The sequence below is a fragment of the Polyangiaceae bacterium genome, assembly GCA_016715885.1.
Taxonomy (GTDB): Bacteria; Myxococcota_A; Polyangia; order Polyangiales; family Polyangiaceae; genus Polyangium.
The window spans coordinates 1-57,671 of record JADJXL010000015.1 but is presented as its reverse complement, the minus strand read 5'-3'; the positions used below and the strand labels follow the sequence as shown (position 1 = coordinate 57,671).

Below are 57,671 nucleotides of genomic sequence, written 5' to 3'. Positions count from 1 at the left end.
ACGTCCGACAGCGTTAAAGATTTGAAGCTGCAGTGCAGAAATGTTCCAACGTTGGAACATTCGCGTGATGGTGTAACAATACTGAAGGTTACTTCACGTTTGGGTCGTACGGAGCTGCGTCTGCGGCATCGAGTGCTCCGTCGCCATCGAAGTCGGCGATGGGCGGAGCCGTGACATCGATTCGAGCGGCACCGGCGTAGGCTGTGGAGAAGAACGTTGCGAGTTGTGCGGAATGCTCGCGGATGGGCATTTCCACATTGAAAGGTTTCAGGATGGGCGGGAATCGAATTTGGGCAGACGATGTGCTGTTCGGTTCGTATTCGCGTTTGTCGTAGCGATTGTATCCGAGCGCATGGTCGGCGGGTGAATACTGCACGGCAGCGGCGGTACGTGCACCGCGATTGCCTTGCACGGGAGCCGCGACATTCGTCATGGCGGGGATGTCCACGAGGTTTGGCGTGGCCAGATCGAGACCCATGGCGCGTACGAGCGCAACGGTTGCAATGTTCGGTAACACTTCGTCGTGAAGGGCATACGTGACGAGCACGTCCGGCTTTTCGCGCCCATTGAGCGGATTCTCCAAGATGTGTGGTGCGTACGCAATGGGATCACCGCCCTCCGTAATGGATCCCAATAGATTGGCGATGGGGTGATATTCATCCAAGATTTCTTCGCCTTGAATGCCGAACGTTCCTTTTGCAATGGTGCCGACGAGTCCCGATACTTCGGCAGAATTCGTCGTGATGAGCTGCACGAAGCTTGCGCCGGGAACTTGCAATGCGCCTGCTTTGATTTCCGGTTCGAGCGCCAGGGCCATCGAGCCCATGATGCCTCCGAGCGATCCGCCGCTCCAATAGATGTGCGCTGCGTCGAGCTTCGGCGTTTGTCCTCCCGCGGCGCTCGCCAATGGCGACAAATCCAGCTTGCTGCTTTGGATGAGCCGCACGAGGCTCATATGGTCCAGAATGGTTTGTCGGAAATGGTCGCGCACGGTGACGAAGTCCGCGAAGTCCGCAAAGAATGGAATGGGAAACGGATATTCGTCCGGTATACCATCGGGTCCGGCGTAGGTCCCTTTGAAGTTGTTTTTCTTGTCGGGTATGTTTGCCCGCGAGCCGTGCAGCACGTCGTCGATGCCAATCATGGCAAAACCTGCACGCGCAAGCTCGTTGGCGAGCGACAGCATACTTCCGCGATTGTTCGAGAGGCCGTGGCCATTGATGATGATCGGATACCCCGCGGCAGGCATGGGTGACTTTGGAATGATGATGGTCACGGGAATTTTGGCGTTTGCATCGGCCAGCACAAATGCGCCGCCCGCATCTTTTTCGATGTGGCTTGTCGTTGCATCGAGAAACGACGGCGCAACGAAGGCGCCCGACGCAATGACGGCAATGGCATCGTGTGCAATACCGCCGGGATTGTCTCCACCGGGCCATTCGACGCCCTTGTCGTCCACTTCGGGTTTGCCTAGCCAATCACCGATCGACGGTGTCGAAGCGACACCGAACACGGCGGCCGTATACGGTGCTGCATTCGCCTCATTCAAAAAGATTTCGGGTTCGGGCTCGTCACGTAGTCGCGTTCGGAGCAGCGGCATCTCCTCGGCTTTGCGTGATGTCGTGAAGACCGTCAAGCTCGCAATGGCGTCGGCATTTCCGACGGCTTTCGCCGCAACGATTTCATCAATGGCATCGCCATATAACTTTTCCACGTCCGTCGTCCGGCTACTTGCTGCGAGGTTTGCAATGCGTGCGAGCTCGGGTGCGGGTCCCAGATGCCTGCCATCCATCGTGCGCACGGCATTCGTCACGACAATGGCGTGACGAGTGCCCATGGGCAATACGACGCCCGGCACGGGAATGACCGAAAGGCAACCGAGCGACGGCAAATACTTGGCGAGGGCTGCGTACCGTTTGCCTCGATGGGGCGAGCTTGGATCGACGTCGATGAGATAAATGCTCGAGGCCTCTTCGAATGCTTTTGCGTCGTCGCGAGGAAGCGACGTTTCATCGATGGGGTCTGGAAGGAAAAACAATCCGCCCGAGGCTCGTCCGAAACCATCCAGTGAAGACAAACCAGCTTGGATTGCGCTGCTCGTGGATGATACGCGCGACAGGTTTGGAACTTCGGACACGCGACCGTCCGCGTCCAGATACAGGTCGCTCGGCCAGGGAATATCGCCAAACGGCGTCGTGCCCGTTTTCGCGACGTCGAACGGTACGATGGCGACGTCATTGGCAACTGGCTCTGCGGAGCAACCGATGAGCATCGAAATGAGGAGCAGGGACTTGGATCTACGCATCGTCGATACCTCGCTTCCACGCGCGAGAGTGCTCGTGCCGGCGCGTAATTGCAACAGTGTGCGCACGCTCGTCGAAGACACGCGACGTTCGGGCGAAGTACAAAGTCGGTGGCCCACGCGCGCCTATCCGTGGTATACGCGCGGCATGGCACAAGTTCACGGTGGAAGGCTCGTCTCCAAAGCGCTTGCTCGACACGGAATCACGCATCTGTTCACGCTCTGCGGTGGGCACATTCAGGCCATTTACGACGGCTGCCTCGATGACGGCATCCGCGTGGTCGACGTGCGGCACGAGCAAACGGCTGGGCACGCAGCCGACGCGTACGCGCGCGTTACGGGCAAGCCTGGCGTGTGCGCAGTCACGGCAGGCCCGGGCGTAACCGATGTGGTGACGGCGGTGGCCAATGCACAGCGTGCAGGCGTGCCGATGATCGTCATCGGAGGCGCAGGTCCTCGCATTTTGCAGGACATGGGCTCACTGCAGGACATGAATCACGTCGAGCTGATGCGGTCCATTACGAAGTGGAGCGTTTCGGTGCCTTCGACGGATCGCATTGCCGAATACATCGACTCGGCGTTTCGTATTGCGCAAGCCAATGTGCCGGGTCCCGTTTTTCTCGAAATGCCGCTCGATCTGCTGATGAACTTTGGCGACGATGCGCCTCCGGCCACGGGGCCGTTTGCGGAAACGCCTCGCCCCGGTGGCGATCCGCGTTCGATTGCGCGCGCGGCCGAAATGCTGAAGCAAGCCGAGAGACCGATGTTCATCGTCGGCAGTCAGCTCCGCTGGTCGGCGCGGCGCGAGATTTTGCGCGAATTTGCCGATGCCATCGATGGGGCGTACTTTTTGAATGGTATGGCGCGTGGAGGTTTGCCGCATGCGCACCCGAATTTCTTTGCGCGCTCGCGCCGAGTTGCACTAGGACAAACCGATTTGTGTTTCGTCTTCGGTACGCCCTTCGATTTTCGTCTCGAATACGGGCGAGCCATCAACCCTGGAGCCAAAGTCGTCCAAATCGACCTCGATGGTTCCGAAATGGGACGAAACCGCAAAGTGGATGTTGCCATTCATGGCGACAGTGGACTCGTGCTCGAACAAATTTTGGCGGGGGTCAAAGAAAAGCGAGCGCCCGCATGGGTGAGCACGATGCGTGCTGCCGAAGAGAAGTCGCGCGCCAAAATGCAAAGTGAAATCACTGCGACCACGGACCCGCCGAATCCTCTGCGCGTTTGCGATGAAATCGGAAAACGCCTCGGGAAGAACGACATCGTCATCGGTGATGGAGGCGACTTCGTTGCGACGGCGGCGAACGTCATCAAACTCGAATGGCCACAAATGTGGATGGACCCCGGGCCGCTCGGAACGCTTGGCGTTGGTCCAGGTTATGCCATGGCCGCGAAGCTTGCGCGTCCGGATGCCCGCGTGGTCTTGATTTATGGGGATGGCTCGTTCGGCTTCAATGCGCTCGAATTCGAAGCCATGGTGCGCCAGGGCATTCCCGTCATTTCGATCATCGGCAACGATGCGGCGTGGATGCAAATTCGTCGCGGGCAGGTCGATTTGTACGGGACTGAGCGAGCTCCTGCGACATCGCTCGATTATACGCATTACGAAAAAGTCGTCGAAGCGGTTGGAGGTGTGGGGTATTGGGTCGAGCGCATCGAGGACCTCGGCCCGGCGCTCGATGCGGCGTTTGCCGCCGACAAACCTTCGTGTGTCAACGTGAAAATCGCGCGGAGCGATTTCCGCAAAGGCGCCATCAGCGTCTGACGCGTTTGTCGTGGAATTACGATTCTGCAATCCCGAGCTTGCGAGCCTCGATGATCTCGACACCGAGATTCTCGCATGCACCGTGTGGACCGACGTTCGTCCACTGCACGGTGTCGCGGGCCTATGCGATTGGCGCCTCGCAGGTGGCGTGTCCACGCTATTGCGGAGCGCCTTCGTCACGGGCAAACCCGGCGAGGTCGTCATGGTCCCGGGCAAACCGCGGCTCACATTCGACAAGCTGCTCTTTTTTGGCGCGGGAGCGAAGAGTGAATTCGGCGAAGAACCATTTCGTCGCATCGTGCATCACATGCTCGACGTCATGGAGGGCCTCGTCGCGCGCGTGGCGGTCGTCGAATTGCCGGGGCGCCCGGACGAGCTCATTGCGGCGGAACGCGCGGCCGACATCTTGCTGGCCAGCGCCGGTCGCAAGCGCGAGCACGACGTATGGACGCTCGTGGAAGGCCCTGATGGGCGCAAACGCATCACGCAACACATGATCGAAGAACGAAGGCGCGTGCGTCGGGTGATTTAGCTCATCAGGGAGCCCCGCACGCGAGCCATTCGGCGAGTTTCGTTCGTTCGTCGAGCGACGGATCCTCGGGTCCGGGTGGCATCGAATCGTTTTCGGCTGCGCTGCGAACGAAAATTCGTGCTTTGTGGCGAATCACCTGCGCCTGCGTATCGAAAATGAATTCTCCAGGTGCACCTTGGCGATCGTTTGCCTCGGAACCATGACACCATTGGCAATGAGCATTCATGAATCCGGCGCCGAAATTGTCGTACGTCAATGTCGTTCCGCCGGGAGGACAGGGGTAATCTTCGATTTCCGTGTAGAATGCACTGCAGGCAGTGATGCCGGCACACATGGCCAAGATTGTGAGATGCCAGTAATAACGCATGGTTTTGCTCAAAATAGACGAAAGTGTCCGTTTGCAACGGCGCCGATTTGCCCATACCACGAGGGACCGCTCGAATACGTCAGATATGCCCCGCGCAATTCGGGTCCGACGGTCAGCACCAATCTGTCTTTTTGATACACGGTGAAGTCGCAACCGACGCCGGCTTGGACACCGGCGCGATGCCGTATGCCTCCTCCGATGCCGAGCAGCGCGCCGAATGGCGCTTCGGCCACCGCGGCGAGCGATTCTTCGTGCTGGTGGACGGCCCCGACAAACACACGCGGCGCGACTTTTTTCGTCACCTGAAACGTGCCTGCAAGACCGAGCGACAAGAACGTCAGCATGCGTTGGTCGACGCGACCTCCGCCCACGCGTGCTTCTGCAAATGGCGTGATGACCCCAAAAAGCCGCAATCCGAGCGCCACCGAGCCATAACTCACGGGATCGCCCGACCAATTGGTCAGACCCGCCGAGCCGCCCAAGCCCACCAGCAGCTCGCCGCGAGGTTTTGCAGCGGGCGGCTCTTCTTTCGTTTCCGCAGCGTGAACGACGACTGGCGCGCTCAGCGATGTCACGACGACCAGCACCGTGAAGCGACGCGCGCTCGCTCTTGTTTTCGCAGCCATGACGTCCACCTTATCATGTCTTGCAGCTCGGCTCGATGTCCTGTGTCAAGTTCACTGCATGAGCGAGCTTCGTGGTGGATGACGATTGGTAAGGGCAGGACGAAGATTCGCAGTGTACGACACTTGTTACCGGAATTGCAGGAGCCAATCATGAAAACGATGCGCGGCGACGAATCTCGAATCCTCAAGGTGATTGCAATCGGATTTGCCGCGACGGTATGGAGCTGCGAGCTCGTTGCCAGTGTGGATCGCGACGAAATTTATGCAGGGGGCAGCGGTGGGTTCGATATGGGCGTCGGGGGTATGGGACTACAAGGCGGTGGGGGCGAGCAAGCTGGCGCGGGAGGGCAAGCGGGATTGGGTGGGCAGGGGGGATCCGCAGGCGAGGGAGGCGGCGCGCCGGAATGCCAGGTGCCGAGCGATTGCCCGCCGGTTGCGAGCGAATGCATCAGTGCTGCGTGCGTGAACGGGATATGCGAGACGGTCAACGTTGCGGTAGGCATGCCGGTCGCGGATCAAATATCGGCAGATTGTTTCATGCGAGTCTGTGATGGAAATGGCATGATCGCGTCGCAATACGATGATTCAGACGTTCAAGACGACGGCAAGGATTGCACGCAAGACCTCTGCGCCATGGGAGCTCCGCTGCATCCATTCGAGGCCCAAGGTATGCCGTGTTCGGAGCTCGGTGGTCATGTTTGCAATGACAGCGGTACCTGCGTCGAATGCAACGAGGGGGCCGACTGCATGAGCGGCGTTTGCCAGGACAATTCATGTTACGCAGCCGAATGCGGCAATGGCATCAAAGACGGCATCGAGACGGACGTCGATTGCGGAGGATCGTGCGGCCGCTGCTCCGACGGCAAAGCGTGCATGATCGACAGCGATTGCATGAGTTTCGTTTGCAATGGGCAGACGTGCGCCATACCGGCTTGCAACGATGGCACGAAGAATGGAACGGAAACGGACATCGATTGCGGTGGCACATGCGTGACCGATTGCGAGGACGGCCATGGCTGCCTCGTGGACGAGGATTGCATCAACAAGTCCTGTACCACGACGACGATGACGTGCGCGACATGCTTCGACAAATTGAAAAACGGTACGGAAACGGACGTCGATTGTGGCGGGTCTTGCGTTGACGATTGCGACAATGGCAAGGGCTGCGTCGTCGACGATGATTGCTCGAGCGCCATGTGTCATGCGGGCCAATGCTGGGCCGATGTAAACGAATGCGACGTGGATACGGCAATGGATCTGACAGCCTCTCCGGCGACCACCGTGGCATTCCAGCTCTTCTATTACGCACCCAAGTGCATCAAAGTCAAAAGCGGCACCATTGTAACCTTTTCGGGCGACTTTGCCGAAAGCCCTCTACAAGGTGGCGTAGTCGTGAGCGGCGTCCCCGTGGCTGCATCGACCGGCCCGTTTGTTCCTGTTACGAGCACAGGAACGTCCAAGGCCTTCACGATGCCTTCCCCAGGAACGTACCCATATTATTGTATCATTCACGGGACATTGGGGATGCGCGGCGCGGTATTCGTCGTGCCATGATCGAGCGTCCGCAGTCAAAGCATGACCGTTTCACCGCGCGCGGCCGATTTCTGCCATCGCCCGGAAAAACCTTTCGAGCCTGTGTTCGATGGCGCCGAACACCGTCCCCGCAGGGTAATGCCCATTGTCGTCGGACACGCCCGCGGTCGATCCCGTGAGCAGCTCGATGCCTTCTTCCACCGTGCTGATGACATACACGTGAAATTGTCCGCGACCGATGGCTTCGACGACGTCCGAACGGAGCATCAGTGCATGTTGATTGGCGGCTGGAATGAGCACGCCTTGGTCCCCGGTCAAACCTTTGGCGGCACACAAATCGTAAAATGCCTCGATTTTCTCATTGAGACCGCCGACGGGCAAGACGCTTCCTTGTTGATCCACGCTTCCGGTCACGGCCAAATCCTGCCGCAAGGCATACCCGCTGAGCGCCGACAGGAGCGCAAAAAGCTCGCTCGTCGAAGCGCTGTCTCCATCGACCGGTTCGTACGTCTGTTCGAATACGAGCGACGCGCCGAACGAAAGCGGGCGAACTTGCGCAAAACGTAGCGATAGAAAACCCGAGAGCACGAGCACGCCTTTGGAATGAAGTGGCCCGCTCATTTCCACTTCGCGCGCAATGTTCACCGGTCCTTCGGTGCCCGGATACACGACCGCCGTCACGCGGCACGGCCTGCCAAACGTGACCGGCCCGTCGCTCAATACGCTGATTGCATTGACTTGCCCCGTTCGTTTGCCCGTGACCTCGATGCGAATCGTGCCGTCCGCCAGAAGCTCGTGCACTTGATCGCGAAAATGGTCACTTCGGCGCTGCGCCGCTCCGAGCGCTGCAAGAATCTCCGCGCCATCGACGACGGTCCGTTTTTTCCGCTGCGCGCGATAACTCGCTTCCGTCGCGACTTCGGCCAAAAGCCCCAATTGAGCCGTCACTTTGCGCTGACTTTCGGCAAGACGCCCGCCATAAAAGAGCAGCTCGGTCACCGCGTCTGTCGTCAGCGGCAAGAGACGCCGGTCGCGCACGACATCGGCCAAAAACGACGGATACGTCGCGATCGCCGCGCCCATGGGCATCGTGCTATCGAAACGAGCTTGCACTTTGAAGAGTTGCGAAAATTCAGGATCGGCCTCGTGCAGCTCTTGGTACAAATCGGCGCTCGAAATGAGCACGACTTTCAAATCGAGCGGCATCGGCGGAAACATCAACTCTTCGGTCGTTCCGCGATAATACGTGGGGTTGTGTTCCGGAACGATGAACTTTGCGGAGAGCAAACAAGCCTTGAGCTGTTCGTAAAGCGCTTCGTTCTTGAGCAGGGCATTGGCGGGCAATATCAAAAATCCGCCATTGGCCAAATGAAGCGCTCCGGCCACGGCAAATCCAGGCTCGGGCGGCGTTCCCGAATCCGGTGGAGCATGACTGCGACCGAACAACGTGGGCAATGTCGGATATGGCACTTCGACGACCGGCGCGCCTGAACCCGGCTTGTGCTCGGTGAGCAGCGTCGGAACGATGACGCCGCGCACGAGCGCCGGCGTTTCGTCGCCTCCCGGTTCGTCCACGAGAATGCGGGTTTGTCGCGTCACGAGCGATTCGACTTCGCTCAAGAACGCGATGAGCTCCGGTTGCGCTTCGAATTGCGCACGCACGGGGACGAAACAAGCTTTGGTTGCGTCCGCCAAAAATTGTTTCGTTGCGGCTCGAAGCTCCGCATCTCCCTCGTCTTGCACGGACGCCAAGCGCTCCTCGAATGCATCGATTGCCGCCGTTACGGACCGCAGCGCATCGCTCGAGGGACTTTCCGAGGCATTTTCCGTTTCGAGCGGAGCGACTTGAAATTCGCGTCCTGTCCGGTTGACATCGAGTCCCAGCGATTTCGCTTGTGTTTTCAATTCTTCTTCGAGCCGTGCTTCCTCGGCTTCGACACGTCTTTGCACGCGCGCACGTGTTTGCTTCCACCGCTCGCCTTCGGTCGCTCCGCGGATGCCTTCGAGCAGTTTGACGTAGAGATCTTCGAGCGCGTCGCGAAACGGCCGACCTTCACCCGCAGGCAGCGTGAGCACCGTGGGTTCGTTGGGCCGACCGGGGTTTGGCAAAAGCAGAATGTCGTCCGGCGTCGGCAAGGTGGATGCAATTCGCCGAGCGACCTGGCGGGCGCAGAAGGTTCGTCCCGAACCGGAAGGACCTACGACGACCACGTGGAAGCGCGAGTGTCGAATATCCAAACCAAAGTGAAGCGCCGCGAGCGCTCGCTCCTGGGCCGCGATGCCCGACACGGGCTCGACGTCGTCCGTCGTTTTGAACAGGAATTCGGTGGGCGATAGGCGCTTGTGACATTCGGTGCTGTCGAGTTTTCGAGCGGGCATGTGTCCGAAGGATACCACCCACGCCCGCTTGCCGCCCGGATCTCAACCCTCATTGGCACGCAAAATGAGCACCGAGCAGTTCGCTCGCCGGAGCACCGTTTGAAATACGCCTCCGTGTCGGGCGCTCGCATGCCCATGCCATACGAGCACAGCCAAATCCGACGAGAACATTTCGGCATAACGGAGAATTTCTTCGCCCGGGTCACCCGCGCCCAAAAAAAAGCGGATGGGTACATCGGACGGACAATGTCCGAGCGCCTTCATGAATCGCTCGACGAATTCTTCAGAAAATGCTGGCCATTCGTGATGTGGTTGATCGACGTATTGCGGTAGCGTCATCGCTCCGGGTTCCGTTTCCGGCGGAAAGCGTTGCGCCTCGCCCACGAGCAGGATGTCGAGCGACGCCCCTGAAGCTCGTGCCAGGTCGCCTGCAGGTTCGAGAGCGATTGCCGTGGTCGGCGTTCCATCGTGCGGGACGAGGATTCGCTGAATTTTTGCTGCGTTGCCCGGACGAACCACGAGCACCGGCGCACTCGACTCTTCGATCACCCGTGCCGCAAATGTACCGACGCCGAGTTTGTCCCCGGCACTGGGATCCGCACCCACGACCAAAAATGCCGTCGGGTGCATCTTCGAAATCTCTGCGAGCCGTGCGGCCGGATCTCCCTCCTCGACGTCGAGCACGATGCCTTCGAGGGCATAACTGGGCAGGTGCAGGATCTGGGGCACGTCGTTCGGCTCGGTTGGTGATTTGGAAATGAACACGCCGTGCAAGGGTTGCTGCATCGTGGACGAGACGAGGCGCCCCATCGCAATCGATTCGCTCGGGGCCGCACTTCCGTGGAGCGCCACGAGTACGCGTGGACGCATCGGTCTCCGTTCGCTTTGCGGAAAACGTTTGTGCTCCAAATGAATGGCCGCGGCTTGGGCCCGTGTCATTGCGATGTCTCCTCCCACGCGGAAAAGCCGTCCTTGGCGTGTTTGGTCACGTACGAGCGGCCTGGCTCTGCACGCACGCGCTGGTGCGTTCCTGATGATCCTGGCACCGCGACTTCGATCGGCGCAGGCCCATCCTCGACGCTCATTTCGATGGCCTGATGAGAAATGTGCAGCTCGAGCATCGTGCCTCGGATCGTGAAGGGCAGCGACACGCGACGCATCGTTGGCAAGAGGTTCGGTTCGACAAACAATACTTCCGGATCGTTTGCATCTTGCCGAAGCCCGGCGACTCCGAAGACGACGGCTTGCCACAAGCTTCCCATCCCAGCCGCGTGCACTCCTCCCGCGGCGTTGCCCATGTTGTTGCCGAGGTCGATGTCGGCGGTTTGCTCGAGATACCGTTCGGCTAGATCAACCAGACCGAGACGTGCGGCCACGAGCGCGTGGATGCCCGGCGATAGCGAGCTTCCATGAGCGGTGCGAGGTTCGTAGTAGAGGAAGCTCTTACGACGAACGCGCGGTTCGATCTCGTCCCAAAGCAGTGCGATGAGCTGCACCACGTCGGCTTGCTTGACCACTTGGGATGCCTGCGTGCGTTGGCGCCCGAGCAAGACGTCCATGGGCGCGGTGCGCGGCGTGTACTCCTGCAAGTCCACGTATTCCAGCTCAAAAAACCCGCGGTGCTGTTCGATGACGTGCGTGTGTTCGTCGAGCCCGAGGTACATGCGCGATGCGATGTGTTCCCATCGAGCGATCTCTTGGGGATCGATGCCAAGCGTCGATGCGACGTCTTTGCCTTCGCCTCGGGCCACCATGGCCGCGACACGTAGGTTTTTCCGGGCCATCCAATTGGTGAACGCGTTGTCGTCGATGCTCTCGTGGTACTCGTCCGGGCCGATGACGCGATCGATGTGAAAGTGCCCGTCGTTTTTCGCCTGGACGCGACTCGCCCAAAAACGCGCTGTTTCAAGCAGAATCTCGGCGCCTTCGGTACGGAGAAATTCGATGTCGTTCGTCGCGCGTACGTACGACCAAACGGCGTAGGCGACATCGGCGCTGATGTGCTGCTCCTCGACGCCCGACAAGATCGGAATGATTTCGCCATACGGCGTGAGCACCATCTCGGGCGTCGTTTCGTCGCCCGTATCTGCCGATTCCCATGCGTAGAGCGCACCTCGATAATCGAGGCGTTGTGCTTTTCGACGAGCGCCATCCAGCGTTCGATGTCGGTATTGCAACAGCGTTCGCGCCGCTTCCGGCCATGTGTGCACGTAAAGCGGCTGCATGAAGATCTCGGTGTCCCAAAAGACGTGACCTCGATACGCCTCGCCCGACAAGGCGCGCGCACCAACTGACGTGCGCGGATCGGTTGGGTGCACGGAGCTCAAGAGGTGGTAGGAGGCAAATCGCAGCGCGCGCTCAATCTTTGGAGCTCCATCGATCTCGACGTTTGCGCGTTTCCACCGGTACATCCACGCAGCTTCATGCTTGGAGAGAACCTCGGGGCACGACGTATGAGCGAGCTTGTCCGTGAGCGCTTCGGCGCGCGCCACCGGATCGCCTTCATCACGCGAAGTGTAGAGTGCGACGACGCGGTGAAGCGCGGTGGGCTCACCCAGACGCACGTGCAATTCGCAACGCTCCGTCGCCCACGTCGCGCTCATTTCGCGTTTGCAATTCAGCTCCATGATGCCCGGGTCGAAGGACGTCGTGTGGGATGCGAGCGCCAAACGCAAACCACCATGGGTCGTGCCGATGAGCATGGGTCCGTGGCGATGGCTCCGCGGCTCGAAGTGATTCCAATGCGCCCCTCCGCTCTCGCTTTTCACATCGCCCGAAAGGATGGCGTCGATGGTCACGGTGCCCGAGTAGTTTTTCGGAATGATTTCTATGGCTTCGATCAGCAAGTGGCGGTTGGCCATCGATGCGACGTGAAGCGTTCGGATTTCGGTCGTGTGTCCTCCAGTGCCGGTTACGAGGCCTTCGCGCAAGAGCACGCCGCGGCGCATGTCGAGCGCGCGGTGGTGCTCGCGCACCGTCGTGCTCGACGCCATGAACGGCTCACCTTCGATGGTGAAGCGCAAGCGGCCCCAATCCGGCGCAATCACGAGCTCGGGTACGGGATACACGTCCGACGATCGTTCGAACGCACCGGCAAGAAAAGTGGCCGGGCGCGAAACGTCGCTGCCCTCGGCAATGGAGCCACGCACGCCGACGTAGCCATTGGCGATGGCAAGCAGAGATTCGATTTCGTGTTCGCGCGTCATGTCGAAACCGCTCTCGAGGATCACCCACGCCGCATCGCGTGGTGGCGCGAAGGATCCGAGTCGCTCGTCGAGGGCCGTCTGGCGGCGAAGAATTCGTTCGATCCGCGCGAGCTCGCATTTTTGCGAAGTCACGGCGCCGTGACATTGCGGCAACAGATCGAGCTCGTCGTCGTCGTCCGAATTGTTTGTCGAACCGAACGAATGTTCGAGCAGCAGCATGTCCTTGGGCGGAATGCCCAATGGATGAATTTCCCGATCCAGGATGTGCTTCAGTGCAGTCGATCGGTTTGGAAATTCGTGCATGGACAGTGCGACGGCGGTGCCTCGATGATCGAAACCCAGAACGACGGCACCGTCGTCCGCGACGATGAACAACTTTCGGCGATGTTGCGGTTTTACGGTTTCAATGAGGAACGACAAACGATCGGTGTTGTTTTTCGTGACGACCGCCAGGCGCGTCCCCAGCCCGACGAGTTTGTCGAAGAGCTCGGCGACTGCGACGAGCTCGGCCGGTTCATCGCGGTTTGTCGGGACGTTCCAGTTCCATACGATGAACCGGAACAATCGATCGAATTGGGCGAGTGACTGGTGAGGATCGGGCGAGCGAGTCATTTCCGCGCGCTGGGTCGCGGGAGAATCGAGCATGGGTGCATCGAGGGCGAAAAGCGTGCCGAGAGCGGGGCATGTGCGGCGACGGATCGCCGCCGAGCTCATCAGGGGACGCCTCGCATTCACTGACGGATGCGGTAGTCTCAGGCCCGTGACAGCTCGACAACGCGTGCTTCTTCATCTCTCCGATCTCACGGACGAAGACGTCGATGCGCTACTACCGATTGTGGAGCATCTTCGAGCGAAGCGGCTCGTCCCAACGCATGCGAATCACGTTCCGGAACCGAAGCAAGCATCTGCCCCAACGGAGCGCCGGCATCCTGAACGATTTGGACCGCTTGCCGGTTCGGTCAAGTTCGTGGGTGACGTCGAATCTCCCGTCGAACCGACAGAGGATTGGACCTACGACGAGGAGAACATCAAGCCGTGATTGTGCTGGATACGCACGTTTGGTTTTGGCTCGTCGCGTCTCCAGATCGGCTTTCGGACGCGAGCGTGACCGCGATTGACAGCGCAGATGAGCTCTTTCTTTCGCCCATTAGCTGCTGGGAGATCGCCATGCTCGTGCACAAAGGGCGCCTCGAAATCAATCAGCCAACGGAACAATGGCTCGAGTCCGCCATGCAAAGCACGGGCATGGCGCTCTTGCCGATCGGACCAACGATTGCCGCTTTGGCAGCGCGGCTTCCCCTGCATGGTGATCCTGCCGATCGGCTCATTGTCGCTACCGCGATCACGTTCGGCGCACAACTCGTGACGAAGGATCATTCGATACGCTCGTCGGGCCTTGTTACGACCGTTTGGTGAGAGCCGAACAAGATCCGACTCGCCGCCGAGGTCATCAGGGGACGCTCGACAACTCTTGCAGCAATCGTTCGAGGTCAAACGGTTTGCGGATCACCGCGCGTACGTTGCGTTTCGGCACCTGCACGCGAGATTCGTTCATCGCCGTAAAAAGCATCACCGGTACGTCAATCCCCTCACGCTCGAGCTCGACAAGAAAGTCCCGGCCATTCATTCCCGGCATCAAATAATCGAGCAGAACCACATCCGGCTTGATGCCTGCATGCAGCCGTTCGAGCGCTCCCGTCACATCCGTGTGCGCTTCGACTGCATAACCTTCTTCGCGGAGTAGATCCGACAATGCTTCGACGAGCGCAACGTCGTCATCGACGATGAACACCAATCGGCCAGACGCATTCGAGTTGGCGTGAACATTGGCGTGCGGTGTCGAGATCATCGCGAGCACATCGAGCCGATCGCATCAATCGTCGAGTGCAGGGGGATGCTTCTTTTGCCGACAGGCCATTTCGCCATTGTCGGTACGCCCCGGACGTAATAAATTATGCATATAATCTGTATAATTTGAATAAAATTGAAATTTGAGAGAGCCCTAAGGAATCTCCTGACATTCAGATGGGCGTGCGCCCGACCACGGCCGACTTGACTCGGTGGAGCCTCTGAGGCCCAATCGTCGGCAAGGGTGGCTTTGGTCAATGTCAGATACAAACACGATACGCGTTTACCTCATCGACGATCACCCGGTTTTACGCGAAAGCCTCGCTCGAGCGCTCGACGCGGAACCAGGGATGGCAGTAGCCGGCCAAGCAGGTACGGCAACGGAAGCGTTGCGTGAAATTCCCGCAGTCAAACCAGACGTCGTGCTTGTCGATCTGAACATTCCGGATCGAGATGGCATGGAACTGCTCGTGGCGCTTCGAACGCAAAATCCGACGACAAAACTGCTCGTGCTGAGCGGTTATGACGACGAGTATCGAGTGGCGGAGGCGCTTCGAGCTGGAGCGCAGGGCTACTTGGTCAAGACCGCGGAGGTGGCCGAAGTCATCGATGGCATTCGGCGTATTTCACGCGGTGAAGCGCCGCTCAGCCAACGCATTGCAGGCGCGGTCGTTCGCGCGATGCGCAAGCCAGCGCCCGAAGGTGCAGGCGGGCTCGACGCGCTCACGCCGCGCGAACGACAAGTCTTGCGGCTGCTCGCAACGGGCAGCTCGACGCGCGAGACGGCTGCACGGCTCACGATCAGCCCGAAGACGGTCGAAACGCATCGGGTGCGCATTTACCAAAAGCTCGGCTGCAAAAGCGCGGTCGAATTGACGCGCATCGCCGTGCGAACGGGCCTCATCGAAGCTTGAGCTTTCTTGCGGCACAACCCGACATTTTTATTTCCACGCTATATCTACGAACAGGTTTGTCATGGCGCAACGATTGCCTGCGCGAGCAGGCACGCGCCGGCGATTAGTATTGCCCGAAGAAGCCAGTCGGACGCAGCTCGTGGGGTTCGCTTTGCCAAACTGTACCCACCAAAGACGCTCGCGCCACCGAGGTACGCAGCAATGAGCGCTCGCCAAAAAAACCGGCTGCGATCGGTCCAGATGACAATCGCGGGATTGGGTTCCGGAAAGAGCAAGACGTCCACCACTCGCACGACCGCATACGCGATCGCCGTCATTGCAAGCCCAAACGGGAACGCGAAAAGCAGGCGAGTTGCAGCGTTGTGAAGATGCAATCTGTGCCGCGGATTCACACTCGCAGGATCACTGTGCCGTGGATTCACAGTCCCAAGCTCTCCAAGTAAGCCGCATCCGCGTACTTCAGCGAAAGAAACGCGACGGCGAGCACTGCGACGCCGCACGTGATCGCTCGACCCATGCGCACGGCAGCTCGTTCGTCGACAAACCCGAGACGCCATCCGCGCGCAGCAGCATCGACCGCAAGGATGCCGAAGCCCAGCCACAAAAAGGGACGCACGTCGCCTTCACCATGCAGTCGAACGAGCAAGGAAGCGACGCCTCCGATGTACAGGGCAAACGCAACGGACTGCGTGCGCACGACGTTGCGAAGGACCTCGTCAGGATCGCGACGATGGACGAAGAGCGCACGGAGCACGGAAGCGACGCCGATCAGCAAGACGCAAGCGAGGAGGGCGATCGCGATGCGACCGATCCATACGCGACGCACGAGCCGTTCGATCTCGGCGCGAAGATTCGGCGCAAGATCCGGGTAGCGCGAAACGACGCGCTGGGCAGCATCGAGGTCGTCACGTTCGCGTTCGAGCGCGACGAGCTCGCTCAAGGCAAGCGCGCGCGTGAGGCGATCGGCCGACGCGTCGGACAGCGCTGCATCGAGCGCTCGGGCCGCGAGGTCTGGCGCGCCAAACCGATGCCAGAACGCTTCGGCGGCGACGAGTTGCGCTTCGGAACGCACGCGACCTGCCGGGAAATGTTCTGCGTCGCGTGCAAGCGCTTCGATCTCGTCACGTGATGCCGCAGGATTTCGTCGCACGGCTTCGAGACGCGTGAGAGGTGCGAAGTCGCCTTCGGCATGTGCGCGCAGGTCGGCCGCGCGCGTGCGAGCGACACGCACGAACGGCGCGCTCGGATCGAGCTCGATGGCCTTGTCGTAGGCGGCCAGGGCTTCACCGAAGCGAAGACCGGCCGCGGCTCGTTCGGCGAGCTCGTACGAAGCGCGGGCGCGTGTCTTGGGATCGTTTTGCGAAATGGTTTGAGCTGCAACGGGTGTGGCCAAGACGAACGCTGCGACCATGGACCACGACGCGATCCAGTGGAGCACGTGGCGCGGAGCTTTCGGGGAAGGGGACACGCGGCGAGCACGCTAGCGCGGATCGTGCGGTGGGAAAAACGCATCGGCCCCCGGGCACATGCACCGGAGGCCGATGATCGAATGATCGAGCAACGATCGATTAGACGCCGCCCATGCCAGCCATGCCGCCGCCGGCACCACCAGCGCCGCCCATGCCGCCGCCGGCACCACCAGCACCGCCCATGCCGCCGCCCGCGCCGCCGGCACCGCCCATGCCGCCAGCGCCACCGGCGCCGCCCATACCACCAGCGCCACCCATGCCGCCGGCTCCGCCAGCGCCGCCCATGCCGCCGGCTCCGCCTGATCCCATGGCTTGTCCGAGGCACTGCCCGACGCCACCGGGATACATGCCCGACTTGTCGCACGTTGCACCCATGCCGCAGTCCTCGTCAGCGCAGCAGTACCGTCCGCACTTGCCGCCGTTGCAAGTCAAGCCTGCCTGGCAGAACGGACCAGCAGAACCGTCGCACTCACCGCAGATCGGAACATCGTTCGGCGCAGGCCAGCACTGATAGCCTTCTCCGTTGATGTCACACGCTTCGCCGGCGGCCGTGTTGCATGGTTCATTGGTGACGGGGTTGCATTGGATGGCCCCGCCGACCGTTACGCACGCGCCGTTGCCTGCGGGCGCCAGCGTGGGCGGGTTGCACGTCCAGTCCGGCGGCGGGGGGAAGCACTCGGCCATGCACGAATTTTGCGCACAGGCGAACGCAGCCTGGACAAACGGCTCGTTGTCCGCTGTGCAAGCCGTGTTGTCCCCACCGAGGCACTCGAGGCATCCTGTCGCGGGACACGTGAAATCGTCGGGGTTGCACGCGTTCATCTCGTTCACGCACTTCGTGTCGAGGCATGCGCCGCATTCGCCACCGATCTGACCCGTGCCCGTGCCGATGGTGCAATCGGGCGGTGGCTTGCCTGAACTGGAGCTCGAACTGGAGCTCGAACTGGAGCTCGAGCTCGACGCATCACCGCCCGCGCTTCCACCCGTGCCGGGGTTGTTGGTTTCCACCACACACCCTGTCCACAAGGCCGTGATGCCAATGCCCGCAGCCACGATCCACTGAGCTCCTCGCATAAATTCTCCTCTCACCGACATAAGGAAGTCGTCGGGTTGACAGACAAACTCGAGGGCACCGTGGTCGGCTCGGCCGGATCGGACACCCTTCACTTTGGCGTATACCCGAATCGCCGAGAAAACGCGAAGAAAGAGTCCGGTTTGTCTTTAGGTTTCTTTATCGGGAGTGGAGGATTCGACGGACGGCGAATTTGATCCGATGCCAGGAAGTCCCTGAATGACGACCTTCACGGTTTGCGCGACCCCCGAACCATAGGGGCAGTGACGACACTTCGAGTTGCAGCAGTAGCCGCGCTTCAAGTGGTACACGGACGTAAAGACGACTTTGTCGCCTTCTTTGTAGTAGTCGACGCCCTCGACCAGCTTGTTGAACTTGGGCTCTGCTTTGGACAAACCTAGCGCCCTCGTGCACCGATTCGCCCGTTCATTCAAGCATGCGAAGCGACGAGTCGAAAGGCTGGGACGTGAAAGAGCAGGGCCTCGCGAAAGGTGCACGAGGCCCTTCAAATTTCTCTGCTTTTCAGCGATTGACGCGTTCGAGGTACTTGCCGTCGGCCGTGTCGACCTTGACCCACTCGCCTTCTTTCACGAAGAGCGGGACGTTGATGACGGCGCCCGTGGAAAGCGTGGCGGGCTTGGTGGCGCCGCTGGCCGTATCACCCTTCACGCCGGGCTCGCACGTCGTGATTTGCAAGGTGACGTTGGCGGGAAGGTCGATCCCGATGGGATTGCCCTCATGCAGCGTCACGTCGATGTTCATGCCGTCGCTGAGCCACCGGGAGTCATCGCCGATCTTGTCGCCGCTGATCGTGATTTGCTCGCCCGTGCCCGGGTCCATGAACACGAAGTCGGAACCTTCGGGGTAGATGTACTGCATCACCCGTTGTTCGACGTTTGCAAGCTCGACTTTTTCACCACTCTTGAACGTTCGTTCGAGAACGGCCCCCGTGGCCATGTTCTTCAGTTTCACGCGGGTGAATGCCTGGCCTTTGCCGGGTTTTACGAACTGTGCTTCGACGACGAGGAAGGGATCTTTGATCCCGTCGAGCATCATCTTGAGGCCTTTGCGGATGTCGGTCGTGTCCATGCGGGGCGTTCCTGATACGTTTCCTGGGCTTTTTGTAGCGGCGCCGCATTAGCACAGAGCAAGATGCGGCGCACGAGGACGTGACGAAACCATGGATCGATTCGACGACGAACTGCGGGAAATCAAGCGTGAAATCGTCGAATCACGCGGGCTCGTCATCAAGACGAACAACCTGACGAACGCCCTGGCGGCCGACCTCAAGACGATCTCCAAACGACAAATCGCGTTCGAACGCCGCGCGATCTGGAACAGCGCAGGCGCCAACTTCCTGTTCGTCATCGTCGTCGTGGTCGTCGTCAAGCTCGCCTGGGACGCTCGCATCGACGTCGTCCAAGCCGAAACGCGCGCTGCAAAAGACAAGATCGCCAAGCTCGAAAATGACGTGAAAGACATGCAGCGCAGGGTCGATGATCGCGCGCGCGCCGAGACCGCTGCATCGGCCTTCTACGAGCTCGTGCGAGCTGGGCGCAAACAAGAGATCATCGAGGGCTTCGAGGCGCTACGCAAAGAACCGCTGTCTCGAGCAGAGGTCGCGTTCTTCACGGATGCCGTCGACACGGCGCGCGCCGAGCTTGGCGTGAAGACCTACCAAAACGGGCTCGATCACTTGCGCACTGGACGTTGGCACGAAGCTGCCGTCGCGTTCGAAGATGCGATTCGGCTGAAGGAAAGCGCGTCGCACGTGCCCTCCGCTCGCCTGCACCTCGCTCGCGCCTACCGCAAGCTGTCGCGACAACGAGACGCGATCCCGATCCTGATGCAGCTCTCGGAAGCGTCACCCGATCGCGAGATCGTCGACGACGCGATGTTCTTGCTCTGCGAGTGTCTCATCGACATCCAGGCATGGAACGACGCGAAGACGACGCTGCGCGCGTTCATCCGGCGCTTTCCCGACAGCTCGTTCATCAACGACGCTCGGATGGCGCTTGCGGACATCTCGCTCAAGCACTGATTGGCTGGACAAACTCGCCGAGGTCAGAGTCCTGCGAAGAGGTCGAGCGGACGGAACACGCGCGTTCGCCACTCGGCTTCGTTGTGCGCGGCTCCTGCTTCCCACCAGTGAAACGCGTCGACGCCGAGCGTGTAGCCCACGCCCACGAGCGCATCGCGCATTTGCGCGTTTTCACAAGCGTTGTCGCCGATTCCGTTGTCGTCCTCGATCCCGTCGCCATCGCTGTCCATGCAGAGCGCTTCGTTCTGCTGCTGCGACAAACCCGGATCGCCGCCTCCAGCGTCGAAGTACAGGACCGTCGATCGATATCCGTGTGACACGTATCGCTCGATTATCGTTTCGTTTTTCGACTGCTCGCCGATGCTGCCCCAGCCGAACGTTCCCGACAAACTCGCCGCATAAGCATATTGTCCGGGAAAACGATCGGCGATGTGGAAGCTGATGAGCCCTCCGAGCGACGAGCCCATGGTGCCGACTTTGGAAGGTTCGCCATATCGATCGGCCACGAGCTTGCGGACGGTGCCGTTGACGAAATCGGCATAAGCGTCGCCTTTGCCTCCCCAGGCTTCGGCGGTGCCGTCGCCATCGAGGTCGAAGATGTCTTCGACGTGCGTGTATTCGAACATTCGCCCTTCGCCCGTGTTGTCGATTCCCACGAGCATCATGGCGGGCGGGACGCTGTCTTGCAGAGCCCAGCCTCCCCAGACTGCTTTGGGGTCAAACAAGTTTTGCCCATCGTGCACGTAAAGCACGTGCGTTGGTTTTTCCTGAGGAACCCACACGTTGACCGTACGTTCGGGCATCTGTGCATCGCCGATGCGGAAAAACCTATCGAGGTGCGCGGCGGTGGGCCGCACGAGGCTCATCTCGCCGTTGTCGTCGTACGTGTACGAACGCGCCCAAGGATCCGCTGTCCACACCGTGCCGTTCGTGAACTTGTAACGACTGCCCGCCATGACCTTCATGTGCAGCCAGCGAAAGTTGCCTTCGAGCTTCATGGGCGTGCCGGCCCATTGGTCGTGATCGCCTGCGACGAGATCCAGGCTTGGGTCTGTCGAAACAAACAAGTAACCATCTTCGACGAAAACCGGCCATCCATCGGCAGCGGCATACTTGTTCATGGCGTCTTCGAGGTTTGCAGAAAGCTCGGCAAGGATTGTCTCGATCGCCGTCGCCGTCGCGCCGCCTTGTCCCGTGCCTCCGCCTTGTCCCGCGCCTCCCGCGCCGCCTTGTCCTCCCGCACCGCCCGATGAAGCTCCGGTCGATGCGCTGGAGCTGGAGGATCCCGCGGGCGTTGGGGCGCTCGGCCCGTAACACGCTGCGACGAGCATCGGAATGGCTACGAGCGCCATCCGGGACGTTATCGAGATGAGGCGAAGGGTCGGGTGAGCAATCATGGAAGGCTCCTGAAAAGCGAGAGAATCGTCGTTCTATCGAAGAACGTCATGAGGTACGCTTCGAGGGATGAAGACCAAGGGAAAACTTACGCTTTGGGGAATCATTGGCGGCGTATCCTTGGGGCTGTCGTTTTTGGCGGCATGCTCTGCGGGTGCGCGAGGGACCGATCGGGGCACGGGCGGAGCGTCGTCCGGCAGCGGCAATAGCAGCGGCAACGGCGGGGATACGACATCGGGATCCGGGGGCGAAGATATATTTACCACGGCTGCGAATAGCGGGAGCAGCTCGAGCGGCATCGACTCCCGATGCATCGTGCGCATCGGTATCGTCCGAAGCGCAAGCGCAGCTTCAGCCTGCGGATATCATCATTGCGGTCGATACGTCGGGCAGCATGGACGAGGAAGCTGCGCAGGTGCAGGCCAATCTGAACAAGTTCGCGCAGATCATCACGGGCAGCGGAATCGACGTGCACGTGGTGATGATCGCCGATGCGTCGATGTGCATTCCCGCGCCGCTCGGCAGTGGTGCGTGCAATGGCGCGGATGAAAAATTGCCAAACTATCGGCACGTCGTGCAAGGCGTCGGCAGCAGCAATGGATTGCAGATCATTTTGGATACGTATCCACAATGGAAAGATTCACTTCGTCCGAATGCGACGAAAACCATCGCCATCGTATCCGACGACGATTCGTCCTTGGGCGCCACCGCATTCATGAATGGCATCGTGGCGTTGGACCCGACGTTCACGGGTTTCAAATTCGATGCGATCGTGTCCTTCGAATCGCCCGACTCGTGCGCGCTCTGTTTTCTCAATTGTGCTGGGTGTGCGAATTCGTGCTGCAACAAGGCACAACTCTGCACGCCCATTTCAGCCGACGAAGGCAAAGTCTACAAGCAGCTCGTACAGCAAACGGGCGGCGTGATCGGCAATCTTTGCATTCAAAACTTCGACCCAGTGTTTCAAGACATGGCCAAAGCGGTCGTCACGGACGCGAAGATCTTGTGCGAATACGACATTCCCAAGCCGCCGGACGGACAAACCATCGATCCGAGCCTCATCAACGTGGTTCACACGTCGGGCGGCGGAACGAAAACCACCATTTACAACGTTCCCGACGGTGAAATGGGTTGTGGCAATACGGGCGGGTGGTACTTCGACAGTCCCGCGTCACCCACGAAAATCATCGTATGCAAAGACACTTGTTCGGCGTTGCAAAGCGACAAGACCGGCAAGGTGGAAGTGCTCTTTGGCTGCGCGACCGAAGTCAAGCCGCCGGAATGATTCAATCCACGTCGAACGGCCAGCCATACCTTCGCAACCAATGACCGAATAGCGATGCTTGCACGATCGCGACGGTCGTCATTGCGCCTCCGGTAAGTAAGCTCCCGATAAGCGGAATCCAGCCAAGGATGAACGCCGTGAGCGCGATCAAGATGCCTCCAGCGACGCTCGACGCAATGAAGAGCCCCACGAGATGCGGATATCGCCGTGGGGCACGCGAATAGACTTTCCACCACACGAGGGGGTTCAATGCATTGGCGCCGTGGCCCGACGTCACGATGGATAGAATGATGACCGGCATGATGGCCAAGCCGACGAGGAGCAAGGCAATGCCCAAAGGCCAAGCGGCGGGAAAAAACGAGAACGTGACCCACGCGGGTCCCAGGCCCAAGGCAATACAAGCGAATCCGCGAAAAAGCGCTGCCAAAAGCTCGCTTCGGGTCGTAATGCCGGACGAAAAAGGCAAACCGGATCGGCCCAATCCGACGTGTTCGATGGTTTGAAAATAAATGGCCGACAAGCAACCTATGTAGATTGCCGCGAAAAACCATGCGAATCCGGGAAATGGAACATTGGCGAGCCACGCGGGGATCGTCATTGCGATGATGAGCAAAATTCCTTCCAAGTCGAACGGACGCAAAAGCGCCTGGCGAAGGTCTTCTTTTTCCGTTGGCAATGGTTCGGGCAGACGAACTGCGAGAGCTCCACAACGCGTACACACGAGCGTAGGATCGGACCTGCCAGGGGTCGCGAGCGCGCGCAAACACGCCGTGCACTGAATGGAATGGCAAACCGTGCATTCGTGCGTGGCTTCATTGTCGGGATGCGTCGCGCAGCGCTCGGCCATACGATATGGCTACACCGGAGCAATGGCGAATGCAAGTGAATGCGGCGTCATTCGCCGAGGACGAATCGAATCGCGTTTCCCGGCCTTCGGCGTGCCAATGCTCCCCACGATGATCGGCGCACGACCGCCAATACGGGATAACCGCCCGTCGTCGGATGATCCGGCCCGAATACGATGGGCGTGCCATCGGTCGATACTTGGATGGCGCCGCGCACCATCGGCACGGGCAATGCAGAATCACCTCCAGCACGCGGTATCTTTTCGCCGTCGATGCGCACACCGACGCGATCGCCCAATGCGGAAATGCTGTACGTCGTTGCAAGCAGCGTGTCGAGCGCATTCGGCGGAAAGCGATCGAGATGAGGACCCGGGTCGACGGCGATGTCGACGATATCGGTATTTTCAGTTGAAACAGGGGCTGGGGGCTGCATTTCACGCACGGTGCGATCCGCAATCGTCACCACGTCACGTTTTCGCAGTGGACGTCCGGAAAAACCACCTGTACGCGCAATGAGCAACGTCGCGCGGGATCCGAGCACGACGGGGACGTCCGCACCGCCGCGGAGCCCGAGATACCGGACGGCTCGGGCATTTTCTTTCACCTCGAGCTGCTCTCCATCGGCAAGTCGAATGGGTTTGTCGCCGTCGATCGATACGACGACTTCACCGATGGCTCGTACGAGCAGTCGTCCAAGGGGAATTTCAATGGCGGCTTCTCCCGGATCGTTTCCAACGGCAAGATTTGCGGCGGCAAATGTATCAGGATCGAGCGGTCCCGACGGGGGAAGCCCTCGATGCAATTGTCCTCCGCGTCCCAATGCTTGAATCGTGGCGCATGCGGGCGCCGCTTCCACGACGAGCGCGGGTTTGTTGTGCGCAACTATTTGCAGCGCGGGTGGATGGGTCGCTTCGACGGGCGGGATATCGGTTGCTGGAAGGGCTTCGAATCGGACGCGATCGCCCGGTGCAAGCAAAATGGGGCATTCGCGCGCTGGATCGAAGAGGGAAATGCCCACGGCGCGACCGAGAAGGTGCCAACCACCTGGAGAAGAAAACGGATAGATGCCGGCAAAAGCACCGGCAATCCCAAGGCTGCCGGCGGTCACACGCGGTCGCGGCGTTTTTCGGCGCGGGAGCACGAGGCGCGGATCGAGCGGCCCCAAATATCCAAATCCAGGCAAAAAACCAACGAGCTCGACGACGAAATGATTGGCAACGAGACGGTCGACGACTTCGTCCGACGACAGCCCCAACGAGCTCGACACGTCTTCGAGGTCCGGGCCGTCGAATGCCGCGCCAATGACGTGCGTTTGCTCCAGCAAAACGTTGGTCTGCTCGGCCTTGCTGGCAATCGATAACGCAGCGGTGACGTCTTCGACGCTCGGCGAGCCCACGGTAACGAGGACGCCGCCTCCGACGATGACGTCCGCATCGGGAAATCGAGCGCGCAACACGTGTGCAAGCGCGTGCGTACGTGCGGCGCGATCGGGCGCATCCGCTATGCCGAGGTCGACGTAGACGGCGTCTTGCCCATAAGGCAATATGCGCGGAAAAACCATTACGAAAGCCTTTCGAGCAAGTCCGCATCCTTTAGCGCTTGCCTTACCGCGCGGGCGATTTCAACGGCGCCGGGGGTATCTCCATGCACGCACAACGTATCGAATTCGCCAAGAAGCGCCAAACGAACGGCTTGCGCCGCGGCCAATCCAGGATCGGTGATCAATGCGCCCGGTTGCGATCGCGGCACGAGGCTCCCGTCGGGCAAATAAGCGCGATCTGCAAAAGCTTCACGTTCGTAAGAATGATTTGCAGCCAAATCAATGAGAACACCTCGCGGCGGTCCCACGAGCCTGACTTGTGTTTGGAATACCAAACCAACCGCAAAAATCAATGATTTTGCTATTTCTGCTGATTTTGCCACATCGTGATACAATGCGCCGTGAGGTTTTACCGCGATGATGCTTACGCCAATCTCTTCGGATACTTCGACGAGCGATGCCATTTGGTCGTGAAGGGACCGCTCGAGCTCGTCCGCGGCAATGCCCATGCTTGTCCGGCCAAACCCTGCCCGATCCGGATACGACGGATGAGCTGCGACGGTCGCGCCTGCGCGACGCGCGAGCACGAGTGCCCGCTCCATGCTCGCGCGATCCCCCGCATGTCCACCACACGCAATGTTGACCCTCGTGGCGATCGAATACAATTCTTCGGATTCGCCGGGCAGCTCGCCGAGGTCCATGTTGAGCGATAGCCGCTTCATCGGTGGAACTGTCGCAAGGCTGCTTATCCAGGTCAAGCCAAACCACTGGCCACGCTCGTTCGTTTGTGCTGTCATGCGCCCGCGATGAGCGACTTCAACCCCTACGCGCCGCCAGAAGCCGAAGTTGGCGGAAGAGCGCGAACAACCAAGAAAAGCAAAAAGAATAAGTCTGCGTCCGGCGCGATCGCGGCGGCCATCGAGCGGCTGAACGAACACCTCGCCGATCGGGACGCGGTCGACATTGATCGCAAGGAAGTTGGCGGCAAGCTTCGCACGCCGACGATCGTCTTCGTGGGCCTTGCGGTCGTGTTCATTGGAATCGCCGTATTCGCAGCGACGAACATGCGCCGACGTAGCGAAGAGGGCCTCGTGGTTGCCGCGGGCATATTGGCAGTCGTGTTTACGCTCCTCGCCATTACCCTGGTCGTCGTCGATGTCCGAATGCTTCCGCGCGACAAACCGGCGCCTCCCGAAGCGACGCTCAAATACTTTTTCAAGGCGATTGCGCTCGGTCGTTTTGGTTACGCGTGGGCCACGCTTTGCCCAACCGCGCGCGAACAACGCGTCGACGTGCCCGCGCTTGGCCCAATACCAATCACACCAGGTTCATTCGAGCTGCGGCGCACCGAGGACCTCAAGCTGTACACGCAAGCGTTTGCTCGCCCGGGCAATGGGCAAATGCGAACGATGCAAGTCAAGCGCACGACGCTCATCAGCGAAGACGGCGACGTGGCCGTCGTCGAAGTGACCGCCATGTTTCAATCATGGCCGCAATGGGCGCAAATCCTCTCCGTCGTGGCATTCGTCGTCATACGCCTCCTCGGCATCATTCTTTTCCTCGTCCTGTTTTTCACGCTTCGCAAAACGCACGAAGTCGTCTTCCGCAAAACGCTCATTCGCGGCAGCAATGGCGTTTGGTATGTTTATTCGGGCGACTTGCTCGAAGGCGCACCGCAAGAATCCTGATCACGGATCCGACCGCACCACCGTCCACGTCAGCGCATGCCAAAATGCCCCCGCCGCGACACCTGGCGGCGATCCGACGGCCACCAGCGTGAACGACGAACCATCTTTGAAATCCGTTTCGACGATGCCCCCACGTTCGAGCGCCTCCTGGAGTGACAACGTGGAGCTCGGCATCGAATGACCGGGCGGAAACGTGAGAATGTTCGTGGCCTCGATCGGGCCCAAGTCCGCCCGCGCAAATTCGCGAAATGGCGGGATTTTTCCGATTGCGCCGAGCGTCAACCCCGGCGCGACTTGGCCAGCGACGCCGCCTTGCGTACCAGGTAAAACCCGCACGTCGACCGTCGCCATTGGCACCGATGCATGCGCCGCCTGCAGCGATATCTTGTCGTCTTGCACGATGCGGGACATCCCCACCGCAACCAGTCCTTGTGTCGGCGTATCGATCGAATAATCTTTCCCGCACACGACCTTTTCGACATTGTCTTCGTGCCCAGGGCCTCCAAGACAACCATTCGGCACGAGGAGCAGACTTCGCGGCGCTTCGAGCGCTGCTTTGGGAATTACTGCAAGCGGCACGACGAGCACGTCGGGATCGAGACTTCCGGACGTGATTTCCGCACAGCCTTTGCCTGCGGTTTTTTCGAGGCTCCCCGCAATGACGTGCAAATAAACATCCGTCCCCGTGGACACGACGCCCGATTCCACATCGACGACCGAAACACCTGCAAATGCGAGGCCTTTTGCATCCGCGGGGTGCGCGGGCGCGTCGCCTCCATCCGGCCACGGAACGAAACACAATCGAATGGCGTCGTAATCATTCACGCCATTGACGATCGTGAGCTTCGACGGTCCATCGGGCTCGGGGACATTTTCCTCGACGCCGCTGCCACCAGCGCCGCCGCTCCCGGAGCTCGAACTGCTGCTGGAGCTGCTGCTGGATGACGTCAGGTTATCGTCGTTGCCGTCGGCGCAACCGACGAAGAGCACGGGCAGGAGACTCGAGAATGCAATGGATCTACGAAGCGCACGAGTGTTCATGCGTCGAGTTTACCGCGCGCTGCCAAAAGGGAAAGCTACGCTTCAGCGACGAACCGAATAAACGAAGCTCGCCTTGGGTTCACGGAGCCAGCGTTCGGTGATCGTATTTTTCATACCAGCATACGGACTCCCAGCATCGACGTACAGGGCCACGAGCGCTTCGGCGGCAGGTTTGTCGCCACTTGCTTTGATGCGCGCCACGGTGGTGAGCAGTTTCTTGCTTGCGGCGGGAAATGCGTCGAGGTTGATGGCAAAACAACCCGTGTCGGTTCCATTGCCTGCTTTTTCCGTCGCATTCCACTTCAAGACACCTTCGTCGACCAAGAAACCCACCTGAATGGCGGCCAATTGGCTGTACGGTTTGGGGTGTTTTTCTCGGTCGTACATTCCTTGTGAGATGTGTCCGAATGCCCAAGCGATGTCGCGCACGTGAGCTTGCTGCGCGGTTTCCATCGTGATCACGTTGCGATCCGCGAGCCAATCCGTATAAAAGAGCGCTGCCGATTGCGCTTTGAATTCTTCGAGCATGCTCGCCAAAGGTCCGCCGAATACTTCGCTATCGATTTTCCCTTCGACGGCATATTGATGAGACGGTCCCAGGTTGTGCGCCGCTTCGTGCAGCACCGTGCTCATGAGCTGCGGCCTTTGATCGTCAGTATAGGTGGCCATCGTTTGGGCACAAAACAGAGACGAAGCTTGCCGGCGAACCGCGGCGCGGCTGTCCGGATCCGTATAAAAGTTCGTCATGACCATCGTTCGTCCCCGGTTTTCATTGGCCACGGGGCCGAAATTGGGCAAACTTTGTCCGGCCGTCGCGCCAAACGGAGCACGCGAATCACCAGCATTGATGATTACGGCAATGAAATCGGGCAGTTGGAACTTGGCCGTGCCTGCCGCGTAGGGAGGACCCGCGAGCTCCGCGATCGCATTTTCCATGTCTTGCTTGATGGGCTCGAGCTTCTTCTTCCATTCGAGTGATCCTGGATCGATACGCGCAAAGCTCGTGTGAAATCCGGCCTTTTCGTTGCACGGTTCGAAGTACGTTTCATCCGGTCCGATGCGCAAAAACCACCGCGAATTCTCGGAATTCATGCGTGACCACGCTTCGTCGGCCTCGAACCAGCTCCCGTCCCGAAATGCTTTGGCTGCTGCTTGCAGATACGTTTTGAACGGAGTTTCATTCGGTGACGTAATGGCGGCTGCGGCTGCGTCGATTTCTTTGGCGGCAGCCTGCATGTCCGCTTCGAATGCTTTGTGATACGGAACCGGCTTCAATTCATCATTTTCGCCTGCTACGACGACGAATGGATCCAATAGTGCGCGAGCGTCGGGCCGGGCTCCCAACATGGCGCAAAAATTGGGCTGCGAGAGGAGATGCTGTGGATAAAGGCCCGAAGTCGGAGGAGAGGCTTTGGGAATGGCACGGCAATCGGGATCGTCTGCGACACTGGGCGCTTCGCATTGCGGTCCTTGATTGCGGTGAAAGAGCCGTCGGCTCGCGGGGTCGTCCGTAGGAATTTGGCTGCGTAGCTCGGTCACGCCCGATTGCTTTTCGTAAAGCCGCTCGACGATTTTTGCCGCCGCGAGAATATGCTCGACAATCGCCTTGTCCTCGGCGCTCGCATTGCGAAAATCCGAATTGACGAGCGTCGTGCGACCCGCGTCGAGGTCGCGCAGCACCGCTTGGCGCCGCCTGACTTCCGCCGCATCGAGCCCTTCGAAGCGGGGGCCATTACGCTTACGATCGACGACCGCGGAGTACGCTTTGCGAAATGCGGCCGTAAACGATTCGCCCGTCACCCAATCGGCCTCGTTCGTCTCCACGTCAGCACGCCAAATCACCGCAAGCTCGGCCGGGTCGAGCGCTTTGTTGCCGTTCGCATCCTCGGACCAGAAGAGCGGAAGATCGAGCGTTACGGCGATTCGATTGAAGTCCGCGCGCTCGACTGCATCGAACGTCGCTTGCCAAGGTTGGTCCGGAGAAACAGCCGGAGGAGCCCCGCCGCAAGCTGCAAGGAATGCCAAACCGAGCACGGCGAAACGAACACACCGAGAAGAACGCATGCTCGCCTTTTAACACGAGGGCGCGATGAGTAGGCTTGGTGAAACACGTGAAGTCGCGCCATCCCAAACCACACGCGCAAGCATATCGACTCACTCGCCCGGCCGCTCTGTCCGTGCGTCGAGGTCATCCGTGGGTCTATCGCGAAGGTTTCGTTCGCTTGCCCGATCTCGCATCGGGCACCGTCGTGGAGCTCGTGGATGAAGACAACGCGCCGATCGGCGTGGGCCTCTTCGACAGCCAATCACCGATCGCCGCGCGTGTGTTCGCGCGTGAAGGCCCGCTCGATCAACGCGCGCTCATGGTGCGCCTAGAGCAAGCGTTTCGGCGTCGCGATACGTTCATCGGTCCGGACACGACAGCGTATCGACTGTGCAACGGCGAAGGCGATCACCTGCCAGGTCTGGTGATCGACAAGTACGCTCACGTTGTCGTCGTGCGGCTCGATGGCGAGCACTTGGTTTCGTGGCTCGACAAGCTCGTTCCATCGCTCGCCAAGTCGCTCGCTGCTCGCGGCGTCACGAGCTTGGCGCTTCGACGCGCACGTGATGAAGCTGGGGACAAACGCACGCGCACGCTCGCGGGTGACGAGCCGCCCGATCGGTTGATCGTGTACGAGCACGGCATGGCGATGGAAGTGGACCTCGCGCACGGCCAAAAAACGGGCGCGTTCCTCGACCAACGCGACAACCGCGCGCTCGTGCGAAAGCTCGGACGAGGTCGAACACGCGTGCTGAATTTGTACAGCTTCGCGGGAGGCTTCTCCGTTGCTGCAGCGCTCGGCGGCGCCAAGCACGTGACGTCGGTCGACGTGGCGAGCGCGGCGCATGCATCGGCGCAGAGGTCGTTTCGCGAGAACAAGCTCGACCCTGCTGCGCATGCATTCGTCACGGCAGATGCGTTTGCGTTTCTCGAAGCGGCCGCACGTCGTGGAGATCGGTTCGACCTCATCGTGTCGGACCCTCCGAGCTTTGCGCCGAACGAAAAGACGAAACCTCGTGCGCTCGGCGCGTACCGGAAACTTCACGCAGCCTTGGCGCGTGTGCTCGATCGAAGCGGCGTACTGTGTGCAGCGTCGTGCTCGAGTCACGTGACGATGGAGGAGTTTGTCGGGACGCTCGATGCAGCAACGCTCGGACGCGACGACCTATCCGTCGTGGCGATTCATGGTCACGCACCGGACCATCCCACGCTGCCTGCGTGGAGCGAGGGCAGGTATCTCAAGATGGTCGTGCTGACGTGAGGTTCGTCCGAAAAGACCCTTTGACGTCAAAGGATTGACGTTTCGGGTGTCAATGTCAGAAGCCTGGATCCCGAACGCTCGGGAGGCTGCCCGAGGTCGACTTCGTCGTGGCCGTCGCCTTGGTGATTGGGATCGAGTTCGTGGATGGCTTCGACGTCGTGATCGCCTTGGTGGTCGGTGCCGCAGCGGAAGGCGTTGCAGATGCCGAAACTGCGGGCTCTGCCGATTGTATCGCGGAGGCGGGCACGACGGCGGATTGCGTCGCCGTTGGTGTTGCGACGGCCGTTGGCACTGGCTTGGCGGTCTCCGTGGTATTTGCCGCTGGTTGATTGGCGGGCGCGGGAGGTGGACGCATCGCGAGCACGACGGCAGCGCCGATCGCAGCGAGACCCACGGCGCCAAACGCGACGACGGCCAGCTTCTTCTTGCCCGAATTCGCTGCGGGAGCGAGGTCCGCGACCATCGCCTTGTGCGTCGATGACGACGTGCTCGTCGGCGCAGCAGGAGGTTGGCTGGTCGATTCACCCACGGGAGCGACAGGCGGTGGTGGGATCGACAGAAGCGGCGGAGGCATGTTCGAGGGCGTCGCGCCCGATGCACGAAGCTGCGCGAGCATTGCTGCGTGCTGAGCTTTTTCTTGTTGCCGCTGCTCGGCTCGCTCATCCGCCGTCTTGATGCCTTCGCGAATGGCCGCGCGCCGCTTCTCCGCACGCTCGCCGAGCATGCCCTTGACGAACCCTACGACGTCCTCGTCGGGCAAACCCTGCAATTTCAACTCGGCAATCGCGCGGTCGATCGCCCGAGCAAACTCGGCCATCGACTGGTACCGCTCCGCGACGTCTTTCGCGAGCGCCTTGGCGACGACGTCGTTCAAGAGCGGCGGACAGTTCGGAATGGCTGATGCCAGTGTTGGTGATGGCTCTTTGTCGCAAATGCGGCGGAGCGTGATCATGTCGTTGTCGCCGCGGAACGGGTGCTTCGCTGCGAGCAACTGGAAAAGCACGATTCCGAGCGCAAACACGTCGGTGCGTCGATCGATTTCTTTACCGAGCGCTTGTTCGGGCGACATGAACGGGACTTTGCCCTTGAGTTGCCCGTCCTTCGTCGCGGCGTTGGACAGCTCGCTGCTGGCCTTGGCCACGCCGAAGTCGACGATTTTCACGACGCCGTCGTACGTGACGAGAATGTTTTGAGGTGAAACGTCTCGGTGGACCAAACCCACGAGGTTTCCAGCTTCGTCTTTCAGCTCGTGCGCCGCATGCAAACCAAGCGCTGCATTGAGGACCAGGCGCAAGGCGACGAGGATGGGAACGCCACCTTTTTGACGCGCAGATCGAGCGAGCTGACTGAGCGGCTCGCCGTCGATCCACTCCATCACGATGTAGATCAGACCCTCTTGTTCGCCGAGATCGAGAATCTCACAGACGTGCGGGTGCTTGATGCGCGAGGCGAGGCCAGCTTCGGCCAAAAACATTTCTTCGAACTGCGGATCTTCCGACAGTTCGGGGAGCATTGTCTTGACGGCGACGGTCTTCTGGAACCCGCGCGTGCCTTTCATGCGTGCGGCCCAGACAACCGCCATGCCGCCTTGTGCGATCGGTACGAGCAGCTCGTATCGCCCTAGCGTATGGCCTGCACCGACTTCGCCAAGCGCGCTCACGAAACCCCCTTCGATGCACCACACCGCGCGCAAGCAATGCAACTCGTCGGGTCACTTGCCCAAACACGCTGGAACGCTGTCGTCGCCGTTTGCACGATGGTGCCCTTAGAATCGCAGATGCGCGGGCATCACTCAAGATCTCATCCGCTCAATTCCCTGCTTGCATCAAGAAACGCGCCAGCGCTTGGGCTTTCGGCACGATCGTCGCAACCTCCACGCGCTCGTCGTGCGTGTGAAATCCAGCACCTCGCGGCCCGAGTCCATCGATTGATGCAATGCCCATTGCCGCGGTCGTCGCCGCATCCGAACCACCCCCCACGAGCGGCGCTTCGCCGTCGCCCAACCCTGCAGCTCGCGCACACGCGGCATACGCTTGATACAGCGCCACGTTCGCGGCTGTGCGTTCGAGCGGCGGGCGCGCAAGTTGCGTGCCGAGCGTGATCGACGTCCCCGAAATCGCCGCGCGACGTGCGGCATCCTCGAGCGCCGCAATGAGCCATTCGCCGTCGACGAGCCGCTCGTAACGTAGATCCATGAGCGCTTCGGCATGATCGGGCACCGTGTTTTTCGACGTCCCGCCGCGAATGATTCCCACGTTGACGGTTATGCCCCGCGCGTAGTCCGTGAGCTCTTCGGCATATTCGACGAAGCGGCAAAGTGCACGAATTGCATTCGCTCCTTCGGCATGCGCGTTTCCCGAATGCGCTGCGCGCCCTGTCGCGACGGCTCGACCACTTCCCGTGCCTCGACGAGACGTAATGATTGCATCCTGAGCACGTCCCGCCTCGAAAACGAGCGCTGCGCGCGCGCCCGCAAGCTCGCGCTCGATGACGCCTCGACCTTCGGGTGATCCAACCTCTTCATCCGAAACGATGACCAATCGCACGGGCAAACTCGGCAAAATGCCCACGTGCGACAGCGCCCGGAGCGCTTCGAGGATGACGACGAGCCCGCCCTTCATGTCGAGCACGCCCGGGCCTCGGATGAGCGCTCCATCGCGCCGAAAGCCTTCGAACGTGCCTGGTGGAAAAACCGTATCGAGGTGTCCGACGAGCGCGACGAAGTCGGAGCGAGCGGCATTCGTCGTCGCCACCAAATGCGGGGCAAACCGGTCGCTCGGGATGGTGCGGACACTCGAGATCCCCGCGATCGATCGGAGCTCGGCCGCCAGCATCTCGCCCACGACGGCGCCTCCTTCGCGGTTGTCGGTGAACGAGTTTTGCTCGACCAATCGTTCGAGGAGCGAAATGGCAGCGTCTTGCCGTTCGTGGAGGAATTGCTCGAGTTCTTCGATCATCGCTTGCGAGTTTCGCTGATGGACCGCGTATTGGCGAGTCTTGCGAGTGCGATTTTCATGAAAAATATCTCCTTTGCGGGGGTTCGAATGCCATCAGTCAGGTTGCCCGGGCCGATCCAGGCGCTACGCTGAGGCGGGCCAGTGGCAGGTGTAGTGCCGAGCTTGCTGCAATCGGCTCCAGTTTGAACATTTGGGCGGAGTGAATGATCCCGGAATATTTCCAAACGCATGCGTCTCGAATTGGCTGGGGTCTCGTCATTTTTGGCGTGAGCCTGGTCGTTAGTCTCGTCGCTGCGATGATCGTGATTCTTCGGTTACCGGAGGATTATTTTCTTTCCCATCGGTCGGAATCATTTTGGACGCATCGCCCGAGGTGGCAGCGCCTTTTGGGCATTGGCATCAAAAATGTCGTGGGCGTTGGACTCGTGATGCTGGGCCTTTTCCTGTCGCTGCCCGGCGTGCCCGGTCAGGGCCTCTTGACGATGTTCATTGGAATCGTCCTTTTGGACCTTCCGGGCAAACGCGCAATCGAGCGGCGGATCATTGCGACGCCGGCAATTCTGTCAGCATGCAATCGAATGCGCGCGCGCTTTGGAAAACCGCCGCTTCGGGTATTCGACGGACCCGTGCCTTTCGAGCGAAAGGCACTGCCCGAATCGATTGGCATGCAGAACGACGTTCACGGTCGGGTGAAGTGATATCGAACCGTCACGTTTGCGGTCGTCGTCACCTCTCCGGGTTCGATTTTCAGCGAGGCGCGTAGTGCAAGCTCATCGCTGAACATGATGGGCATCGGGCGCTCGGGCGTACCATTGACGTCGTGCACGGCGTCGATACGCAATCCTGCGGCTTCCGCCATGGTTTTGGCGCTACGTTCGGCATCGGCCACGGCCAATTTGAGGGCGCGCTCTCGAGCCTGTTCGGGGTGAGAGAGGAAGAAGGACAAACCTTCTACGATATTGGCCCCCGCATCGACGCCCGTATCCACGACGACGACGGCTTCCGCGCCGACCTTTGCCGGATCGACGTCTTCGAGCGTAATGGTCATCGTAATGCGTGCGCGATAACCGACGATACGCGGGAGTTGTGCCTCCTCGGATTCGTCGTAAAGCGGCGAGATGCGAATCTCGGACGTTTGCATCGAGAGATTTTCGCGTCCGAGCGCTTTCATGGCTTGCGTGAGTTGCTCGACTTTGGTGGCAAGCTCGTCTCGCGCTTGCGTGAGCATACGCGCGCGAACTTCGACACCCAAGTCGACTCGTAATGCATCGGGCTGGCTGACGACGGTGGCTTGCCCACTTGTCGTAATCAATTCGGAGAGGCGGTGCTCCAAGAGAACGGTGGCGCGTACTTTGGACGGGGCGCCCGTGGCCGTTGCTGCTTGACCCATATCCTCGCCAGCTTGCGCCGCGTTCGACAATGTCGGCGCGAAGACCGACACGATATTCAGCAAGGTTTTCCCAATCCGCGAAGTAATCAGTTGCATCGCCATGACCCCCCCTTTCGCTCTTTTCGCATTCATGAACCTCGATGAGGTTCCTGCGTGGCGAACATGGGGCCCGAGCCGTGGGAACGAAAGCCGAGCGGCGATCGATACTTCCACAGGCTGCTGGGTAATTTGGGAATGGGGGAAAGACGGTGCGGCGGGATTATTTGCAGCGCTTGAAAATGCCGGTTCCCGTGCATTTCGGCTGTGGCTTCACCGTTCCGGTCTTGGTCGACGGCCCTGTGGTTTTCGTGGTCGTCGTTTGCGTGGGCACGGCCGTGAGCTTGTACTCTTTCTCGAATTTCTTGCCCGCTTCGACCGTGATGTCTTCGTCCTGCGACTGATAACCGCTTTTCGACACACTGACCTTGTGGGTGCCCGCCGCGATTTTCATCGGCGTCTTCGGGTCTTCCACCTTGTTGTCGTCGATTTTGATTTCGTCGCACGCGGGCGAGCACTTGATGAGCACTTCGCCTTCGGCGGGCGGTGGCGGTTCTGCAGACGCCACTGCGCTCGGCGGTGGCTCGGGTGGGGGAGCAGCGCTTGCACCCGCATTCGAACCGGCCGTGTCGCCAATGGCAATGGGTTGTTCGCTATCGTCTTTCTTGTCGCCGCTGAAAGCGACAATGAGTCCGATGATTCCACCCACCAATACGACGGCTGCGACGCCAATGATGATGGGAAGGTTCTTGGGCCTTCCACCGCCGCTATCGAAAGACGGCGCGCCGCCCATTTGTCCCATGGCCGCATTCGGGCCAGCGTCCATGGCGGGTCCGCCCATGCCGCCCATGGCGGGTCCACCCATGCCGCCCATCGCGGGTGCGCCCATGCCGCCCATGTTGGCGCCCGGTGCAGGCGGATATCCGCCAGCGTCTTGGCCAGGCGGTTGATACACCGGCGCTGCAGCCGTCGGTCCCATGGGATCGGCGCTGCCGATGGCAGGGAAAGCAACCGTCGCGCCCACGGCCGAATCGGGCATGTTTGCAGCCGCGGCAAACGCTGCGGCCAGATCGCTCACTTGGCGGAAACGTTCATTTGGATCCACGGCGAGCGCTCGGCTGAACACGGCGTCGAGCACCGGCGAGACTTGCGCACCCACCTCGATGGCTCGTTGCGACGCCGGTACGCGAGGACCAACGAGCTCTTGTTGCCACGCACCGAAGTCGGGTTGCGCGCTTTGGCAAGAGCGCCAGTAGGGCCGTCCCGTGAGCGCGTAGAACAAGAGCAGCCCCATGGCGAACACGTCTGCCGCGGCGCCTGCAGGAGCGCTCCCTTGCATCTGCTCGGGCGCAACCCACGGAGCCGCAATGGCGTACCCTTCGTTTGTCTGTTCGTAACTTCGCGCGAGGCCCGCTCCGAAGTCCATCACGCGCACGACGAACCCTTGCGGCGCGACGAACACGTTCGTCGGCTTCAGGGCATGGTGCATGAGTTGTCGTGCGTGTGCGCCTTCGAGCACGCGCGCCAAGTTCTGCGCAATCTGCGCGACCTCCGGGGGCGCAAGCGGCCTCTGAGACGCGAGCTGTGCGAGTGACGGGGCCGCGCTGTACTCGGTTGCCGTAAACGGCGCCGCCGTCTGCGGATCGTACCCAGCATCGAGCACGGGCAGCACGCTGTCAGGTGGCAAGCCATTGGTCGCAGAATAAATCTGCTCGATCATCGCCATCACTTCGGGACGCTGCGCGATGCTCGGCGCGTAGATACGCACCGCGAACGCATTGCCCGTCGCGTCGACGACGCGGTAGGTGGCCGAAGAGCCGCCATAGCCCAAAAGGGCCTGAACCGAATACTTTCCGGCAATGACATAGCCGGGTGAAAGCTGAGGCGCGGTCACGACATTCCTTGGGTGAACTATTTCTTGTCGCCGTCGGACTTGCCGTCATCTTTGGCGTCGCCGCCAGCCTTGATGCTCGTCAGTACGGCTTGGACGGCTTCTTGGCCTTTGACGTCGTCGTCGAGAACGAATCCGACTGCGATCAAGTTGTGCGTTGCATCCACGGGCGCGTGCACGATCATCACGCTGCCCTTCTTGTCCTTCAAAACCTCACGCTCACCGCCTGGCGCAACCCACACGCCCATCTTGATGTCATTGGCCTCGATCGGATTCTCGGGCTTCTTCCAAGCGACCTTGTAGTTCTTGGGAAGCGTTGCACCGAGGGCCTTCAGCAGATCGGCAAACGCGGCATCACGCGCAGCGTCGTTCTTCTTTGCGTCTTTGTCCGGCGTGTAGGAACCGATCGCGAGCACCGCAGCATTGGGCTCTTTCGACGCATGCATGAACGAGTGCGATTCGAGCACTGCGTACTTCCACTTCTCCGGTGGCTTGAACTCCAGCGTCGCACTCTTCACTGCGGCGACGGTATCCGCTTTTGCGGTACACATGTCGTCGAGCGAATCGCACTTCGGCTCGGGCGGCGGCTGATTGGCCTTTGCGTCGGCCTCGAGATCGTCGGTCGTTTTGGGGTCGGGTTTGTTCCCTCCGCACGCGACAGGAGCGAGTGCGAGAGCGAGCAATGCGGTTGCTAGGAAGTTTCGGTAGACCATGCGCACCACGCGAGCGTGGCAGATCGTGGGCTGTTACGGCAAGTATTTCAGTCACACCGATGCGTGACATCGACTGCCCGGCCTCGAACGAATCGAAAGGAAGCCGCACAAATCGATTCCCACACGACTCCCGACGAGCGGGTCGCAAGCGACGAAGGAACGAGCCGCAGCGTTTACGGCTTCTTCTTCATGCCGGGCAGGTACGCCTTCTCGGTCGGCGGCTCGAGGTACTCGACCTTCTCCACGGTCATGATCCCGTACTTGGGGTTCGCCGCGGTCCCAGAGCTCGCCTTCGTGAATGTGATGGCGTAGTTGCCTGTGACCTTGACCTTCGCCCCAACATTGGGGATCGGGTTCGGCAGGTCCGCACCCCAGAACTCGTCGCTCAACTTCGCTTCGCCTTCTTTGCCTTTCGGCTGGCGATCGATCGCTTCGATCAACGTGAAGACCTGCGCGAAGTTCGAAGCCCAGCCCATGACGGCGATCATGTCCTTGGTCTCGCCCTTGTCGTCGGCGATCCAGAACGTGGGGACCGGAGCTTTGCAATCCGGCGGGTCACCTTTGCCCGTCTTGTGGATCGCGCACTTCGGCGCTTCGTCGTAGTTTGTCTTGACGATGTAGCCGGTGATCGAGAGCTGTTTGCCGTTGACGTCTTCGAAGTGGACGCGGCTGCGCAGATCGTGCGTGACGCCATAAACCGTGTACGAGCCGTCCGCGCCCTTCTTGGGCTTTTGCGGCAGCGTCGGAACGGCAGGCATCGAAGCCTTCTTTCCACTGACTGCTGGCTTCGGCTTGTAAGGCTCTTCAGCGGGACCGCAGCCGAGCGTGGCCGAGACAGCGACGGATGCGAGTGCGAGAAGAAGTGCGTGTCGAACGTTCATGGATGTCTCCGGCTGCAAAAAGGCACACGCCCAATGGCGCAAGCAGCCGCCCTGGGCAGGGGCGCGGGGCACAAGAGCGCTAACACGACCGCCCATGAGCCGTAAAGAGAAACGCCTCGCTCTCCGTTCGCCCAGCCAATCAAGGTGCGATAGTCTCCTCTCATCATGCGCGAGACCAAGCTGCGCGCTCCGTTCGAGACCTCACGCGTTTTGGTGATGATCCTGGCGGGCGGCGAAGGACGAAGGCTCGGACCACTCACCCACGACCGCGCCAAGCCTGCGGTTCCGTTCGGAGGGCGATATCGAATCATCGACATCGTTCTGTCGAACTTCGTCAACTCGGGACTGCACAAAATCAAGGTGCTCACGCAGTACAAGAGCGCCTCGCTCGAAGAACACATCGCTCGCGCATGGCGCCTCTCGCCCATGCTCGACAACTTCATCGAGACGATCCCAGCGCAACAGCGCACCGGCAAGAGCTGGTTCAAAGGCTCCGCCGACGCCGTCTTCCAAACGCAACACATCATCACCGACGAGCACCCCGAGTACGTGTGCATCTTCGGCGGCGACCATGTCTACAAGATGGACATGCGTCAGATGCTCGCGCAGCACCTCGACACGCAAGCCGAAGTCACCGTCGCAGCGATCCCGGTGCCGCGTCACGAAGCACGCGCGTTCGGCGTCATCGAAGCCGACGCTCAAGGTCGCATCATCGCCTTCCACGAGAAGGTTGCCGACCCTCCGCCCATGCCCGGACATCCGAACCTCGCGCTCGCGTCCATGGGCAATTATATTTTCAACACAAACGATTTGCTCGGAGCGCTCGAAGAAGACGCAGCCAAAGAACAAAGCGCTCACGACTTCGGTCGCGACATCATCCCGATGATGGTCGGCAAGGGCAAACGCGTTCACGTCTACGACTTCCAGACGAACCGCGTGCCCGGTGAAGACGAAGGCAACGCGTACTGGCGCGACATCGGCACCATCGATGCCTACTGGGCCGCGCAAATGGACCTCATCGCCGTCCAGCCCGCCTTCAACCTCTACAACCTACGCTGGCCCATCCGCACGGCCATGAGTCACGACCCGCCGGCCAAGTTCGTCTTTCGCGAAGAGTGGAACGCGCGCGTCGGTATCGCGACCGAGAGCCTCGTGTCACTCGGTTGCATCATTTCGGGTGGTCGCATCCACCGAAGCGTCTTGTCGAACCGCTGCCGTGTGAACTCGTTCAGCCACGTAGAAGAGTCCGTGCTTTTCGAGAACGTCGTCATCGGCAGGCACGCCAAAATTCGCCGCGCAATCATCGACAAAGACGTCGAAGTTCCAGCTCACGCCGAGATTGGGTACAACCTCGAAGAAGACAAGAAACGTTGGTACGTCAGCGATGGGGGCATCGTCGTGATCCCCAAGCGTGCCAAGATTGGTTGAACACGGCCGCACCATGGCGCGCTCGATCATCATCGGTGATCTGCACGGTTGTCGTGACGAACTCGAAGACTTGTTGTCACTCATCGGGTTCGGATCTTCTGATCAACTCGTGTCTGTCGGAGACCTCGTCGTTCGAGGTCCCAATCCCGCCGGCACCGTAGACTTGCTCCAAAAAGTCTCCGCACGTGTCGTTCGAGGCAACCACGAAGACCGCTTGCTGCGTCACCGCCAGGCTCCTCGTGGACACGCGCCGCCTCTGGGAACGCTGCAGCGAGAAGTCGTGCGCGTGTTCAAGCAACACCACTGGGACTTCATCGCATCGCTTCCGCTCTGGCTCGACCTGCCGGAGCACAATGTTCGTGTCGTGCACGCCGGTGTCGATCCACGGTTTCCGATGGATCGACAAAGCCCTCGCGTACTCATGTACGTCCGATGTCTCGATTCGTACGGAACGCCCACCGAGCGCTACGGTCCAACGTTGTGGGGCGAGGTCTACTCGGGCCCCCCGCATCTCGTCTTCGGGCACAACGCGAAGGAACTGCCGCAGATTCATCCGTACGCCACGGGTGTCGACACGGGTTGCGTCTACGGAGGCCGCTTGACGGCGATGGTGCTGCGCGAAGGTGAAAAGCCGCCGCCTCCGAGTGATCGTCGCAGCGTTCTCGTCAGCGTTCCTGCGCGGCGGAAGTATTACCCGCGGTGAAACCCCGCCTGCCGCGCGCATAAACTCGCCTTTTTCACGCGTTTGTGGATACCCTTTGCCACATGCGCTTCGTCTGGCCTCGTGCTGCCGCGACGCTCGCCCTCGTCGCCTCGTGTCATGCCGCTCTGCTCGTCGCGGTACCTCGGCCCGCCATCGCTCAACCCGCTGCGAAGGACGCCAAATCGAGCGTTTCGTCGCTCATCCAACGCGGCAGTGAGCTCTTCGACGACGCCGAGTACGAAGAGTCCATCCAGACTTTGTCCGCAGCGCTCTTGCGGCCTGGATCCACGAAGCAAGAGAAGATCGAAATCTATCGCCTGCTTGCCTACAACTACATCGTCTTGAAGCGCAACGACGAGGCCGATGCTGCCGTGCGCGGCCTGCTCGTGCTCGACGAAACGTACAAGCTTGCGCCAACCGAATCGCCGCGTTTTCGCGACTTCTTCAAGGCCACGCGCGACAAGTGGGAAGCCGAGGGCAAACCCGGCAAAGAGAAAATCGACGCACCCGTCGAAAAACCCGTTCGCATCATGCACTCGTCGCCAGCGCAGGTTCCACCTGGCTCGATCATCAAACTCACCGGCCGCGTGGAAGATCCCGACGGACGCGTTCGAGGCATGACGCTCGCCTATCGATCCGGCTCCGAAGGAAAGTTTTCCACCGCTTCGGTCAGCTTCACGCTCGGCGAATTTCGCGCTGAAATTCCCAAAGCCGCCGTAAAACCCCCGTTTGTCGAGTACTACCTGCAAGCCATCGACAAGGGCGGCTTGCCGCTCACGTCGCGTGGTGACGTTGCAACTCCGCTACGCATCGTCGTGCCCGCGCCGGAGAAAAAGGGAGGCGTGCTCTCGAGCCCCTGGTTCTGGGTTCCCGTGAGCTTGGCCGTCGTTGGCGGAGGTGTCGCGGCCACGTACTTCCTGCTGCAACAGCGGAGCTCGACCGTCACGATCAGCGTGCGCGAGTAGCTTCTTCAGCAAGCACTGCCAACCTTGCTCCCGACATGACCGACCCCGTTTACCCCTTCGTTGCCATCGACGTCGCTCGCGACAGCGCCGACGAGCTCTCCGCGTTGCTCTTCGACCTCGGTGCGATGGGCGTCGAAGAACGCGACGATCAAACACTCTCCAAGTCCGCAGCCCAGGGCAAAGTCACACTCGTGGGCAGTTTTGCTTCGCGCGAAGAAGCCGACGCCGCCATCGCAGCTCTGACCGAACAAGACCCGGACATGTCGCCGCGCATCGAAGAGATCGTGGGTGACGCTTGGCGTGATGCCTGGAAAGAACACTTCGAACCTTTCGCGCTCACACCATCGATCACGATCGTCCCACCTTGGGTTTCTTATGAGCACAAACGATCGGACGAACATGTGCTGGAGCTCGAACCAGGGCGCGCTTTCGGCACGGGGCTCCATGCAACGACGGCTCTCGTGTCCGAGCTCTTGCACGACCATCGGCAGTCGCTTGCAGGCGTGAGCGTCCTCGATGTCGGCACGGGCAGCGGCATCCTCGCGCTCGTCGCGCTCATTTACAGCGCGCGTGATGCGCTCTGCATCGACAACGATCCGGAAGTCATCGACGTCGTTCGTGAAAACGCCGAACGCAACAAGCTGACCGATCGCGTCGTCGTGCGTGAAGCGACCGTCGAGACGATCACGACGACGTATCCGATCGTGCTCGCCAACATCGAAACGAAGGTGCTTCGCGTGATCGCGGATGATCTCGCGCGTGTCGTCGCACCTCGAGGACTTCTGATTTTGTCGGGCATCCTTGCCGCCGAGCACGACGAGGTCGTCACGCGTTACACGTCGCTCGCTCGATCGCTTGCCTATGTCGAAACGCGTCGTCGTGGTGACGGCTCGGGCGACGACTGGGTTGCCATCGCATTCAGGGCAGCATGAAAGGTCCTCTGCGCGTTCCCGCTCTGCGCATTCAATCGGGTCGCACGATCCTGGATGAAGACGCTTCGCGCTACGTCGCGCGTGTGCATCGCATGCGCGAAGGTGATCGCCTGGTGCTCTTCGATCCCGATCAAGCGCTCGAAGCAGACGCCGAAATCGTTGGCGTGGAGCGGTCGTCGGTCGCGCTCGTCGTAGGCGAAGTTCGAGCTGCGTCGCTGCGTCCTCGTCGGCGCGTCACGCTGCTTCAAGCGACGTGCAAGAGCGACAAGTTCGACGCCATCGTTCGAGATGCGACGGAGCTTGGCGTGAGTCGTGTGGTGCCGGTGTTTGCGGAGCGATCCGTTGCGCGGCCTGCGGGTGGGCGAGCGTCGCGGTGGCGCAAGATCGCGATCGAGGCTGCGCGGCAGTGTGGTCGTGGCGATGCCCCGGCGATCGCTTCGCCGATGGATCTCGTCGAAGCCGTGCCGATGTTTGCATCCGGTGAAGGTGTCGCTGGGTTCGTTCTCGATCCGCAAGCTACGGAATCGCTCGGCGCGAACCTCATCGACGTGGGCGCGGACGTGGAGCTTGCGTTCGTCGTGGGTCCCGAAGGTGGATTCACGGCAGCGGAGATTGAAGCGTGTCTGTCGGCGGGTCTATCGCGCGTGTCGCTCGGGCCGCTCACGCTGCGAGCGGAGACCGTGTGTGCGGCGGTGTTGGGCGCGGTGTTTGTCCTGGCGCGATGAGTTTGTCGCAGCAGATGGTTTGAGTACCAAGGAGCAACGGTTGCCGTGCGTTGCTTGGTGGACACAGCGTTTGTTCGACGGGGTGGAGCTCATGGTGCCGTCGACGCGAGCGCCAACCTCGGCTTGTCGTTCAGCCGCCTTCTCCACCACCGCCCGTGGGTTCATCGCCTTTTTTCTTTGCGCGACGCTTGTACAGCGCCGATAGCTCGAATGCCGTCGCCATGGCCGGCTCCGACAATTCGCGCGCTGCCGCTTCGGCTGCTTCGCGTGCTGTACGTGCCAAACTCACGATGATTCCGTCGAGCAAATCGAGCAGCTCGGTTTCCGCAGGCGTTCCCCGCGGTTCCGCTTTTGCTTTGGCAGCGTCTCGCAATGCCTGCGCGTCCGTTCCAAGGTCCGTGACGGCTTTCGGCCCACCGCGATTTTTGGCTGCATCGGCAATCGCCTGCTCTTTCAACATGTCCTTCAATGCATCGAGCTGCTTGGCGAGCCCCTCGGCATCGTCGGCCGCAACGGAATCGCGCTCCAAAAGCGCCTCGATTTTTTGCACCGTCGCAATGTTTCCGGATGCCAATAACGTTCGCTTTGCGCCACCCAGCACCGAGCGTGCTCGCAATCGAGTGCCTTGCCCATTGCGCATTGCCGCCGAATGCGCCGCGGTATCGATTTTTTTGCTCGTGCGCTTTGCTTCTCGCCCGACGCCGGCTGCAATCAATCCATCGCGCGCATCCTGCAATTCCGTGGCATCGGCCGGGTCAAAACCATAATCCGCCAGTTTCGCGCCATGCGTTGCATACGCATTCAATGTTTGATTTGCCTGCGCGAGCGTGTCCTCGGAGCTGAATCGTTCGCCATCTTTGATGAACGCTGCACGCGCTTCGGGTGAAAGTGTAGTCAAGTCGAGCGCCATACGTATGTCCTCCTGGAAGGGATGCACTCTACATGCGCCAGCACACGCATGTCGAGCACAGACCGCATGGGGTTCAGCGAAGAAACGTGCAGTGTTGATGCAGGGTTGCGTGATCCTGGGACGAGACCGCGTGTCACTGATGAAGATGACGTCCGCGGTTGGGAAAGAATCGCGTGGACCTGAGGCAGGAGCGTACGTGGTCGATGAAGAGAGCATGCGCGGTTGGGAAAGAAGGGTGTGGACCTGACGAAGGAGCGTACGCGGTTGATGAACAGAACGCGCGCGGTTGAGCACGAATCGCGTGGACCTAAGGCAGGAGCGTACGTGGTTGAAGACGAGCGCATGCGCGGTTGAGCACGAAGCGCGTGGACCTGACGCAGGAGCGCACGTGGTTGAAGAAGGAAGCGTGCGCGGTTGAGCACGAAGCGCGTGGACCTGACGCAGGAGCGCGCGTGGTCGATGAAGAGAGCATGCGCGGTTGAGCACGAAGCGCGTGGAGCTGACGCAGGAGCGCGCGTGGCTGAAGAAGAGGATGTGTGCGGTTCGGAAGCGCCTAAGGCAAACAAAGGCAGAAATTCGCCATTAACGCGCGTACGTCGCCACGCGTCATCCGTGAGGAGTTGTGCACTCGCACGCATTTAGACACAGTCCTGGTTCGCTCGGGGAGCGTCGAGAGTGACTCGTGTCGAATTTTTCTTGACCGGCAGACACACGTGTGCATTGGCGCCGGCAAAAGCGAGCGCAACGTCACGCAAGATGCGTCGCCATTCACGCCCGACGCATCTTCGCAAACGGGAGCGAGATCTGCCCGAGCGGCGCACTCTTCCGCTTCGGCGGCCCACGTGCGAAACCCGCCCTTGCCAAACCTTCGCGTATGGCGTCGGCCGTCAATGCAACCTCACGCCATTTCATTCGCCCACTGCATTTCGGACATACATTCACGTCGATAGCGAACACATGCCGAAGCAACCACGCCCAAGGTTTTCGACGCATGTGACTGACTTCGGCATCCGGCTGCTCGAAGAGCTTTCCAAACAACGGCAATTGCAATGGCGTTGGTCGCTCGACATTCGGTGGCACGTACGGCCGCGCCGATGCCACGACTCGTTCACGCAATCTCGAATTCGGTGCCAATACGCCATGGAATCGGACCATGTGAAATCGTGGAGGAGGCACCATCGCGCATATTCGCGCAATCAACTCATACGGACCCAGCGTCACGAAGCGCGTGCCATCTCGCCACGCTTTCTTCAACTCATAACGCAATTCCCCGTCATCCATTTCCGTCAATCGATCCATCGCTATCGGCGGCCTCGCCAAATACCGACATCCGCTCGATTCGCCGACGATCCCGACCGTCGATGCTGTCGCCTGCATAGACGTTGAATCCGTCGACGACGACCGCACATTCTCCTTTGCCCAAGCGCGGACCATCCACGATCCTCGTCTTCGGTGCTCGGCCCGCAATGTCGTAACACGACAAAGCGCCGGCTCGATCTCGCTTTCACCCTCGTCATGCGACGCCCCATCAGCGCTTCGACCCTTTTTCTCCAACATCGCAACCACTTTTTTCGCCGTACGAAATGCGACGTCGTACACCTCGTCCGCCGACGGCCTCGGCAATCGCAGAAATCGCAGCCCACCATCGTCGCTTTTCACGTAAACCCCATCGAGCACCAGCGTGTGCAAATGAACATTCAATCGCAACGCCGAGTCGAATCGCTGAATCACCGTCACCATCCCCGTAAAGGCATCATCCACACTCGGTAAACCAAATTCACGTTTCGCTCGCCATCGATAACTTCGCTGCAATTCTCGAATGAATGTATCCAACACCAAAGCGCACAATTGACGGTCATACCCCGCTCGAACGCGCAATTCCCACGGCAGCGTCAACACCCATTGCCGAATTTGCTCTCTGGGAATCACGTGTTCCGTCAGCCAAACCGCCGTGTCGCTCATCCGGCGGCCCAAACACGACGGACAGAATCCTCTGCGTTTACAGCTAAACCCTACCAATCGCTCGAATCCGCAATCCGTACACTTGACTCGGACGAACCCATGTTCGAGCAACCCGCAACGTAAATCTCGTCCACTTCGCGCACGACGAACTTCGGCAAATCGCTCAATCCTTCGATTCGCTCACGAAACGACGACCATACCTCGCTCACTACCCGATAAAGGACACTCTCCTCAGGGCGACGACGCTCGTATGCGTATGGCTGCGGGTGTTCACCATGACTCGCGGACTCGAACATCCACGCGAGCTATGCGCTCGCCGTGCCAAACGACTTCCTCGCGTTTTCTCGATGGTTTTTCGTACCGCTACCTGGCGCCCGCCATGGCGGAGGGTGGCGGCCGCCAGGCCTTACGCCGTCGCAAACCGCCGCGACTTGCGCCCCTCAACCCCGCCTACCCGACCGCTTTCCCGGCCGGCCCGACGACGATCTCGTGATGTCGCCGAAACTCCACGATCATGAATAGAGCGCTACCGCGTCCACCAATGTGCTCGTTGCGAAGTCGGATCACGCTCGACGCTTCTTCGGAAACGGCAGCATGAGTTGTAAAGTGCGCTCCGCTGCCCGGCGTAACGCGGCACATTGCCGCGTGCAAACGTTTAGCCAAGCATCTTCAGTTGGGGTAGTCTAAGAAACCATGTTCCGAGCATCGAACACATATCGATCCATGCGAGGTACTGATGCGAACGAGTCTTCAAGGGTTGGGCGATACCTTTTATCGCCAGCGCGTGTTTGGGATGTGCAACCGGGTCGTTCGGTCCCAATGCCCAAGGCGAAGGGGGCTCTGGGGGTTCCGGCGGCGTCGAGCCGACGCTTCCGGTGGAGCCCTCCTGCGATGCCCACAAGGCGGCTATGCCGGAGATTGTCCAGATATCCCTCGGTCAGAACGCAACTTTTGCGCTGGATAGTGAGGGCAACGTCTGGAGTTGGGGAGCGCTATCGGTGGGCGGCGTGGCGAATATCGCGGCGGGGATTCGAGGGATCACGCAATTGTACATGGCAGGCGGGCCGCGAACCAGCAACGGAGGAGCGGCGTCACCCGCAAAATCTGGAGATGTTGCTCCACGGCCAGAAGCAAAGGCCCTGGGGTCGGGTAAGCATGGCGTTGGATGGAAGGAAGGGCCGGCGACGGCAAAGAGCCTCGGAAAGCCACAAGGTCAGTGGGAAGCAGAGCGGATCTTGACTACGCGGGCCAAAAAGGCCGCCACGCTAAAACCTGGAGAACACCAATGGTTTGACTTACCCAAGGGACACTCGTCCGTCGTGCACCGGCCTGATGGTACGACTGTTCCAGCGAGTCGATTCTGGGTTCGCAATAATGGTACGGGAACGTTTCATGGATATCCAGCGGAGTAAAAGCATGAATTATCGATTCGCGGTGCAGGCAAGCAATCCCCGCCGTCTTACGGCCTTCGACGCCGACGACCAAAGTCTGTCAGATGCAATTCAGACGGTGTTCCCACTCGAAGCGGAATACGCCGTACTCGTGTGGAATTGGATCTACATTCCGCTCAGCTACAAATACGACGTTAGCCTGATGGTCGACGATGTCATCGGGCTCATTGATGCCGTGTTGTCGAATTCGACTGGTAAACGGGTCATCGAGTGGCCATCGAATACCTTTTCCGCAACGTGGAACGTCGAGTGGAGCGCCGAAACGACCACGATCGACGCACAATGGCATTCTGTCTTAGGCGAGACAGAATCAATACTAGCACTTCGGCCAAAGCTCGTCGTGGCAACTGTCGACTTCATTTCTGAGTGGAAACGGTTGCTCGAGATTGTGGCAAATGCATTGAAAGACGCTGGATATCGCTTCGAGCATCTTTCGGGGCTTCGCCAACTTGACGAAATAATTGGTAAACTCCACCACGATGGGATCCTGTATCGTGAAGGATGACTTGCTGCGGGTCGCTTCATCGACACGCGCAGGCGCCGCTCCCGCGTATTCAACCCCCGAAACCGAAGACGAAGTGCAAGTGGTCATTGGGCGCCGCTCAAAGTCAACGGCGAGCGGGACATTCCCCAAACCAGCAGCGACTTTATCCTTCCTGGACGTTGCTCAATTCATTCCGGCTGGTCCGACGAATCAACCGTTGTCGAACCATCGCGTCTGCCGAAATGCGTGGCTGACACCAATGGATGGAAACCATATACGGTTCGGATAATGCGCTCGTTTACCAGCCGCAGAATGCTCGAGCAAGGGAGGGCATCATCCGGTAATGGCACCCGAGCCTTCGGGTTCATGATGATGGTCGACCCCTCCCACCACGTTTCACACGGCACATCCGGATCTCCCACATCGAAGTCGAATTCCACCATTCCCACATCGTCTGCGTCGTCGACGAAGAAGCCTGTTCCTTTCCTGACGGCGGCAAGATAGGGCGGCGCCAACCCCTCGATCATCGACATCCTGACGAATTTGCTCATTGTGAAAGCATTGCAATACATGACCGCACTAATATGCTCTGCCATCGGATACGAAAAAAAATTCGATGGCCATGACTTCCCATCGTAATGATGTTCCTTTATTGGCGCCGAACGGACCCAAAGCCCATTCCGCGCGATCCAGTCAGGAAAAACGTCGATGCCATAAAGATACCGAGCAACGCTATCGTCTACATAGAAGTTGGAACCCGCCTCGTGAAACGGTCCAACCATGAGCACAAATGGCAAGTCCTTGCACTGGGGCAGTTGCCAGTATTGCTTCTGCAGCTTGTTGTTGAGAAGTCGACCGATTCGGATCGGAAGGTCTTCTTGGCATTTATCGGCCAACTCGTCGATTGGGATCATTTGAAGGGCGCGCGCCGTAACGTCGGTAGCCACTCGATCTACAGGGTTCGTCGTAGCGACCTCAATCGCGACGCGTACGCTCCCGTCTGAAACGATGAAGTCTGGCTGCTCGAAACTGTGGTCAATTTCCAATCCATATGCTCGGAGAGCTGCGTAGCAAGCTATCTCGAAAACCCGCCCATAATAGCCACCCGTTTGAAAATCTTTGCGAAAATTGCCATTTGGATCGCCCATCTCCGAGAAAAAATGGTTCATCAAAAAGCGCGCGCCAATGTGGTCGCCGAACTCCTTCACGATCAAGAAGTTCGGATGGGCTTTCTCCCTTGGCACAACAAGATTGAAAAGGTCGGCAATTGTCGACATGAAAGTCCTAGGCGGGTTGTGGCATGACCAAGGTCAGGGTAGGTGCGCTATTTCCCTCTCATCCGCACGAACCCAGTGCTCGGAACCGTCCAGTAAATGCTCGTGTCGTCGATTGCGAGCCCCCCGATCGGATCGTCTTCCGTGACCAGGGTCGTGATTCGGCCGCCGGTTTTTGCGATTCGGTGGATGCAACAACCGGCAACCCAATACACGTTGCGGAGGTCCACCACGACGTCACGAGGATCGATTTGGCCGGCGGCGAGAGGATAATGAGGCTCTCCAGAAAATCGGCGCCTTCATGAGTGCACCATTCTCCCTGTTTTCTGGTCCTGCACGGTCCAATACACGTTGTTGTTATCGACCGTGAGTCCACCATAGGTTTGGTAGCTTCGCCCAGGCGCCAGCTCGACGGAGGATCCTTCGAAATCCTTTGGAGCCTTCATGACGGCGCCTGCTTTGCAATTGGCCCAGTAAATGTGGGTATTGTCCACGGCAATAAACCCCGGACCATATTCGCCGCCTGCTATGAATTTAGGCCCTCCCAGCATTGCGCGCGTGCCAGGAGTGAACAGAACCTTGTGGTCCTTTTTGACTTCGCCGTCAGCACTTCGGCAACCACAGTTTGTCCAATAAATGTAATTATCATCCACTGCGACATACGTTGGCGCATTTTCGTCCTCGGCTAACACGTTGGGCACTTCCTCCCCCGTTGTTGCCAACGACATGACCTTGTCTTCCTCGGCCCAATAAATACTGCTATCATCGACCGCAAGGTGAAACGTATTCGCGGCGGCGAGTCGTCGCACTGTGCCATTTGCTTTGGCAATGCACATAATCGCATCTCCCGTGGCCCAATACACGTTCTTATCGTCCACTACAATGACGCGTGCCCTATGCTGTCCATGCGCGAGAACGATTGCAGCATTATCCGCTGTGCGAACATTGGTCACGTGTCCAGATGGTTTGGCAGAAGGTGCCAACGGACGGGATGATTGCGTGGTCAGGGGTTCGATTGGACGATCCAATAGGAAATGCTTCGCGAAAGCTGCGGCAGCTGCCGCAGCATACGGATGCCACCGGTCATCCTTGGCGGGTGTGGCATCATCACTGATCCCGCGAATCACCAGATGCCGTACGTGATTCGAGCTTTGCGAAATGGCTCGACTGAACCCGTAATCCTCCATTGCGATGGCGATGATTTTGCGCTGTCATCACGAGGTTTCCATTCCGCGAACGCAGGAGCGCCATTCCAATAATAAAGAGGCCCGATCGACAATGCAGCACGCGTCAGCACCACCGACCAGCCATAGGCATTGACCACGGGCGCATCGATCGCGTCATCCGCCACGATACGCGTGTTCAAAACGACGCGCTTCTCCGCGGTCGTCGATGTACAGGACACGCTCGACAAGGCGCCGACCATCGCCGACGTCACGAGCAGCATGGGTCCGGCGAGCACTGCGAAACCGAGGCGTTGAAAACGTGAATGCATCTTCGTAGTTCCTTTCGAATCAGGATCCAAGGTAAAGAGAAAGGGTCGCCATCAGCGTAAAAGGTGCGCCCACGGTCACGACCTGCCGAGGCACCAGCGACGGAGCTGCTCCACGCACGAAGCTCGATGCATACGTGAATTGGCCGTCGTACCATTGCGCATCGAGCAGGTTTTCCATGTCGACTTTGATGCCCACTTCGCGCAGACGCAGCCCAACCGACACGTCTGCAAGAAAAATATCCCTGCCAAACTCGCCATAAGGCAGCGGCCTCCTCCCCAAATACGACAAGCCCGTGCCAATGTGCCCAACGAGATCCCGTCCCAGGATTCGCGCGAGCTTCGGCGTCAAGGCAACATCGGCGTGCGCTACGAACAGCGGCGTATAGGGAACGAGCGCGCCTTCTTGATGATTCGCATCGCTCGCCGAAAACGTCGCATGCGTGTACGTCACGCTCCCGCTCTCGACGATCCACGGCTTGGGGCGCATCGTAAAATCCAACGAAAACCCCGTCCGCATCGTCGCCGGAGCACGCTCGTTGCGAGCCGTCGTTTCCTCGAAAACCAGGTCATCCGATAGGCGCGTGTGGAAAACCGCGACGCTCGCATTTGCGCGATCACCGTGCGCATATCGAAGCCCTCCCTCGAACGACCGCACCGTCGTGAATGGCGCCCGCTCGCCGTCGCCCAAACTTCTCGCTTGTGGCGAGCGGAAACCATCCCCGTAACTCGCAAGCGCGTGCAGCCGCTCATGCAGCGCGACGTCCACCGTTGCTTTGCCGCCCACGTGCGTCCCCATGGCCGCTCGCGCCGCGCCGCTGCCTTCTCGCTCGAGGTCCGTCACGCCATAATAAAGCCCATCCACACGCACGCCCCCGCGTACGACCACGCGCCGCACGGGCCGCAAGCTCGCGTCGATCCACGCCGCCGCATCGACAGCGCGGATGTTCGCGTCGACCAATGTGCCCGTCACATGGTCGTCGACGACCGAAAGGCGTTTTTGCGATTGATCGATGAAATCCGAGCGCGCGAACGTGCCCACTTCGAGCGAATCCTCCGGCGAGAAAATGCGAATCTTGCGCCGATGATACCCGGAAAAACCCAACGTAAATGCCTCATTCATTTGCTGCTGCGAATCGCCATTCACGGAATCCACGAGGAACCCCGTGTAGTTCGTTCGCAATCGCAAGCTCCGCCCAATGAAAAACGGTGTCAGCGCCGAGCGAGCTGCGCCGTCGTCCGATTCGTGCTCGAGCCCCACGACCACTTGTGCGCGCGTCGAATCGCCACCTTGACGCGGATCGTACGTGCCGAATCGATCGATGCCCCCATTTTCCACATCGTCGCGAAGCAGCACGCCTGCCGAGGAAAATCGAGCTGCATATGCCGAAGCCATGAAGCGCACCGAAACGTTATTTCCAACGGGGAACACCCATTGCGCCACCGCCGAAGCCCGACGAGCTGCCCGTGAGGGCCCAAAACCATCCGTGCTTTGCGCTTCCACGGCCGCAAAGGTTTCCTCGGACGCGTCCCTGGGACGATACGCCACGAATACGCGCCGCTCGCCATATGTGCCAAGCCCGAACGACGTCGTGAAACCCGCTTGTGCGAGACCCAAATCGAATTCGATGGTCCCGGCGACCGCAAAGTCGCCCTGACGCGGATCGAATGGCCCCGGAGTCGCGCGAACTCGCCGGACCACTTCGGGCATGATGAAATGCAGGTCGGCGTATCCTTGGCCGTGAACGTTCGATACTTCGTTCACGGGAGCGCCCGCGACGCGCAATTCGATGTCTTGCCCGTGCCCCGCATCGAATCCGCGCAAAAATATTTGATGCGCCTTGCCTTGACCGCCGTGTTGCGTAATGAATACGCCCGGTAAAACTTTTAACAAGTCGCTCGCCGTACGATGTGGCGCAGCCCCGAGCACATCGCGCTTTTTCACGACCGAGGATGCATTACGCGGCGGCGTTTCGCCCGCAATCGTCACGGAAATCGGCGTCGCCGGCGGCGGAGGCGGCGGAGGCGCGGGGTCGCGAGGCGATTGCGGCGCCTTTGGTGGAGTCGGCAATGGTGGCGATGCAGGGGGCTGCGCCACGAACCGAGCGACGACGCGGATTTTGGCTTTGACCGGCGTCCCGTTGCGCGTTGCTGGGGCAAATGTCCACCCCGTGACCGTTCGCATCGCCGCCGCGTCGAACTCCGCCGAAACGCTCGCTTCCACTTCGACGGCCACGACGCGCCCGTCCGGCGCGACCGTTGCCACGAGCGGCACGATGACGTCATGCGCTTCGGCTTGACCGTTCGGCCACGCGGGACTCGGCTGCGTCAACGGGACCGGCGGCACGACGCCATCGTGCGCAGCGGCCGGTACGGCGGCGCAGATCATCGCCACGAGCAAGAACAAGGCTGACCGCATGATTCGACGCAGGGCGAGCATGTAGCACGAACTTGCGGCATCGTGCTACGCATTTCGCGAGCGAGGCGATGACTCGGCAATCCATGGTCGCGATACTGCGCAAGCTCGAGCTCGACATGGGGCATCGAGAGCCGATCGAGCCGAGACAGCCTCATGACGCGCGGAAACCTCATATCGACGCCTGTTTTTACGTGGAAATCGCCACCTCAACGCCCGATATCGCCTCCCGATCGATTCACCACGCCTTCCCGGCCGCCGTGATCACGTTTCCCATTTGGGAAACGCCTTCCCGGCAGCCGATATGGCGTTTCCCAATCGCAACCACGCCCCAACGCCCGCCATGATCACGTTCTCCATCGGCGAAACGCCTTCCCGGCCGCCGATATCACGTTTCCCATTCGCAAGACGGCCCAACAGTAGCCGTGATCACGTCCCCCATCTGCGAAACGCCTTCACGGCGGTTGATATGTGAAGTCTCTTGCGTATGTGCGCGCTCAGGAATGTCCTTGACGCCATGTTTGGGTCGGGATATGTGGCGTTCCTACACAGGAGGCCGCACATGACGACGTTGGGCGAGCAGCTTCAGAATCGAATTCGTGTCAGCGAAAAGGTCATTGCATCGGCGCGGACGCATGGCGCCAAGATTGCCGGCATTCTCGCGGGGTTCATCGCCGACGACGATCGGGAAGCTCGCGAGCTGGAGGATGCGTACGCGTTGCGTGACCGAGCGATCGCTGCGTGGAGCGATGCGTATCAGGGCATGTTTACTTTCCCCATTTCGACGGGCGCCGCATGTATGGCATCCCGTGTCCGATCCAATTTCATTGACTTGTGCACGCTCAGTCTGAGAAAAGCTGCGCTGTGGACCCCGCGCGGGAACGGATTGACCAGCGTGCGGACCGGGGCTGAGCGTACTTGCACGCGGGCGTCCCTACTCCTGATGGCGCATAGATGGGAACGCCGCTGCAACCGCGTCAGCGTCCAAATGCGCCAATGCTGCGTCCACCCGTGCGATGGGAACTGATTTCGGAACATCGACCGCCGAGTCTCCCAGGTGCCTACACGTTACCGATTTTGGCAATCATCCAATTATCGCCTAGGTGGCTTCTGGTCGCGGAAAAACCTATCGGTAGATGGGCAAGCTCGCAGAGTGTTCGGTCCATGGCCAATATCTCGTCAAGCCTAACGAGCTGAAGCACCAACTCATGGTAGTCTCCATTGCCGCAATGGAATTGCCAGATAGCTCCTTCTTCCTCATCATACTCATGCGTGACCTCGAGCACCGGCGCGCCCTCGTGCGTAACGTATTTGGTCGTAACGACCGCCGCGTCCGGAGGTATGTCAAACGGCCAGGCTTTCTTGTTCAACGATTCCATTTGATCCGATTCTCCTCCCTGGTGATGAGTTGCAAGTTTGATTGAGTGCGCGTGCCTCCTTTGTCAACCGGCGCAATATGGTCGACCTGCACCTCATTTGGCGGTGGTGTGACGCCTCGCTGTGATTTGGCGGCGTCCACCATCGGCTTACCTGACAAATCGCTTCGAAGCTCGCCCCCATTTTCTGCACGATTAGCGGCTTTCATTTCACGAACCTGGCGCGGCGTTGGTCTGGTACTTGCGCCTATGTTTTTTGGATCTGCGATGTGAGAGTAATCGGTTGCCTTCGGCGGCCCTCTCGTCGTCTTCGCGCCCTTCCACGTAATGATCGTCATCACGATAGTGACGCCCACCCCTGTCGCCGCCTGACCCATTCCGACGTAATCATCGCTGTCGTACGCATCGGCGCCTTCGATCACGTCGATGGCCCCCGTATACAGCGGATTCACCTCATTGACTGCATCGGCCATCCGTTCGCCTGCACCTTCGAGCGACCCACTGCCTGGTTTTGCGCGAGCTACCGGTGATGCTGGTGTGCCGACGAGGTTCATCAGCAATCCCAATGCAAGCTCTGGCGCTATCTCACCGGCGCGTTCGCCCGCGCCTTCGATGAATCGCGCAAACGGTGACGGCGCATCGTCCTCCGTTGTGGGCGTTCGCGGCTGCGTGCTGCCGCCGTTGCCCGTTGTATCGACGTCATTCGACGCCGGCTTTGCACCAACGCCGTCCGCCTCGCGTTGTGGCGCATGGCGGCGTGCGTCTTGCTCAGCGCGAAACTCGTCGCTCGGCGTGATTGGATCAGCGGGTAATGGTATGTCCGGATAAGGCGGCTGGTGGACGATGCCCTCGCCATTGAATCCGCTAGGATCCACGAATGCAAGGGGATTGTTCCAAACGTAGCTGTATACGTTGAAGCTTTGCCCATTGTATACGTTCGCAATGATCGGGTCGGTCGACAGGAATCGCCCGGTGCGCGGATCGAAAAAGCGTCCTTTCATGTTGACGAGACCGAATTCGTCCGCCTCTTCATGCCCCGTAAACCCTTTTGTCACTTTGCTCGTGAACGACACCGGTGGAGGCGACCCCCAAATGACATTGCGACGCTGCCCAAACGCATCGTAACTGCGTTTCTCGACTTGGGTGCCCTTTTCATTCGTCACCGTCTCGACCGAGCCGACATGATCCACATGCAAATAGCTCGTTCCCGGTTCCGCTCCACCTCGCGTGACGACGGCGACGGCGCGTTCTGGCGAATGCACGTAATATCGATATGCTTTCCCTCCAGCGCTCGTCACTTGCTCGAAGATGTCCTCGAAGTAGAGCGTCTCCGTCGTCGGCGTCGTTTTTCGAATTCTTTGCTCGTCGCCGTCATAGCCGAACGACACGGTCTTGCCTGGTTGCGAAATCGTTTTCGGCAAATCGAACGGCGTATACGTTATCGTCGTGTTGCCCGGTCGCGTAATTTGATTGCCGACGGCATTATAGAAGTACGCCTCGCCCGGCGCATTGGTGACCGCATGTGGATGCTTTGCATCGGTATACGACAAGATGCCCACGTCCGACTTCGACGTGAGGTTTCCATTCGGCGCATAGCCGTATGACGTCGTGCACGGCGCATTCGCATTCTCCGCGAGCGCATAATACGCACACGTGAGCCGATTCAACGCGTCGTACTTGAACCGCTCCGTCTTGTTCTGCGCTTGCAATGCATCGGTGCGGCTCTTCAAATTGAGCTGCTGATCCCAGTCGTAAGCCAATTGCTGAATGGTCGCCGCGCCCTTCGTCGTCGTGATGCTCTTCAGCGCTTGCTTGTCGCCGTGATAGCTCCGCGCCGTCGTCACGCCATTGCCGAAAGCCTCGCCCTTGTACCGGCCGGCGTCGTCCACAGTCGTCAATTGCCAATATGCGACGTTCGTATACGTGTCACGCACGCTCAGCCGATGGCCACGTTTGTCGTACTCGTACGTTACGCCGAACGGCTCTTCACCCAGCGGCCACGGATACTCGAGCGACTTCGGTCTGCCAAGGTCGTCGTACGTCATTTGCGCGGTAAACGATTCTCCCGCGACGGACAGCGTCATCCCTTCGAGCTGCCCGCGCTTCGAATACGTGTACGTCTTGATTCCGTCGGGACTTTCGAGCATGTGCAACCGGCCAATCCCGTTTGGCGCTGTATCCCACGTCCACGTCGTCGTCAAGCCTTTTCCAGCATGCGTATCCGTGCGCGTCGTCGTGCGTCCGAGTGCGTCCATGCCAAACGTGACCACGCGCCCCAGCGCATCCGTCGACGAAACCAGGTCGCCGAATCCATTGTTGATGAACGTCGTCGTCCCGCGGTCGGGTTCCTCCATTTGTCGCACACGTCCAAATGCATCGCGTGTCCATTTTGTTGTCGCATTGCCTGGATCCGTCACCGAATGCAATGCGTTGAACGGGCCGTAGGCGTATTTCGTTTTGCCGTTCGCTGCATCCGTGATTGCGACGGGTCGACCCAATGTATCGAGCTCGGTCAACGTGTGC

At 59.9% G+C, this 57,671-nt stretch carries 51 protein-coding genes; 18 read left to right on the top strand and 33 right to left on the bottom strand.

Annotated features, from left to right (window positions below; all coding sequences use genetic code 11):
- Positions 1-88: 88 nt before the first annotated feature.
- The gene (locus IPM54_13700) at positions 89-2,305 is read right to left on the bottom strand and encodes a hypothetical protein (GenBank protein MBK9260860.1); all 2,217 of its coding nucleotides are present in this window, start codon (positions 2,303-2,305) and stop codon (positions 89-91) included.
- A gap of 145 nt (positions 2,306-2,450) precedes the next feature.
- On the opposite strand from IPM54_13700, the gene IPM54_13695 reads away from it, so the two are divergent.
- Entirely contained in the window at positions 2,451-4,076 is a 1,626-nt protein-coding gene (locus IPM54_13695) for an acetolactate synthase (protein ID MBK9260859.1), read from the top strand.
- 10 nt (positions 4,077-4,086) lie between these two features.
- Entirely contained in the window at positions 4,087-4,608 is a 522-nt protein-coding gene (locus IPM54_13690) for a leucyl aminopeptidase (protein ID MBK9260858.1), read from the top strand.
- 4 nt (positions 4,609-4,612) lie between these two features.
- Here IPM54_13690 and IPM54_13685 read toward each other — a convergent pair whose 3' ends face one another.
- Together IPM54_13685 and IPM54_13680 are read right to left on the bottom strand one after the other, a co-directional pair.
- On the bottom strand, positions 4,613-4,975 hold the full coding sequence (locus IPM54_13685; protein ID MBK9260857.1) for a hypothetical protein: 363 nt from the start codon (positions 4,973-4,975) through the stop codon (positions 4,613-4,615).
- Positions 4,976-4,983: 8 nt separating this feature from the next.
- On the bottom strand, positions 4,984-5,601 hold the full coding sequence (locus tag IPM54_13680; GenBank protein ID MBK9260856.1) for a hypothetical protein: 618 nt from the start codon (positions 5,599-5,601) through the stop codon (positions 4,984-4,986).
- A 150-nt stretch (positions 5,602-5,751) separates the two neighbouring features.
- Between IPM54_13680 and IPM54_13675 the strand changes: the two genes are divergently transcribed.
- Positions 5,752-7,155, top strand: a complete 1,404-nt coding sequence (locus IPM54_13675; protein ID MBK9260855.1) for a hypothetical protein — start codon at positions 5,752-5,754, stop codon at positions 7,153-7,155.
- A 30-nt stretch (positions 7,156-7,185) separates the two neighbouring features.
- On the opposite strand, the gene IPM54_13670 is transcribed toward IPM54_13675, so the two are convergent.
- From IPM54_13670 to IPM54_13660, 3 genes are read right to left on the bottom strand one after another with little or no spacing between them, the layout of a single operon-like run.
- Entirely contained in the window at positions 7,186-9,513 is a 2,328-nt protein-coding gene (locus IPM54_13670) for an AAA family ATPase (protein MBK9260854.1), read from the bottom strand.
- A gap of 42 nt (positions 9,514-9,555) precedes the next feature.
- Positions 9,556-10,452, bottom strand: coding sequence for a universal stress protein (locus IPM54_13665; GenBank protein MBK9260853.1), 897 nt, complete (start codon positions 10,450-10,452; stop codon positions 9,556-9,558).
- Positions 10,449-13,433: a glycoside hydrolase family 65 protein gene (locus IPM54_13660; protein MBK9260852.1), complete on the bottom strand. Its 2,985-nt coding sequence runs from the start codon at positions 13,431-13,433 to the stop codon at positions 10,449-10,451. The genes IPM54_13665 and IPM54_13660 overlap by 4 nt, the downstream gene beginning before the upstream one ends.
- 46 nt (positions 13,434-13,479) lie before the next feature.
- Between IPM54_13660 and IPM54_13655 the strand changes: the two genes are divergently transcribed.
- Positions 13,480-13,758 (top strand): hypothetical protein, encoded by a 279-nt coding sequence (locus IPM54_13655; protein ID MBK9260851.1) that lies wholly within the window; start codon positions 13,480-13,482, stop codon positions 13,756-13,758.
- Positions 13,755-14,135, top strand: a complete 381-nt coding sequence (locus IPM54_13650) for a type II toxin-antitoxin system VapC family toxin (GenBank protein ID MBK9260850.1) — start codon at positions 13,755-13,757, stop codon at positions 14,133-14,135. Before IPM54_13655 ends, IPM54_13650 begins: the two co-directional genes overlap by 4 nt.
- A 34-nt stretch (positions 14,136-14,169) precedes the next feature.
- Here IPM54_13650 and IPM54_13645 read toward each other — a convergent pair whose 3' ends face one another.
- Positions 14,170-14,568, bottom strand: coding sequence for a response regulator (locus IPM54_13645; protein ID MBK9260849.1), 399 nt, complete (start codon positions 14,566-14,568; stop codon positions 14,170-14,172).
- A gap of 256 nt (positions 14,569-14,824) precedes the next feature.
- Between IPM54_13645 and IPM54_13640 the strand changes: the two genes are divergently transcribed.
- Positions 14,825-15,481, top strand: coding sequence for a response regulator transcription factor (locus IPM54_13640; protein ID MBK9260848.1), 657 nt, complete (start codon positions 14,825-14,827; stop codon positions 15,479-15,481).
- Positions 15,482-15,540: 59 nt separating this feature from the next.
- Here the strand turns inward: IPM54_13640 and IPM54_13635 are convergent, their stop codons facing one another.
- The 5 genes from IPM54_13635 to efp form a co-directional block, all read right to left on the bottom strand.
- On the bottom strand, positions 15,541-15,798 hold the full coding sequence (locus IPM54_13635; protein MBK9260847.1) for a hypothetical protein: 258 nt from the start codon (positions 15,796-15,798) through the stop codon (positions 15,541-15,543).
- Between the two features lie 101 nt (positions 15,799-15,899).
- Positions 15,900-16,949, bottom strand: coding sequence for a hypothetical protein (locus IPM54_13630; protein MBK9260846.1), 1,050 nt, complete (start codon positions 16,947-16,949; stop codon positions 15,900-15,902).
- A 100-nt stretch (positions 16,950-17,049) separates the two neighbouring features.
- Positions 17,050-18,024 (bottom strand): hypothetical protein, encoded by a 975-nt coding sequence (locus tag IPM54_13625; GenBank protein MBK9260845.1) that lies wholly within the window; start codon positions 18,022-18,024, stop codon positions 17,050-17,052.
- A gap of 147 nt (positions 18,025-18,171) precedes the next feature.
- Complete coding sequence (locus IPM54_13620; GenBank protein MBK9260844.1) at positions 18,172-18,417, bottom strand: hypothetical protein; 246 nt, start codon at positions 18,415-18,417, stop codon at positions 18,172-18,174.
- A gap of 127 nt (positions 18,418-18,544) precedes the next feature.
- Complete coding sequence (efp, locus tag IPM54_13615) at positions 18,545-19,111, bottom strand: elongation factor P (protein MBK9260843.1); 567 nt, start codon at positions 19,109-19,111, stop codon at positions 18,545-18,547.
- Between the two features lie 91 nt (positions 19,112-19,202).
- On the opposite strand from efp, the gene IPM54_13610 reads away from it, so the two are divergent.
- Positions 19,203-20,063, top strand: a complete 861-nt coding sequence (locus IPM54_13610; protein ID MBK9260842.1) for a tetratricopeptide repeat protein — start codon at positions 19,203-19,205, stop codon at positions 20,061-20,063.
- 23 nt (positions 20,064-20,086) lie between these two features.
- Here the strand turns inward: IPM54_13610 and IPM54_13605 are convergent, their stop codons facing one another.
- The gene (locus IPM54_13605) at positions 20,087-21,460 is read right to left on the bottom strand and encodes a hypothetical protein (protein MBK9260841.1); all 1,374 of its coding nucleotides are present in this window, start codon (positions 21,458-21,460) and stop codon (positions 20,087-20,089) included.
- A gap of 152 nt (positions 21,461-21,612) precedes the next feature.
- Here IPM54_13605 and IPM54_13600 point away from each other — a divergent pair, with 152 nt between their 5' ends.
- Positions 21,613-22,743, top strand: coding sequence for a VWA domain-containing protein (locus IPM54_13600; protein ID MBK9260840.1), 1,131 nt, complete (start codon positions 21,613-21,615; stop codon positions 22,741-22,743).
- Between the two features lies 1 nt (position 22,744).
- Here IPM54_13600 and IPM54_13595 read toward each other — a convergent pair whose 3' ends face one another.
- The 3 genes from IPM54_13595 to IPM54_13585 are packed head-to-tail and all read right to left on the bottom strand — an operon-like array spanning position 22,745 to position 25,850.
- Entirely contained in the window at positions 22,745-23,590 is an 846-nt protein-coding gene (locus IPM54_13595) for a hypothetical protein (GenBank protein ID MBK9260839.1), read from the bottom strand.
- A 47-nt stretch (positions 23,591-23,637) separates the two neighbouring features.
- Positions 23,638-25,149, bottom strand: a complete 1,512-nt coding sequence (locus tag IPM54_13590) for a carboxyltransferase domain-containing protein (GenBank protein ID MBK9260838.1) — start codon at positions 25,147-25,149, stop codon at positions 23,638-23,640.
- Complete coding sequence (locus tag IPM54_13585; GenBank protein ID MBK9260837.1) at positions 25,149-25,850, bottom strand: LamB/YcsF family protein; 702 nt, start codon at positions 25,848-25,850, stop codon at positions 25,149-25,151. Before IPM54_13585 ends, IPM54_13590 begins: the two co-directional genes overlap by 1 nt.
- 84 nt (positions 25,851-25,934) lie before the next feature.
- Here IPM54_13585 and IPM54_13580 point away from each other — a divergent pair, with 84 nt between their 5' ends.
- Positions 25,935-26,816: a hypothetical protein gene (locus IPM54_13580; GenBank protein ID MBK9260836.1), complete on the top strand. Its 882-nt coding sequence runs from the start codon at positions 25,935-25,937 to the stop codon at positions 26,814-26,816.
- Here the strand turns inward: IPM54_13580 and IPM54_13575 are convergent, their stop codons facing one another.
- Together IPM54_13575 and IPM54_13570 are read right to left on the bottom strand one after the other, a co-directional pair.
- Complete coding sequence (locus tag IPM54_13575; protein ID MBK9260835.1) at positions 26,817-27,857, bottom strand: hypothetical protein; 1,041 nt, start codon at positions 27,855-27,857, stop codon at positions 26,817-26,819. It abuts the gene before it with no gap.
- A gap of 42 nt (positions 27,858-27,899) precedes the next feature.
- Entirely contained in the window at positions 27,900-29,921 is a 2,022-nt protein-coding gene (locus tag IPM54_13570) for a hypothetical protein (protein MBK9260834.1), read from the bottom strand.
- 47 nt (positions 29,922-29,968) lie between these two features.
- Between IPM54_13570 and IPM54_13565 the strand changes: the two genes are divergently transcribed.
- The gene (locus IPM54_13565) at positions 29,969-31,162 is read left to right on the top strand and encodes a class I SAM-dependent rRNA methyltransferase (protein MBK9260833.1); all 1,194 of its coding nucleotides are present in this window, start codon (positions 29,969-29,971) and stop codon (positions 31,160-31,162) included.
- A gap of 55 nt (positions 31,163-31,217) precedes the next feature.
- Here the strand turns inward: IPM54_13565 and IPM54_13560 are convergent, their stop codons facing one another.
- Both IPM54_13560 and IPM54_13555 read right to left on the bottom strand, forming a co-directional pair.
- Positions 31,218-32,822 carry a protein kinase gene (locus IPM54_13560; protein MBK9260832.1) on the bottom strand — a complete coding sequence of 535 codons (1,605 nt, stop codon included), beginning with the start codon at positions 32,820-32,822 and terminating at the stop codon, positions 31,218-31,220.
- 148 nt (positions 32,823-32,970) lie between these two features.
- A complete protein-coding gene (locus IPM54_13555) occupies positions 32,971-34,119 on the bottom strand; it encodes a M20 family metallopeptidase (GenBank protein ID MBK9260831.1) in 1,149 nt (382 codons plus the stop codon).
- A 203-nt stretch (positions 34,120-34,322) separates the two neighbouring features.
- Here IPM54_13555 and IPM54_13550 point away from each other — a divergent pair, with 203 nt between their 5' ends.
- Positions 34,323-34,817 (top strand): hypothetical protein, encoded by a 495-nt coding sequence (locus IPM54_13550; GenBank protein ID MBK9260830.1) that lies wholly within the window; start codon positions 34,323-34,325, stop codon positions 34,815-34,817.
- On the opposite strand, the gene IPM54_13545 is transcribed toward IPM54_13550, so the two are convergent.
- From IPM54_13545 to IPM54_13530, 4 genes are all read right to left on the bottom strand, one after another.
- Positions 34,799-35,611: an SIMPL domain-containing protein gene (locus tag IPM54_13545; protein ID MBK9260829.1), complete on the bottom strand. Its 813-nt coding sequence runs from the start codon at positions 35,609-35,611 to the stop codon at positions 34,799-34,801. The two genes, IPM54_13550 and IPM54_13545, sit on opposite strands and share 19 nt — an antisense overlap.
- Positions 35,612-35,768: 157 nt before the next feature.
- The gene (locus tag IPM54_13540) at positions 35,769-37,439 is read right to left on the bottom strand and encodes a serine/threonine protein kinase (protein ID MBK9260828.1); all 1,671 of its coding nucleotides are present in this window, start codon (positions 37,437-37,439) and stop codon (positions 35,769-35,771) included.
- A gap of 17 nt (positions 37,440-37,456) precedes the next feature.
- Entirely contained in the window at positions 37,457-38,149 is a 693-nt protein-coding gene (locus tag IPM54_13535; GenBank protein MBK9260827.1) for a hypothetical protein, read from the bottom strand.
- A 173-nt stretch (positions 38,150-38,322) separates the two neighbouring features.
- Positions 38,323-39,030: a hypothetical protein gene (locus IPM54_13530; GenBank protein MBK9260826.1), complete on the bottom strand. Its 708-nt coding sequence runs from the start codon at positions 39,028-39,030 to the stop codon at positions 38,323-38,325.
- Between the two features lie 165 nt (positions 39,031-39,195).
- Here IPM54_13530 and glgC point away from each other — a divergent pair, with 165 nt between their 5' ends.
- The 5 genes from glgC (at position 39,196) to IPM54_13505 (ending at position 43,783) form a co-directional block, all read left to right on the top strand.
- The gene (gene glgC / locus IPM54_13525) at positions 39,196-40,458 is read left to right on the top strand and encodes a glucose-1-phosphate adenylyltransferase (GenBank protein MBK9260825.1); all 1,263 of its coding nucleotides are present in this window, start codon (positions 39,196-39,198) and stop codon (positions 40,456-40,458) included.
- A 13-nt stretch (positions 40,459-40,471) separates the two neighbouring features.
- Positions 40,472-41,161 (top strand): metallophosphoesterase, encoded by a 690-nt coding sequence (locus IPM54_13520; protein ID MBK9260824.1) that lies wholly within the window; start codon positions 40,472-40,474, stop codon positions 41,159-41,161.
- 62 nt (positions 41,162-41,223) lie between these two features.
- The gene (locus tag IPM54_13515; protein ID MBK9260823.1) at positions 41,224-42,126 is read left to right on the top strand and encodes a hypothetical protein; all 903 of its coding nucleotides are present in this window, start codon (positions 41,224-41,226) and stop codon (positions 42,124-42,126) included.
- Between the two features lie 35 nt (positions 42,127-42,161).
- Positions 42,162-43,058 carry a 50S ribosomal protein L11 methyltransferase gene (locus IPM54_13510; GenBank protein MBK9260822.1) on the top strand — a complete coding sequence of 299 codons (897 nt, stop codon included), beginning with the start codon at positions 42,162-42,164 and terminating at the stop codon, positions 43,056-43,058.
- Positions 43,055-43,783, top strand: a complete 729-nt coding sequence (locus tag IPM54_13505) for a 16S rRNA (uracil(1498)-N(3))-methyltransferase (GenBank protein MBK9260821.1) — start codon at positions 43,055-43,057, stop codon at positions 43,781-43,783. Before IPM54_13510 ends, IPM54_13505 begins: the two co-directional genes overlap by 4 nt.
- 130 nt (positions 43,784-43,913) lie before the next feature.
- Here IPM54_13505 and IPM54_13500 read toward each other — a convergent pair whose 3' ends face one another.
- From IPM54_13500 to IPM54_13490, 3 genes are all read right to left on the bottom strand, one after another.
- Positions 43,914-44,693, bottom strand: coding sequence for a hypothetical protein (locus IPM54_13500; GenBank protein MBK9260820.1), 780 nt, complete (start codon positions 44,691-44,693; stop codon positions 43,914-43,916).
- Positions 44,694-45,461: 768 nt separating this feature from the next.
- The gene (locus IPM54_13495; protein MBK9260819.1) at positions 45,462-46,766 is read right to left on the bottom strand and encodes a transposase; all 1,305 of its coding nucleotides are present in this window, start codon (positions 46,764-46,766) and stop codon (positions 45,462-45,464) included.
- Positions 46,706-46,864: a hypothetical protein gene (locus IPM54_13490; GenBank protein ID MBK9260818.1), complete on the bottom strand. Its 159-nt coding sequence runs from the start codon at positions 46,862-46,864 to the stop codon at positions 46,706-46,708. Before IPM54_13490 ends, IPM54_13495 begins: the two co-directional genes overlap by 61 nt.
- Positions 46,865-47,563: 699 nt before the next feature.
- Here IPM54_13490 and IPM54_13485 point away from each other — a divergent pair.
- Together IPM54_13485 and IPM54_13480 are read left to right on the top strand one after the other, a co-directional pair.
- Positions 47,564-48,067 (top strand): hypothetical protein, encoded by a 504-nt coding sequence (locus IPM54_13485; protein ID MBK9260817.1) that lies wholly within the window; start codon positions 47,564-47,566, stop codon positions 48,065-48,067.
- 4 nt (positions 48,068-48,071) lie between these two features.
- On the top strand, positions 48,072-48,611 hold the full coding sequence (locus IPM54_13480; protein MBK9260816.1) for a hypothetical protein: 540 nt from the start codon (positions 48,072-48,074) through the stop codon (positions 48,609-48,611).
- Between the two features lie 167 nt (positions 48,612-48,778).
- Here the strand turns inward: IPM54_13480 and IPM54_13475 are convergent, their stop codons facing one another.
- The 6 genes from IPM54_13475 to IPM54_13450 all read right to left on the bottom strand — a co-directional run.
- Positions 48,779-49,867 (bottom strand): hypothetical protein, encoded by a 1,089-nt coding sequence (locus IPM54_13475; protein MBK9260815.1) that lies wholly within the window; start codon positions 49,865-49,867, stop codon positions 48,779-48,781.
- A 296-nt stretch (positions 49,868-50,163) separates the two neighbouring features.
- The gene (locus tag IPM54_13470) at positions 50,164-50,742 is read right to left on the bottom strand and encodes a hypothetical protein (protein ID MBK9260814.1); all 579 of its coding nucleotides are present in this window, start codon (positions 50,740-50,742) and stop codon (positions 50,164-50,166) included.
- Positions 50,743-50,987: 245 nt separating this feature from the next.
- Positions 50,988-51,359 carry a hypothetical protein gene (locus tag IPM54_13465; GenBank protein ID MBK9260813.1) on the bottom strand — a complete coding sequence of 124 codons (372 nt, stop codon included), beginning with the start codon at positions 51,357-51,359 and terminating at the stop codon, positions 50,988-50,990.
- Positions 51,360-51,378: 19 nt separating this feature from the next.
- Positions 51,379-53,541 (bottom strand): TonB-dependent receptor plug domain-containing protein, encoded by a 2,163-nt coding sequence (locus IPM54_13460; GenBank protein ID MBK9260812.1) that lies wholly within the window; start codon positions 53,539-53,541, stop codon positions 51,379-51,381.
- Positions 53,542-54,833: 1,292 nt separating this feature from the next.
- On the bottom strand, positions 54,834-55,151 hold the full coding sequence (locus IPM54_13455; GenBank protein MBK9260811.1) for a hypothetical protein: 318 nt from the start codon (positions 55,149-55,151) through the stop codon (positions 54,834-54,836).
- A partial coding sequence (locus tag IPM54_13450) for a type IV secretion protein Rhs (protein ID MBK9260810.1) occupies positions 55,139-57,671 on the bottom strand: 2,533 nt, incomplete at its 5' end. The genes IPM54_13455 and IPM54_13450, both read right to left, overlap by 13 nt.

What these genes read in the sequence shown, in the direction of transcription:
- IPM54_13700 (MBK9260860.1), bottom strand. Translation starts at nt 2,305, where the DNA reads ATGCGTAGATCCAAGTCCCTGCTCCTCATTTCGATGCTCATCGGTTGC.
- IPM54_13695 (MBK9260859.1), top strand. Translation starts at nt 2,451, where the DNA reads ATGGCACAAGTTCACGGTGGAAGGCTCGTCTCCAAAGCGCTTGCTCGA.
- IPM54_13685 (MBK9260857.1), bottom strand. Translation starts at nt 4,975, where the DNA reads ATGCGTTATTACTGGCATCTCACAATCTTGGCCATGTGTGCCGGCATC.
- IPM54_13680 (MBK9260856.1), bottom strand. Translation starts at nt 5,601, where the DNA reads ATGGCTGCGAAAACAAGAGCGAGCGCGCGTCGCTTCACGGTGCTGGTC.
- IPM54_13675 (MBK9260855.1), top strand. Translation starts at nt 5,752, where the DNA reads ATGAAAACGATGCGCGGCGACGAATCTCGAATCCTCAAGGTGATTGCA.
- IPM54_13670 (MBK9260854.1), bottom strand. Translation starts at nt 9,513, where the DNA reads ATGCCCGCTCGAAAACTCGACAGCACCGAATGTCACAAGCGCCTATCG.
- IPM54_13665 (MBK9260853.1), bottom strand. Translation starts at nt 10,452, where the DNA reads ATGACACGGGCCCAAGCCGCGGCCATTCATTTGGAGCACAAACGTTTT.
- IPM54_13660 (MBK9260852.1), bottom strand. Translation starts at nt 13,433, where the DNA reads ATGAGCTCGGCGGCGATCCGTCGCCGCACATGCCCCGCTCTCGGCACG.
- IPM54_13645 (MBK9260849.1), bottom strand. Translation starts at nt 14,568, where the DNA reads ATGATCTCGACACCGCACGCCAATGTTCACGCCAACTCGAATGCGTCT.
- IPM54_13640 (MBK9260848.1), top strand. Translation starts at nt 14,825, where the DNA reads ATGTCAGATACAAACACGATACGCGTTTACCTCATCGACGATCACCCG.
- IPM54_13635 (MBK9260847.1), bottom strand. Translation starts at nt 15,798, where the DNA reads ATGACGGCGATCGCGTATGCGGTCGTGCGAGTGGTGGACGTCTTGCTC.
- IPM54_13625 (MBK9260845.1), bottom strand. Translation starts at nt 18,024, where the DNA reads ATGCGAGGAGCTCAGTGGATCGTGGCTGCGGGCATTGGCATCACGGCC.
- efp (MBK9260843.1), bottom strand. Translation starts at nt 19,111, where the DNA reads ATGGACACGACCGACATCCGCAAAGGCCTCAAGATGATGCTCGACGGG.
- IPM54_13610 (MBK9260842.1), top strand. Translation starts at nt 19,203, where the DNA reads ATGGATCGATTCGACGACGAACTGCGGGAAATCAAGCGTGAAATCGTC.
- IPM54_13605 (MBK9260841.1), bottom strand. Translation starts at nt 21,460, where the DNA reads ATGATTGCTCACCCGACCCTTCGCCTCATCTCGATAACGTCCCGGATG.
- IPM54_13595 (MBK9260839.1), bottom strand. Translation starts at nt 23,590, where the DNA reads ATGGCCGAGCGCTGCGCGACGCATCCCGACAATGAAGCCACGCACGAA.
- IPM54_13590 (MBK9260838.1), bottom strand. Translation starts at nt 25,149, where the DNA reads ATGGTTTTTCCGCGCATATTGCCTTATGGGCAAGACGCCGTCTACGTC.
- IPM54_13585 (MBK9260837.1), bottom strand. Translation starts at nt 25,850, where the DNA reads ATGAAGCGGCTATCGCTCAACATGGACCTCGGCGAGCTGCCCGGCGAA.
- IPM54_13580 (MBK9260836.1), top strand. Translation starts at nt 25,935, where the DNA reads ATGAGCGACTTCAACCCCTACGCGCCGCCAGAAGCCGAAGTTGGCGGA.
- IPM54_13575 (MBK9260835.1), bottom strand. Translation starts at nt 27,857, where the DNA reads ATGAACACTCGTGCGCTTCGTAGATCCATTGCATTCTCGAGTCTCCTG.
- IPM54_13570 (MBK9260834.1), bottom strand. Translation starts at nt 29,921, where the DNA reads ATGCGTTCTTCTCGGTGTGTTCGTTTCGCCGTGCTCGGTTTGGCATTC.
- IPM54_13555 (MBK9260831.1), bottom strand. Translation starts at nt 34,119, where the DNA reads ATGATCGAAGAACTCGAGCAATTCCTCCACGAACGGCAAGACGCTGCC.
- IPM54_13550 (MBK9260830.1), top strand. Translation starts at nt 34,323, where the DNA reads ATGATCCCGGAATATTTCCAAACGCATGCGTCTCGAATTGGCTGGGGT.
- IPM54_13545 (MBK9260829.1), bottom strand. Translation starts at nt 35,611, where the DNA reads ATGGCGATGCAACTGATTACTTCGCGGATTGGGAAAACCTTGCTGAAT.
- IPM54_13535 (MBK9260827.1), bottom strand. Translation starts at nt 38,149, where the DNA reads ATGGTCTACCGAAACTTCCTAGCAACCGCATTGCTCGCTCTCGCACTC.
- IPM54_13530 (MBK9260826.1), bottom strand. Translation starts at nt 39,030, where the DNA reads ATGAACGTTCGACACGCACTTCTTCTCGCACTCGCATCCGTCGCTGTC.
- glgC (MBK9260825.1), top strand. Translation starts at nt 39,196, where the DNA reads ATGCGCGAGACCAAGCTGCGCGCTCCGTTCGAGACCTCACGCGTTTTG.
- IPM54_13520 (MBK9260824.1), top strand. Translation starts at nt 40,472, where the DNA reads ATGGCGCGCTCGATCATCATCGGTGATCTGCACGGTTGTCGTGACGAA.
- IPM54_13515 (MBK9260823.1), top strand. Translation starts at nt 41,224, where the DNA reads ATGCGCTTCGTCTGGCCTCGTGCTGCCGCGACGCTCGCCCTCGTCGCC.
- IPM54_13510 (MBK9260822.1), top strand. Translation starts at nt 42,162, where the DNA reads ATGACCGACCCCGTTTACCCCTTCGTTGCCATCGACGTCGCTCGCGAC.
- IPM54_13505 (MBK9260821.1), top strand. Translation starts at nt 43,055, where the DNA reads ATGAAAGGTCCTCTGCGCGTTCCCGCTCTGCGCATTCAATCGGGTCGC.
- IPM54_13500 (MBK9260820.1), bottom strand. Translation starts at nt 44,693, where the DNA reads ATGGCGCTCGACTTGACTACACTTTCACCCGAAGCGCGTGCAGCGTTC.
- IPM54_13485 (MBK9260817.1), top strand. Translation starts at nt 47,564, where the DNA reads ATGCCGGAGATTGTCCAGATATCCCTCGGTCAGAACGCAACTTTTGCG.
- IPM54_13480 (MBK9260816.1), top strand. Translation starts at nt 48,072, where the DNA reads ATGAATTATCGATTCGCGGTGCAGGCAAGCAATCCCCGCCGTCTTACG.
- IPM54_13475 (MBK9260815.1), bottom strand. Translation starts at nt 49,867, where the DNA reads ATGTCGACAATTGCCGACCTTTTCAATCTTGTTGTGCCAAGGGAGAAA.
- IPM54_13465 (MBK9260813.1), bottom strand. Translation starts at nt 51,359, where the DNA reads ATGCATTCACGTTTTCAACGCCTCGGTTTCGCAGTGCTCGCCGGACCC.
- IPM54_13460 (MBK9260812.1), bottom strand. Translation starts at nt 53,541, where the DNA reads ATGCGAACGGTCACGGGGTGGACATTTGCCCCAGCAACGCGCAACGGG.
- IPM54_13455 (MBK9260811.1), bottom strand. Translation starts at nt 55,151, where the DNA reads ATGGAATCGTTGAACAAGAAAGCCTGGCCGTTTGACATACCTCCGGAC.